Annotated in this window: 53 protein-coding genes; 32 read left to right on the top strand and 21 right to left on the bottom strand. The window is 64.7% G+C overall.

Features of this window, described 5'->3' with window-relative positions; translation table 11 throughout:
* The first annotated feature begins 241 nt into the window (after positions 1-241).
* Positions 242-1,519, top strand: a complete 1,278-nt coding sequence (locus AC54T3_RS11685) for a bifunctional alpha/beta hydrolase/OsmC family protein (protein ID WP_496624914.1) — start codon at positions 242-244, stop codon at positions 1,517-1,519.
* A gap of 45 nt (positions 1,520-1,564) precedes the next feature.
* Here AC54T3_RS11685 and AC54T3_RS11680 read toward each other — a convergent pair whose 3' ends face one another.
* From AC54T3_RS11680 to AC54T3_RS11670, 3 genes are read right to left on the bottom strand one after another with little or no spacing between them, the layout of a single operon-like run.
* The gene (locus tag AC54T3_RS11680) at positions 1,565-2,260 is read right to left on the bottom strand and encodes a gamma-glutamyl-gamma-aminobutyrate hydrolase family protein (protein ID WP_496624913.1); all 696 of its coding nucleotides are present in this window, start codon (positions 2,258-2,260) and stop codon (positions 1,565-1,567) included.
* Complete coding sequence (locus tag AC54T3_RS11675; RefSeq protein ID WP_496624911.1) at positions 2,233-3,249, bottom strand: amidoligase family protein; 1,017 nt, start codon at positions 3,247-3,249, stop codon at positions 2,233-2,235. The genes AC54T3_RS11680 and AC54T3_RS11675 overlap by 28 nt, the downstream gene beginning before the upstream one ends.
* A gap of 55 nt (positions 3,250-3,304) precedes the next feature.
* Positions 3,305-4,051 (bottom strand): 4'-phosphopantetheinyl transferase family protein, encoded by a 747-nt coding sequence (locus tag AC54T3_RS11670; protein WP_496624909.1) that lies wholly within the window; start codon positions 4,049-4,051, stop codon positions 3,305-3,307.
* Positions 4,052-4,176: 125 nt separating this feature from the next.
* Between AC54T3_RS11670 and AC54T3_RS11665 the strand changes: the two genes are divergently transcribed.
* The 3 genes from AC54T3_RS11665 to AC54T3_RS11655 are packed head-to-tail and all read left to right on the top strand — an operon-like array spanning position 4,177 to position 5,094.
* Entirely contained in the window at positions 4,177-4,416 is a 240-nt protein-coding gene (locus AC54T3_RS11665) for a type II toxin-antitoxin system TacA family antitoxin (protein WP_496624908.1), read from the top strand.
* Positions 4,355-4,642, top strand: a complete 288-nt coding sequence (locus AC54T3_RS11660) for a GNAT family N-acetyltransferase (RefSeq protein ID WP_496624906.1) — start codon at positions 4,355-4,357, stop codon at positions 4,640-4,642. The genes AC54T3_RS11665 and AC54T3_RS11660 overlap by 62 nt, the downstream gene beginning before the upstream one ends.
* Before the next feature lie 14 nt (positions 4,643-4,656).
* Entirely contained in the window at positions 4,657-5,094 is a 438-nt protein-coding gene (locus AC54T3_RS11655; RefSeq protein ID WP_496624904.1) for a YqaA family protein, read from the top strand.
* A 54-nt stretch (positions 5,095-5,148) separates the two neighbouring features.
* Here AC54T3_RS11655 and rfaE1 read toward each other — a convergent pair whose 3' ends face one another.
* From rfaE1 to argH, 5 genes are all read right to left on the bottom strand, one after another.
* Entirely contained in the window at positions 5,149-6,627 is a 1,479-nt protein-coding gene (rfaE1, locus tag AC54T3_RS11650) for a D-glycero-beta-D-manno-heptose-7-phosphate kinase (protein WP_496624902.1), read from the bottom strand.
* 18 nt (positions 6,628-6,645) lie between these two features.
* Entirely contained in the window at positions 6,646-7,230 is a 585-nt protein-coding gene (locus AC54T3_RS11645; protein ID WP_496624901.1) for a D-sedoheptulose-7-phosphate isomerase, read from the bottom strand.
* A gap of 49 nt (positions 7,231-7,279) precedes the next feature.
* On the bottom strand, positions 7,280-8,752 hold the full coding sequence (locus AC54T3_RS11640; RefSeq protein WP_496624899.1) for a glycogen synthase: 1,473 nt from the start codon (positions 8,750-8,752) through the stop codon (positions 7,280-7,282).
* A gap of 31 nt (positions 8,753-8,783) precedes the next feature.
* Positions 8,784-9,521, bottom strand: a complete 738-nt coding sequence (locus AC54T3_RS11635; protein ID WP_496624897.1) for a hypothetical protein — start codon at positions 9,519-9,521, stop codon at positions 8,784-8,786.
* 74 nt (positions 9,522-9,595) lie between these two features.
* Entirely contained in the window at positions 9,596-10,993 is a 1,398-nt protein-coding gene (gene argH / locus AC54T3_RS11630; protein WP_496624895.1) for an argininosuccinate lyase, read from the bottom strand.
* A gap of 255 nt (positions 10,994-11,248) precedes the next feature.
* Here argH and hemC point away from each other — a divergent pair, with 255 nt between their 5' ends.
* Together hemC and AC54T3_RS11620 are read left to right on the top strand one after the other, a co-directional pair.
* The gene (gene hemC, locus AC54T3_RS11625; RefSeq protein WP_496624893.1) at positions 11,249-12,247 is read left to right on the top strand and encodes a hydroxymethylbilane synthase; all 999 of its coding nucleotides are present in this window, start codon (positions 11,249-11,251) and stop codon (positions 12,245-12,247) included.
* Between the two features lie 35 nt (positions 12,248-12,282).
* A complete protein-coding gene (locus tag AC54T3_RS11620; RefSeq protein WP_496624891.1) occupies positions 12,283-13,050 on the top strand; it encodes a uroporphyrinogen-III synthase in 768 nt (255 codons plus the stop codon).
* Positions 13,051-13,074: 24 nt separating this feature from the next.
* Here AC54T3_RS11620 and AC54T3_RS11615 read toward each other — a convergent pair whose 3' ends face one another.
* The 3 genes from AC54T3_RS11615 to AC54T3_RS11605 all read right to left on the bottom strand — a co-directional run bounded on the left by AC54T3_RS11615 (position 13,075) and on the right by AC54T3_RS11605 (position 15,087).
* Positions 13,075-14,106, bottom strand: coding sequence for a CDP-6-deoxy-delta-3,4-glucoseen reductase (locus AC54T3_RS11615; RefSeq protein WP_496624889.1), 1,032 nt, complete (start codon positions 14,104-14,106; stop codon positions 13,075-13,077).
* 136 nt (positions 14,107-14,242) lie between these two features.
* Positions 14,243-14,803, bottom strand: a complete 561-nt coding sequence (locus AC54T3_RS11610) for a Uma2 family endonuclease (RefSeq protein WP_496624887.1) — start codon at positions 14,801-14,803, stop codon at positions 14,243-14,245.
* Entirely contained in the window at positions 14,743-15,087 is a 345-nt protein-coding gene (locus tag AC54T3_RS11605) for a hypothetical protein (protein WP_496624886.1), read from the bottom strand. Before AC54T3_RS11605 ends, AC54T3_RS11610 begins: the two co-directional genes overlap by 61 nt.
* Before the next feature lie 112 nt (positions 15,088-15,199).
* Between AC54T3_RS11605 and AC54T3_RS11600 the strand changes: the two genes are divergently transcribed.
* From AC54T3_RS11600 to rbp, 10 genes are all read left to right on the top strand, one after another.
* The gene (locus AC54T3_RS11600; RefSeq protein WP_496624885.1) at positions 15,200-16,078 is read left to right on the top strand and encodes an SDR family oxidoreductase; all 879 of its coding nucleotides are present in this window, start codon (positions 15,200-15,202) and stop codon (positions 16,076-16,078) included.
* Positions 16,071-16,400: a type II toxin-antitoxin system Phd/YefM family antitoxin gene (locus AC54T3_RS11595; RefSeq protein ID WP_496624883.1), complete on the top strand. Its 330-nt coding sequence runs from the start codon at positions 16,071-16,073 to the stop codon at positions 16,398-16,400. Before AC54T3_RS11600 ends, AC54T3_RS11595 begins: the two co-directional genes overlap by 8 nt.
* The gene (locus AC54T3_RS11590; protein ID WP_496624882.1) at positions 16,397-16,684 is read left to right on the top strand and encodes a hypothetical protein; all 288 of its coding nucleotides are present in this window, start codon (positions 16,397-16,399) and stop codon (positions 16,682-16,684) included. Before AC54T3_RS11595 ends, AC54T3_RS11590 begins: the two co-directional genes overlap by 4 nt.
* A 27-nt stretch (positions 16,685-16,711) precedes the next feature.
* Positions 16,712-17,638: a hypothetical protein gene (locus AC54T3_RS11585; protein ID WP_496624880.1), complete on the top strand. Its 927-nt coding sequence runs from the start codon at positions 16,712-16,714 to the stop codon at positions 17,636-17,638.
* Positions 17,639-17,649: 11 nt separating this feature from the next.
* On the top strand, positions 17,650-19,053 hold the full coding sequence (locus AC54T3_RS11580; protein ID WP_496624878.1) for a hypothetical protein: 1,404 nt from the start codon (positions 17,650-17,652) through the stop codon (positions 19,051-19,053).
* Positions 19,053-19,448, top strand: coding sequence for a Rap1a/Tai family immunity protein (locus AC54T3_RS11575; RefSeq protein WP_496624876.1), 396 nt, complete (start codon positions 19,053-19,055; stop codon positions 19,446-19,448). Before AC54T3_RS11580 ends, AC54T3_RS11575 begins: the two co-directional genes overlap by 1 nt.
* A gap of 61 nt (positions 19,449-19,509) precedes the next feature.
* Complete coding sequence (locus AC54T3_RS11570) at positions 19,510-19,740, top strand: YMGG-like glycine zipper-containing protein (protein WP_496624874.1); 231 nt, start codon at positions 19,510-19,512, stop codon at positions 19,738-19,740.
* A 116-nt stretch (positions 19,741-19,856) separates the two neighbouring features.
* A complete protein-coding gene (locus AC54T3_RS11565; RefSeq protein ID WP_496624873.1) occupies positions 19,857-20,102 on the top strand; it encodes a YMGG-like glycine zipper-containing protein in 246 nt (81 codons plus the stop codon).
* 106 nt (positions 20,103-20,208) lie between these two features.
* On the top strand, positions 20,209-21,516 hold the full coding sequence (locus AC54T3_RS11560; protein WP_496624872.1) for an SO_0444 family Cu/Zn efflux transporter: 1,308 nt from the start codon (positions 20,209-20,211) through the stop codon (positions 21,514-21,516).
* Positions 21,517-21,737: 221 nt separating this feature from the next.
* Entirely contained in the window at positions 21,738-22,004 is a 267-nt protein-coding gene (rbp, locus tag AC54T3_RS11555) for an RNA-binding regulator (RefSeq protein ID WP_496624870.1), read from the top strand.
* Between the two features lie 82 nt (positions 22,005-22,086).
* Here the strand turns inward: rbp and ubiD are convergent, their stop codons facing one another.
* From ubiD to egtB, 3 genes are read right to left on the bottom strand one after another with little or no spacing between them, the layout of a single operon-like run.
* Positions 22,087-23,553 carry a 4-hydroxy-3-polyprenylbenzoate decarboxylase gene (gene ubiD / locus AC54T3_RS11550; protein ID WP_496624868.1) on the bottom strand — a complete coding sequence of 489 codons (1,467 nt, stop codon included), beginning with the start codon at positions 23,551-23,553 and terminating at the stop codon, positions 22,087-22,089.
* Between the two features lie 15 nt (positions 23,554-23,568).
* A complete protein-coding gene (egtD, locus tag AC54T3_RS11545) occupies positions 23,569-24,564 on the bottom strand; it encodes an L-histidine N(alpha)-methyltransferase (RefSeq protein ID WP_496624866.1) in 996 nt (331 codons plus the stop codon).
* Positions 24,561-25,925 (bottom strand): ergothioneine biosynthesis protein EgtB, encoded by a 1,365-nt coding sequence (gene egtB / locus AC54T3_RS11540; protein ID WP_496624864.1) that lies wholly within the window; start codon positions 25,923-25,925, stop codon positions 24,561-24,563. The genes egtD and egtB overlap by 4 nt, the downstream gene beginning before the upstream one ends.
* A 273-nt stretch (positions 25,926-26,198) precedes the next feature.
* Here egtB and AC54T3_RS11535 point away from each other — a divergent pair, with 273 nt between their 5' ends.
* The 6 genes from AC54T3_RS11535 to AC54T3_RS11510 all read left to right on the top strand — a co-directional run bounded on the left by AC54T3_RS11535 (position 26,199) and on the right by AC54T3_RS11510 (position 31,403).
* Positions 26,199-27,155 (top strand): MDR/zinc-dependent alcohol dehydrogenase-like family protein, encoded by a 957-nt coding sequence (locus AC54T3_RS11535; RefSeq protein ID WP_496624863.1) that lies wholly within the window; start codon positions 26,199-26,201, stop codon positions 27,153-27,155.
* Positions 27,156-27,253: 98 nt separating this feature from the next.
* A complete protein-coding gene (locus AC54T3_RS11530; RefSeq protein ID WP_496624861.1) occupies positions 27,254-28,552 on the top strand; it encodes a cation:proton antiporter in 1,299 nt (432 codons plus the stop codon).
* On the top strand, positions 28,549-29,559 hold the full coding sequence (locus AC54T3_RS11525) for a serine/threonine protein kinase (protein ID WP_496624859.1): 1,011 nt from the start codon (positions 28,549-28,551) through the stop codon (positions 29,557-29,559). The genes AC54T3_RS11530 and AC54T3_RS11525 overlap by 4 nt, the downstream gene beginning before the upstream one ends.
* 149 nt (positions 29,560-29,708) lie before the next feature.
* Positions 29,709-30,707: an alpha/beta fold hydrolase gene (locus AC54T3_RS11520; RefSeq protein WP_496624857.1), complete on the top strand. Its 999-nt coding sequence runs from the start codon at positions 29,709-29,711 to the stop codon at positions 30,705-30,707.
* Between the two features lie 93 nt (positions 30,708-30,800).
* Complete coding sequence (locus AC54T3_RS11515) at positions 30,801-31,094, top strand: DUF4342 domain-containing protein (RefSeq protein ID WP_496624856.1); 294 nt, start codon at positions 30,801-30,803, stop codon at positions 31,092-31,094.
* 78 nt (positions 31,095-31,172) lie between these two features.
* Positions 31,173-31,403, top strand: coding sequence for a hypothetical protein (locus tag AC54T3_RS11510; protein WP_496624855.1), 231 nt, complete (start codon positions 31,173-31,175; stop codon positions 31,401-31,403).
* Positions 31,404-31,443: 40 nt separating this feature from the next.
* Here the strand turns inward: AC54T3_RS11510 and AC54T3_RS11505 are convergent, their stop codons facing one another.
* The 5 genes from AC54T3_RS11505 to AC54T3_RS11485 all read right to left on the bottom strand — a co-directional run bounded on the left by AC54T3_RS11505 (position 31,444) and on the right by AC54T3_RS11485 (position 37,611).
* Positions 31,444-32,286: a phosphatase PAP2 family protein gene (locus tag AC54T3_RS11505; protein WP_496624853.1), complete on the bottom strand. Its 843-nt coding sequence runs from the start codon at positions 32,284-32,286 to the stop codon at positions 31,444-31,446.
* A gap of 193 nt (positions 32,287-32,479) precedes the next feature.
* On the bottom strand, positions 32,480-34,096 hold the full coding sequence (locus tag AC54T3_RS11500) for an ArnT family glycosyltransferase (protein ID WP_496624851.1): 1,617 nt from the start codon (positions 34,094-34,096) through the stop codon (positions 32,480-32,482).
* Positions 34,096-35,103, bottom strand: coding sequence for a glycosyltransferase family 2 protein (locus AC54T3_RS11495; protein ID WP_496624849.1), 1,008 nt, complete (start codon positions 35,101-35,103; stop codon positions 34,096-34,098). The genes AC54T3_RS11500 and AC54T3_RS11495 overlap by 1 nt, the downstream gene beginning before the upstream one ends.
* 90 nt (positions 35,104-35,193) lie before the next feature.
* A complete protein-coding gene (locus AC54T3_RS11490) occupies positions 35,194-36,207 on the bottom strand; it encodes a class 1 fructose-bisphosphatase (protein ID WP_496624847.1) in 1,014 nt (337 codons plus the stop codon).
* A 216-nt stretch (positions 36,208-36,423) separates the two neighbouring features.
* Positions 36,424-37,611 (bottom strand): pyridoxal phosphate-dependent aminotransferase, encoded by a 1,188-nt coding sequence (locus tag AC54T3_RS11485; protein WP_496624845.1) that lies wholly within the window; start codon positions 37,609-37,611, stop codon positions 36,424-36,426.
* 218 nt (positions 37,612-37,829) lie between these two features.
* Between AC54T3_RS11485 and uvrB the strand changes: the two genes are divergently transcribed.
* Positions 37,830-39,836, top strand: coding sequence for an excinuclease ABC subunit UvrB (uvrB, locus tag AC54T3_RS11480; RefSeq protein ID WP_496624843.1), 2,007 nt, complete (start codon positions 37,830-37,832; stop codon positions 39,834-39,836).
* A 22-nt stretch (positions 39,837-39,858) separates the two neighbouring features.
* Here the strand turns inward: uvrB and AC54T3_RS11475 are convergent, their stop codons facing one another.
* Together AC54T3_RS11475 and AC54T3_RS11470 are read right to left on the bottom strand one after the other, a co-directional pair.
* A complete protein-coding gene (locus tag AC54T3_RS11475; RefSeq protein WP_496624842.1) occupies positions 39,859-41,007 on the bottom strand; it encodes a toxic anion resistance protein in 1,149 nt (382 codons plus the stop codon).
* A 58-nt stretch (positions 41,008-41,065) separates the two neighbouring features.
* Positions 41,066-42,052, bottom strand: coding sequence for a 5-bromo-4-chloroindolyl phosphate hydrolysis family protein (locus AC54T3_RS11470; RefSeq protein ID WP_496624841.1), 987 nt, complete (start codon positions 42,050-42,052; stop codon positions 41,066-41,068).
* Between the two features lie 394 nt (positions 42,053-42,446).
* On the opposite strand from AC54T3_RS11470, the gene AC54T3_RS11465 reads away from it, so the two are divergent.
* The 9 genes from AC54T3_RS11465 to nhaD all read left to right on the top strand — a co-directional run.
* On the top strand, positions 42,447-42,764 hold the full coding sequence (locus tag AC54T3_RS11465) for an ATPase (protein WP_496624839.1): 318 nt from the start codon (positions 42,447-42,449) through the stop codon (positions 42,762-42,764).
* Positions 42,765-42,778: 14 nt separating this feature from the next.
* Complete coding sequence (locus AC54T3_RS11460; protein ID WP_496624838.1) at positions 42,779-43,837, top strand: V0D/AC39 family V-type ATPase subunit; 1,059 nt, start codon at positions 42,779-42,781, stop codon at positions 43,835-43,837.
* A 53-nt stretch (positions 43,838-43,890) separates the two neighbouring features.
* Positions 43,891-46,011 (top strand): V-type ATP synthase subunit I, encoded by a 2,121-nt coding sequence (locus AC54T3_RS11455; protein ID WP_496624837.1) that lies wholly within the window; start codon positions 43,891-43,893, stop codon positions 46,009-46,011.
* Between the two features lie 83 nt (positions 46,012-46,094).
* Complete coding sequence (locus tag AC54T3_RS11450) at positions 46,095-46,544, top strand: ATP synthase subunit C (protein ID WP_496624835.1); 450 nt, start codon at positions 46,095-46,097, stop codon at positions 46,542-46,544.
* A gap of 39 nt (positions 46,545-46,583) precedes the next feature.
* Positions 46,584-46,988 carry a V-type ATP synthase subunit F gene (locus AC54T3_RS11445; protein WP_496624834.1) on the top strand — a complete coding sequence of 135 codons (405 nt, stop codon included), beginning with the start codon at positions 46,584-46,586 and terminating at the stop codon, positions 46,986-46,988.
* Complete coding sequence (locus tag AC54T3_RS11440) at positions 46,985-47,626, top strand: V-type ATP synthase subunit E (RefSeq protein ID WP_496624833.1); 642 nt, start codon at positions 46,985-46,987, stop codon at positions 47,624-47,626. The genes AC54T3_RS11445 and AC54T3_RS11440 overlap by 4 nt, the downstream gene beginning before the upstream one ends.
* Positions 47,627-47,631: 5 nt before the next feature.
* Positions 47,632-49,428 carry a V-type ATP synthase subunit A gene (locus AC54T3_RS11435; RefSeq protein WP_496624831.1) on the top strand — a complete coding sequence of 599 codons (1,797 nt, stop codon included), beginning with the start codon at positions 47,632-47,634 and terminating at the stop codon, positions 49,426-49,428.
* 51 nt (positions 49,429-49,479) lie between these two features.
* Complete coding sequence (locus tag AC54T3_RS11430) at positions 49,480-50,859, top strand: V-type ATP synthase subunit B (RefSeq protein ID WP_496624830.1); 1,380 nt, start codon at positions 49,480-49,482, stop codon at positions 50,857-50,859.
* 29 nt (positions 50,860-50,888) lie between these two features.
* Positions 50,889-51,301: sodium:proton antiporter NhaD (nhaD, locus tag AC54T3_RS11425; protein WP_496624828.1), on the top strand; the 413-nt coding region annotated here is incomplete at its 3' end.

Below are 51,301 nucleotides of genomic sequence, written 5' to 3'. Positions count from 1 at the left end.
AGCAGTCCGCGCACCATCACGCGCGCGGGCGCGCGCTCGGCAAAGCGTTGCAGGATACCGTCAAACATCCGGTCATCAGCTCCAGGGTCGCTAGAAGATGACTATAGATCACAATAGGTTAGAATCACCTTAAAAGGGCTGATCCTAGCAATCTCACGGGACTTGACACGTTGATGCGCTGCACACCTGGCTACAGTATAGGCAGGCACAATCACCGTCTAGCATAGCTCGAGCGATTTTTATGGCACGCATTCGCGTCGATTTCGACAATCAGGATGGGCACCGCTTGGCCGGGCTGCTCGAGACACCGCCGGCTGGGCTCGACACGCGCCGCTATGCGTTGTTCGCCCATTGCTTCACCTGCGGCAAGGATATCGCGGCGGCGACGCGCATCGCCCGCGCGCTGGCCGAACGCGGGATCGCGGTGCTGCGCTTCGATTTCACCGGCCTGGGCAACAGCGATGGCGACTTCGCCAACACCAACTTCTCGTCCAATGTCCAGGATCTGCTCGCCGCCGCTGCCGCGCTCGAGGCCCATTACGAGGCGCCAGCGCTGTTGATCGGCCATAGCCTGGGCGGCGCGGCGGTGCTCGCTGCCGCCAGGCAACTGCCCTCGGTGCAGGCCGTGGTGACCATCGCCGCGCCGGCCACACCCGGCCATGTCCAGCACCTGTTCAGCGGGGTGCGCGGCGAGATGGAGGCCACCGGCGAGGCCGAGGTCAAGATCGGACGCCGGCGCTTTCGCATCCGCCGACAGTTCCTCAAGGATCTGGAGCACTATGCCGATGCCGAGCATATCCGCCGGCTGAAGCGCCCCTTGTTGGTGTTCCACTCGCCGGTCGATGAGATCGTCGAGATCGATGAGGCGGCCAAGATCTATCGCGCAGCCCTGCATCCGAAGAGCTTTATCTCGCTCGATCATGCCGATCACATGCTCTCCGATCGCGAGGATTCCGAGTACGTCGCCGAGACCCTGGTGGCCTGGGCCAGCCGCTATCTGGGACTGCGCCGACATCAGGAGGAAGCCGGCGCTGGCACGGCGCCAACGGTCGAGGCCGGCGAGGTGCTGATCACGGAGCGCGATCAGGCCTTCCTGCGCGGTCTCTACGCGGCGCGCCATCAACTGCTGGCCGACGAGCCGCGCGCAGCGGGCGGCTCCGATCTGGGGCCGAATCCCTATGAGCTGCTGTTGATGGCGCTCGGTGCCTGTACCTCAATGACGCTCCGCATGGTGGCCACGCGCAAGGACATGGCGCTGGACGATATCGAGGTCCGACTGCGACATGAGCGTTTGGAGCCTGAGGCCGAGGGCGGCACGGACGGCAGTACGAGCACCAACAGCGGCGGCAAGGGCGCCCAGCATGAGCCGCAGCGGATCGTGCAGCGCATCAACCTGACGGGCGCGCTGAGCGCGGCCGAGCAGGCCAAGCTGCTGAAAGTCGCCGAGCGCTGCCCCGTGCATCGCACGCTGGTGCATTCGGATCTACGCATCATCACCGAGGGTGATAGTGGGGGTTGACACCGAGAGCGGCGCTGGGGGTGATATGGGGAAGGCGCGGCCTCGCTAGCATCCGGCACGCGCCCGCGCAGCCTCGACGAGCGTCTTGAACAGCTGACGCTGGCCGCGGTTGTAGAGCAGAAACTCCGGGTGCCATTGCACGCCGCGCAAACACGCGTGCATCGGCGCCTCGACCGCCTGCACGATGCCGTCGAGATCACGCCCGGCGACGACCAGACCTTCGCCGATGCGGTCGATGCCTTGATTGTGCAGACTATTGATGCGCGCGCGATCGCTGCCTAGGAGGCGCTCGAGTTCGCTGCCCGGTTCGACACAGAGGGTCTTGAGCGGCAGGATGGTCCAGCGGTTGGAGGTGTGCATGCGAAACGAGCGCAGTTCTTGGAACAGGTTGCCACCGAGGCGCACATTCAGTAGCTGGGCGCCGCGGCAGATGCCGAGTAGCGGCAGGCCGCGCGCGAGGGCACGGTCGATCACCGCCGATTCCAGCGCATCGCGCTCGGGGTCGTACTTGGGCATGACCTCGGGCGCGGCAGCGTAGAGCACCGGATCGATATCATGGCCGCCGGTGATGACGACCCCATCAGCCGTCTTTTGCACCTCGGGCTTGGGGTCCGCCGGCGTGAGCAACTTGGCACGCGCGCCGGCCCATCGCAGCGCGAGCTGGACCAGAATCTTCGGCGCGTGCGAGCCGCGTGTCGGCCCGGTCACTGCGATCAGAGGAGGCTGTTCTCGTTCAGCCATTGCTGGCACTCCTGTTTCCAATCCCCGGTCAGGCGCCCGAGGGTGTCGTTTAGATAGGCGCTGTAGGTCGCGCAAAGGTGCTCCAGCCGGGCCGGGTCGGCGGCCAGCCGCTCGATCACCAGCCATTCATTCCAGGGCACGTCCAGATCCCAGTCGGGACGATCGACCTCACTGTTCGGCAGCCGATAGTGGAAGGTCGGCCTCGGCTTGACCCGCTCGTCCTTGACCCGCGCCCTCACCCGTTCCTCGTCCAGATGCGCGAACAGCGGCAGCATATCGAGCGCGCGATTGCGGGTCGGATTCGCGTGCAGATAATCATCGATCAGCTGCGCGCGATTCGGTGCGTAGTCCGGCGCCACTGCCGTGCGCACATAGCCCTTCGGAAAAGGATCGGCGAAGAAGGTCAGCCGCCGCGTCAGATCAACCGCCGCGCGCTCGCGTAGCCAGTCTTCCAAGCAGAGGTAGGCCTGCAGATACTGGCGGATGCAATCGACATCGGTCGCCGGCACCTCTGGATTCAGCTGCATGCCGAAGGCGTAGGTCGGATCATCGGCGGTGCCGCGCGCACCGGCCGTGCGTAGACGCTTGATGACGGCGTTGAACTCGCCGAGCCGAGACATCGGCAGCGGCGGGCTGATGATCTCGACTGGAACGATGCGCTCGGCGGCCATCCGCAGCAGATCCTCGGCGAGCCCTTCAACCGCATCGCCGAGGTCATCGTCGGCACGCTCACGCCGGCCCATGGATTTGAGGAAGGCGAAGTCCAGCTCCACCACCCAATCGCCGGCCGGATCACCGCGCAATGCGATTTCGTAGCGACCAGGGTGGAGCAGCTCGCCCCCATCGGCGCCGAATAACACCGCGCGCAACAGATCGGCGGTCTCGGCGATGGTCAGGCCACTGAACTCGATCTCGACCCCGACGCGCCGCTCGTGACCCTCGGCGGTCTTGGTCAGCGGCGGCATCCTCAGTGCCTCGTGTGTTGTCATCGTTGTCAATCCGTGCTCGGCTCGGGCCGATGTTGTGAGTGGCGATGTCCGCAGCCTAAGGCGCCGACCTATCGTCTGCAACTCGCGCGAGCGCGTCCACGGCGACCGAGGTACGCTCGATGAGGTCTTCGACGCTGGTTTCGACCCGCAGCGGCGCTGGCAATCCAGGCGCGCGTGCGCAGAGGGCCAAGGCGCAGCCGGGGATGCCTTGATAGGAGCGCAGATTCCAAGAGATGCCGCGAAACCTGATGAGCGTATCCGCCTCCGGGATGACGCTGAAGGAGGACAAGGCGCCCGCCAAGCCATCGCCGGTGGCCTTAAGCAGACTTTCCTTGCGGCTCCAAAGCTCGAAAAAGCGTGCTTGTCGCTCGGAGTCCCCGAACCGCGCGAGCCACCGCTGCTCATCGGCGGCAAAGAAGCGCCGGGCGATCGCCTCCCAGTCGCGCGCCGGACGGAGCTGCTCGACATCGACCCCCACAGCCTCGGGACCGACGGCTAGTGCAACATGGACACCGGAGTGCGAGAGATTGAAATGCAGGGTCGAATCGTCGGGATAATAGGGTTTACCGCGCTCACCGCGCGCGAACCGAATCGCGGCCAGCGGCTGACCCGTTTCCCGGGCGATCAGCAATCGCGGCAACAGCGCCGCGACCAGGCCGCGATTGCGATCCTGATCCTGCCGATAACGCTGGATGCGCGCCTGTTCCTCGGTCGGCAACAACGCCAGCAGCGCGGCTTGCCGCTCGCCCCAGGGCGTCAGGCTCAGTTCGACCAGCAGCAGCCCGTTTTGCCTCGTTCGCATCGCCTCCTCGACCTCCGGCGATCTTTCATGGATAAAGGAGACTGCCGTGCTCGCCACCGTTCGTGACGCCTGCCACAGTCTGGCAGTCGGATTGGGACTTTTGATGTACGCACATTCGGCACACAATGCCAACCCTCTTCTCTTCTCAGCCCTGTTATTTGCTTATGAACCAGCCCGCGACCAAAGATAGCCGTCTTCACATCCGCTGCGACGAGCGAACCCGACAGTTGCTGGACAAAGCCGCCGGCTACACGCGCACCAATCTGTCGGCCTTCGTGCTTACCCAAGCCGTTGCCGCCCGAGATGGCGCGCAAACTGCCCCGCTATCCGGTACCTATTGCGTTACTCGGACGCTTGGCCGTTGATCAGCGTTTTCAGGGCCGAGGGCTGGGCTCGATTTTGCTCTCCGATGCCTGCCGCAAGGTCGCGCAAGCCAACCAGGTCCTGGCCGTTGCCGCCATCCTGGTCGATGCCAAGGACGCATCGGCGGCGACGTTCTATCGGCATTTTAGTTTTGTTCCGTTGCCTGGGTGCCCGGATCACCTGCTGTTACCGGCGAACGTCTTTAACCAAGTCTTCGCCCTCCTCTAGGGGCCGTTGACGCCTTGGAAGCCTATCTGGGATTGTTTATAGCGGCCTTCGCGGCTGCGACGCTGTTGCCGTTCTATTCGGAGGCGTTGTTGATCGGGCTGCAGGCGCAAGGATATGACCTATTCGCGCTTTGGTTCTGGGCCACGGCCGGCAATACCCTGGGCGCGGCCGTGAATTGGGCGATGGGGCGCTGGCTGCTGCGGTTTCAGGATCGACGCTGGTTTCCGTTCAAGCCGAACAAGTTGGGGATGGCCCAGCGTTGGTATCAGCGCTGGGGCGTTTGGTCGTTATTGCTGGCGTGGCTGCCGGTGGGCGGCGACGCGCTGACCTTCATCGCCGGCATCATGCGCGTGCGCTTCGACCTGTTCTTCGTGCTGACCTGGATCGGCAAGGGCGCGCGCTACGCGGCGCTATTGGGACTGTTCGGCTGGATAGCGAGTCTGACGGCTTAGCGCTGCATGCGGCGGACGAGGCGAAGGCATCCTTGGTGAACAGTCGCGGCAGGTTTAGCGTTGCATGCGGCGGATGATGCCAGTGGTGCTGCGCTCCTCGAGCAGCGGTATAAGCACCAGCTCGCCGCCCCAGCCGCGCACTTGCTCGGCGCCGACGACCTGCTCGGGCCGATAGTCCGCGCCCTTGGCCAGCACATCCGGGCGCAGGGTCTCGATCAGCGCGAGCGGGGTCTCCTCATCGAAGAGCACCACGGCATCGACCGCAGCCAAGGCGGCCAGCACCCGGGCGCGATCCTGCCCGCCGATCAGCGGACGTTCCGGCCCCTTGAGCGCGCGCACCGAACGATCGCTGTTGAGGCCGATGACCAAGCGCTGGCCGTGCCGGCGCGCGCGCTCCAGATAGGTGACATGGCCGGCGTGCAGCAGATCGAAACAGCCGTTGGTGAAGACGACGCGCTCACCGCGCGACTGCCAGGCGCGCACCCGCGCTTGCAGCTCCGCTAGGCCGCAGAGCTTGGCCGCTTGCTCGAGGGCGGCCTGATCGCTGATGGCGTGTTCGAGTTCGCTCAGCGAGACCGCAGCGGTGCCCACCTTCGCCACGACCACCCCAGCAGCGAGGTTGGCGAGGATGGCACTGTCGATCGGGTCCAGGCCCGCCGCGAGCCCGGCGGCAAGCGTGGCGATCACGGTATCGCCCGCGCCGGAGACGTCGAAGACCTCGCGCGCGATGGCCGGGAGGCGGGTACGCGCCTCGGGCTCGACGACCAGCAGGCCAAGCTCGCCGAGGGTCAGCACCAGGCGCTCGAGCCCGAGGTCAGCGCGCATCCGCTCGGCGCTGGCGCTCAGTTGGTCGATGTCGGCAGGGTCGGCGCCAGCGGCTTGAGCCAGTTCGTCTCGGTTTGGGGTGATGAGGCTGGCGCCGAGATAGCGACTGAAGTCGCGGCCCTTGGGATCGACCAGCACCGGCAAGCCCAACGCGCGGGCAGCCTCAATCAAGCGCCCACAGAGGCCGCCAAAGAGCACCCCCTTGGCGTAGTCCGAGAGCAGCAGCACCTTGGCCTGGTGCAGTTGGGGCTCGATCAGCGCGTAGAGCCGGTCTTCAAGCTCGGCACTCAGGGGCGCGAGCCGCTCGGCATCGATGCGCAGCATCTGTTGATGATTGCCGAGCACCCGGGTCTTGGTGGTGGTCGGGCGGCTCGGATCGGCGAGCACGGCGCTGGTGTCCGCGCCCTGTCCGGCGAGCAGCCGCAACAGGCGCTGGCGATCCTCGTCGGCACCGGTGATTCCGGCGATGCTGACCTCAAGGCCGAGGCCGATCAGATTGCGCGCGACATTGGCCGCACCACCCGCGCTCTCGCTCTCGCGCGCGAGATGGAGGACCGGCACGGGTGCCTCCGGCGAGATGCGCCCGACCTGGCCCCATAGGTAGCGGTCGAGCATCAGATCGCCGACCACCAGCACACGGACTCCACCGAAGCCGGCGTGTAATGCGGCTAGGACCTGCTCCGGGGCGTGGAAGGGGCTGTTGGACACGGATCGGCTCAGAGCGGCTCAGCCTGCCGCGCCCCTAGCCGCCCGCTGCTCGACCAGGTCGCACAGGATATGCCCGATGAGCATGTGCGCCTCCTGGATCCGCGCGGTACTGTCCGAGGGCACGCCGAGCCACAGCTCGCAGTGCTCGCGCAGACGCCCGCCGCCCTGGCCGGTAAGGCCGACGCGGTAGACATCAAGCCGCGCGGCGCACTCCATGGCGCGCAGGATGTTGGCGCTGTTGCCGGAGGTCGAGAGCCCGATGAGGACATCACCAGGGCGGCACAGGGCCTCGACCTGGCGCGCAAAGACGGCTTCGAAGCCGTAGTCATTGGCGACCGAGGTCAGCACGGCAGTGTCGGTGGTGAGCGCCATGGCCGGCAGCCCTGGGCGCTCGCGCTCGAAACGGCCGACCAACTCGGCGGCGAGATGCTGACTGTCGGCCGCGCTGCCGCCGTTGCCGATCCAGAACACGCGCCCGCCACGCTCGATCGCGGCCGAGACCTCGGCGGCGAAGGTCTCGATGGGCGCGCGCAACTGTTCGAGCGCTTGGACCAGCTCGAGGTGGGCGCTGAGCGCGGCGCTGATAGGGTCGCTGGCTGGCAAGGGTCTTCCTCGATCGCGCGCTTAGAGCGCGTCAGGTTTCATGACGGACTCAGGCGCGCACACGGATGTGTTCGTAGATATTGAGATAATCCTGCGCCGGTCGCGCCCACGAGTTATCCATGCGCATGCCGTTGAGGCGCAACTGACGAAAGTGGTCGGGATGTTCCCGCCAGAGACCGATGGCGCGGTCGAGCGCCGATTCCAGCCCCTCGAAAGTCTGCTCGTCGAAGACATAGCCGTTGCGCTCTTCGTAGGGACGGTCGCTGTAATTGGCGTCGAACACGGTATCCGCAAGTCCGCCGACGCGGCGCACGATGGGTACGCAGCCGTAACGCATCGCGATCATCTGGGTCAGACCACAGGGCTCGTAGACGCTCGGAATCAGGATCATATCGGCGCCGGCATAGATCAGGTGCGCCAGCTCCTCGTCGTAACCGAGTTCGAGATGGGCGTCGGGATGCTCGGCGAGCGCCTGCTTGGCGTCCCAGAAGAGGGCATTGATCGTCGGTTCTTGGGCGCTGCCGAGCAACACGAACTGCGCGTCCCGAGCCAGGCTGGCGTCGATGCCATGGCGGATCAGCTCGATGCCCTTCTGGCGGTCGAGCCGGCTGACGACCGCAACGATGGGCTTGGGCGCATCGGCGAGGCCAAGTCGCTCGCGCAGCGCGCGCTGATTCCCGCCCTTCGCCGGCAGCTGCTCCAGGTCGTAGTGGGCGGCGATGAAGGGATCGGTGGCCGGATTCCAGATCGTGGTGTCGATGCCATTGAGCACACCACCGAACTTGCGGTCGTGGGTGCGCAGCACGCCCTGTAGGCCAACGCCCTGATCGCTGTGCTGGATCTCCCAGGCATAGCGCGGCGAGACGGTGGTGACGAAGTTGGAGAAGACGATCCCGCCCTTCATCAGGTTGACGGCCTGGGGGTTGCCGGGGTCTTGCAGCCGGTCCGGCACCATCAGACGCTCGACATCGAGGCTGTTCATCCGCAGTACATGCGGGGAGGTCCAGCCTTGATGGCCCAGGTTGTGCAACGAGTAACAGACGCGGGTCTTATCCAGCCCGAGCGCGGTGTAGCGCTCGAACAGCAACACCGGCAACAGCCCGGTCTGCCACTCGTTGCAGTGGATGATGTCGGGCCGCTTACCGGAGGCGATGAGGAACGCGAGGATGGCGTGCGAGAAGAAGGTGAAGCGGTCGGGGTCGTCGGCGTCCCCATAGATGGCGCCGCGATTGAAAAAGCCATGCTCCGAGTGGGCGTCGATGAAGTAGCACGTCAGCCCATCGACCTCGCCGACCTCGACATCGCAATGCACGGCACGCTCGTAGAACGGCACCCAGAGATCGGCGTGCTCGGGGGTCATGCCCTGTACGCGGTCGTAACGCAGGCAATCGTACTTCGGCAGGATGATCTCGACCTGGTGACCCTGGGCCGCGAGTTCGCGGGAGAGTCCCTGGACGAAGTCGCCAAGACCGCCGGCCTTGGCAACCGGCGCGCACTCCGGCGTGGCCATCAGGATATACATACAACCGCTCTCTCGTCAGATGCCTGAATGATTAGGACTCACGCTCGGCGACCGGGAGTCGCGGCAACCACGCGATGAGTGCGGCGAGTAGTTCCGGATCATCGAGGGCGACTCGAAACGAGAAACGCCCGCCCGGCCCAACGCGAAAGGAATGCCCACCGAGGTCGAGCAGGCTGCCCGGCGCGGCGCTGCCGAAGACATGCAATTCGCCCTGGATCATGGCCTCGTCACCGGATGGATAGGGGTTGATCGGGCCGCTACCGCGCGCGGCGCGCGTGTCCAATGGCGCAACATCTTGCCGGTTTGGCGGCTGTTGGTCCAATCCAACCTGCTCGGAGGCGGTTGCAGAGGCAGAGTTCTCCGGCTTCCGGGTGACCCGCTCCGTCGCGAGCCCGGTCGACTCGGGAACAGCCTCGAGCTGATTCGAGCGCACCAGCAACAGCCAGCCGTGACCCTGCGGGTTCTCGAAGCCGAGTTCGGCCCGCAAGGTGCCAACCACGGGGGCCTCGAACAGGGCCTGGCCGGTCGGTTGATGCGCTGGATCATCGGGCAGTACCGCCTCGGCCAGACAAGCGCCATCGCCATCGGTCCGACGCAGGTAGAGCTTGGCGATCGGCCGATGCCCGGCAAAGGCGGCACGCGCTTGCTCGACCTGCTCGCCGTCGAGGCGCCAGTCGAGCGCGACACCGCCGCCGGTCAGCGGATAGAGCACCAAGCGCGGCGTGGCATGATGCGGATTCGGGAACCGAGGTGTGTCCTCAGTCGACATGAGCGCACCCTGGGCAGGCGCTAAGCGTCATGGCATCGATGATGCGCCGCCCACTCAGCAACCGAAGTCCCCGCTCAGCGGGTTGCAGCCCGCCGTGCCCGCGCGCGCGCGATGGCGGCATGGACCTGGCTAGGCGCGGTCGCGCCGATGTGATCGCGCATCGCCACCGAGCCCTCGAGACTCAGCACGTCAAAGACATCATTGCCGATCGCCGGCGAGAAGCGGCGCAACTCATCAAGGCTCAGCTGCGCGAGATCGCGCCCCTGCTGGATGCCATAGGCAACGGCCTTGCCGACGATCTCGTGCGCATCGCGAAAGGCGATGCCCTTATGCACCAGATAATCTGCGAGATCGGTTGCGGTGGAAAAGCCCTGACGTGCGGCGGCGCGCATGCGCTCCGGGTGACAGCGCAGCTTGGCCATCATCTCGGCGAACACCTTGAGCGAGCCACGCAGGTTGTCGGCGGTGTCGAACAGCGGCTCTTTATCCTCCTGATTGTCTTTATTGTAGGCCAGCGGCTGGCCCTTCATCAGGGTCAGCAGCGCCATCAGATGGCCGAAGATGCGACCGGTCTTGCCGCGGATCAGCTCGGGCACATCGGGATTCTTCTTCTGCGGCATGATCGAGGAGCCGGTGCAGAAGCCATCCGAGAGTTCGATGAAGGCGAACTGCGCCGAGGCCCAGAGGATCAACTCCTCGGCGAAGCGCGACAGGTGCATCATCAGGATCGATGCGGCAGCGACGAATTCGATCGCGAAGTCCCGATCCGAGACCGCGTCGAGCGAGTTCTCGCAGGGACCGTCGAAGCCGAGCAGCTCGGCGGTATAGGCGCGATCGATCGGATAACTGGTGCCCGCCAGCGCGGCGGCGCCGAGCGGCATCTGATTCATGCGCGCCCGGCAGTCGGCGAAACGCCCGGCGTCGCGCTCGAGCATCGCCTGCCAGGCCATCATGTGATGACCAAAGGTCACCGGCTGCGCCACCTGCAGATGGGTGAAGCCGGGCAGGATGGTCGCGGCCTCGCGCTCGGCGAGCGCGAGCAGCGCGTCTTGCAAACACTGTAGCGCCTCGCTGATGGCGTCGATCTCGCCGCGCAGCCAGAGGCGGATATCGGTGGCGACCTGATCGTTGCGCGAGCGCCCCGTGTGCAGGCGTTTGCCGGCCTCGCCGATGTCGGCGGTGAGCGCGGCCTCGATGTTCATGTGGACGTCTTCGAGCGGCACCGACCAGATAAAGCCGCCAGTCTCGATTTGCGCGCGGATGCGCTCGAGTCCGGCAACAATGGCCGCGCTTTCCTCGCTGCTGAGGATGCCTTGGCGCGCCAGCATCCGCGCGTGGGCGATGGAGCCGGCGATGTCCTCGCGGTACAGGCGCTGGTCGAAGCCGACAGAGGCGGTGAAGGCCTCGACGAAGGCATCGGTCGGCTCGGAAAAACGCCCGGCCCAGGGTTTCGAAGCGGCGGTCTCGGTCATCGCGGGTGCTTACTCGGGCGCCATCGCGGCGGCTGTGGTGGGATTCGGGGTTCTCAAAAGATGCACGATAGTACAGATTAGGGTCGGGTGACAGCCCGGGTTCGATGACAAGCACTGTTTGTGGCACGCTCGGCGGGTTAAGCTTGTTGACTCGTCGGCCCCGATTGACCGCTGCCAAGGCCGGCAGGCGCGCATTCGGTTACCTTTAAGGGTCGACTCACCTGAAACGACCACCCGCCAGCTGGATTCGCCTCCATGCCAGAGACCATTCGCATTGCCACCCGAAAATCCGCGCTCGCCATGTGGCAGGCCGAACATGTTGCCGACACGCTGCGCCGCCTGCACCCAGGCCTGGAGGTTCAGATCATCGGTATGACCACCCGCGGCGACAAGATCCTCGACGCCCCCTTGGCCAAGGTCGGCGGCAAGGGGCTGTTCGTCAAGGAGTTGGAGCAAGGCATGCTCGCGGGCGATGCCGACATCGCCGTGCATTCGATGAAGGACGTGCCGGTCGACTTCCCGGACGGGCTGCATCTCGCCTGCATCCTCGAGCGCGAGGACCCGCGCGATGCCTTCGTCTCCAACCAGTACGCCGCGCTTGACGAGCTGCCGCAAGGGGCCTGTGTCGGCACCTCGAGCCTGCGCCGCCAGTGTCAGCTCGCGGTGCGCCGCCCGGATCTGCGCATCGAGCCGTTGCGCGGCAATGTCAACACCCGGCTGCGCAAGCTCGACGAGGGCGTCTACGACGCGATCATCCTCGCCGCAGCGGGACTAATCCGGCTCGAGTTCAGCGCGCGCATCCGCTCCTTCATCGCGCCCGAGGACAGCCTGCCGGCGATCGGCCAGGGTGCCATCGGCATCGAATGTCGGGTCGACGATGAGCGCGTGCATGCGCTGATCGCGCCGCTGCACCATGACCCAACCGCTGAGCAGGTGACCGCCGAGCGGGCGCTGAACGCGCGCCTCAACGGCGGCTGTCAGGTGCCGATCGCCGGGCATGCCATCCACCGCGATGCTGAGCTGTATCTGCGCGGGCTGGTCGGCATGCCAGATGGCTCCAAGCTGATGCGCGCCGAGATCAGCGGTCCGGCGAGCGAGGCCGAGCGCATGGGCCGCGAGGTCGGCGAAGCTTTGCTGGCACAGGGCGCCGAGGAGGTGCTGTCGGCACTCGCGCATGCGCCAGCCGAGCCCCTGTCGGGCCAGGCAGCCGACCAGGCGGCGAAACCGTCTGCGGGGCCTACCTCACAGCCATGAGCGCGCTCTGTCCGCTGAACGGACGCGGGGTTTTGGTGACTCGGCCTACCGGCCAGGCCGAGCGCCTGTGCCAACTGGTCACCGAGGCCGGCGGCGAGCCGATCGCCTTTCCAACCATGGAGATTCGCGCCGCAAGCGAACCGGAATCGGTACGCCAACGCTTGGCCGAATCCTGGGATTTGATGCTGTTCGTCAGCCGCAACGCGGTTGATTACGCCATGGCGCTTTTCCCGCCAGACCTGCGCGCTCGATTGACTGCTGAGCAGAATACCGCTGGCAGCGCGGGTCGGCCGCTGCTCGGCGCCGTCGGCCGCGCGACCGCTGCAGCCCTGCGCGAGCATGGCCTGGAGCCGGATCTGGTGCCGGAGCGTGGCTTCGACAGCGAGGCACTGCTGGCCTTGCCGGCGCTGACCGAGGTCGCCGGCAAGCGCGCGCTGATCCTGCGCGGCGACGGCGGCCGCCCTCTACTCGGCGAGACCCTGAGCGAGCGCGGCGCCGAGGTGGCCTTCGCCGAGGTCTATCGGCGCGCCGTGCCGGCTGTCGACGTGAGCGCCGAGCTAGCGGCCTGGCGTGAGCGGCTCGGCTTCGTCACCGCGACCAGTGATGAGGTGCTGCGGAATCTGCTTGAGATGCTGGGGCCGGCGCATCACTACTGGCTGCTCGCGATGCCCTTGGTGGTGATCAGCGACCGCGGCGGTGCCACGGCGATGCAGCTCGGTTTTCGCCGCGTCGCGGTCGCCGAGGAGACCAGCGATGAAGGCATCGTCGAGGCCTTGTGCCGGTTAGCGATGAGCTTAGGCTAGCGATCCCCTCCTCGAGAGGTTGCCTCAATCGGCGTGGCGGCTGTCGGCTGCGTACTCGAAGGCGTCGGAGAACAGATGCTCAATGCGGGCCCCGGCGGCCTCGAAGGCGGTACGCCCGGCCTCGACCATCGGCGGTGGCCCGCTGAGATAGCAATCATGGTCAACCAGCGAGGGGTGGTCTTCGAGCACGGCCTGGTGCACCCAACCGGTGCGCCCGTGCCAGTCGGCATCGGGTCTGGAGAGCACCGGCACCCAGCTGAAGTTGGGATGGGTCTCGGCCCAGCGTGCCGGCAGCTCCGGCAGATAGAGGTCGCGGCGCGCGCGCACGCCCCAGTAGAGCCGGATGGGCCGCTTCAGGCCGCGCTGGAAGGCGTGCTCGAGCATCGCCTTGAGCGGCGCGAAGCCGGTGCCGCCAGCGACCATCAGGATCGGCCGCTCGCTGTTCTCACGCAGCACGAAGGTGCCGAGCGGACCCTGAATGCGCAGGATCGAGCGCTCTTCCATGCGCTCGAAAACCTCATCGCTGAAGCGTCCCCCCGGCATCCGGCGCACATGCAGCTCGAGCAAGGCGTCGTCGTGCGGCGGATTGGCGATCGAATAGGCTCGCCGCAAGCCATCGCGCAGCATGAACTCCAGGTATTGGCCGGCGACGTAGGCCAGCCGTTGCCCCTCGGGCAGCTTCAGGCGCAGGCGCATCACATCATGGTTGAGCAGGGTCTTCTCGGCCAGCCGGCTTGGCAGGGTGCGCACCTCGAGATCGCTCAGGCGCTCGAGTTCGGAGACGAGCAAGACCAGATCGGACGTCGGCCGCGCCTGACAGGTCAGGCAGGTCTCCGGGGGTTGCCCCTCTAACGCGGGCGGGTGGCCGTCGGGATAGCGCACCGATCCGGCGAGCAAGTGCGCGCTGCAACTGCCGCAGGTGCCGTGCCGGCAGCCATAGGGCAACCCGATGCGTTGCGCCAGCGCGGCCTCGAGGATGGTCTGCTCCGGCGCGACCTCGAACTGATGGCCGGCGGGCTCGGTGCGCGCTGAGAAGCGCATTTGGGAGGCACTCATCGGTCAGCGTGGCTCCTGGGTTTGGCGGTGATACATTGGCCGCTAACTTAGCAGCAATTCCAAACATGGTGAGTACCAGCGCGCAGATCCCGGAGAGGAGATGGGGCAGCGTTGACTGATCTGTTATAGTGTAGCTTCAACTCCAGAGGTTGTTGAGTTCGAGCTTCAGAGCCTCGAAGGGTGCCACCGCGATCACCTCGTTCCCAGAGGCCTCGGCGAGCAAGCGCCACTTGTTCCCGTCCAGTGCGTAGGCTTCCAGCCTTCGCTGCGTGGGATCGACGAGCCAAGCGTAGGCCACCCCGTAATGGGCGTAGAGCGGCATCTTGATGCGACGGTCTTTGCTTTCGGTCGAAGGGGACAGGATCTCGCAGATCCAGTCCGGGACGACCTCGAATCGATGTCCTGCGGGAATTTGCGGCATCCGTTCTTTGCGCCAACCGGCAAGATCCGGAACCGTGACCTCCACATCGGTGATGAAGTGGATCTCGGGCTCGACGATGATCCACCAGCCCCCCGGTCCTCCCCGGCCGCGACCGTAGGCGCTGCCGATGTCGATACCGAGTTCAGTCTCGGCATGAGCATGCGGACCTGTTGGTCGCGGTTGAGCATGAAGTTGGCCGTTGAGGATTTCGCCGGTCAAACCCTCGGGCAGGTCAGCGAGTTGCTCGTAAAGCGTTGGTTTGTAGGCATGCTGCATGGTTGTCTTATAGTCTGTTTGGCGGATTTGCTCAGAACTTCCAACTGCTCCAACAACGCCCTGACTTGGACACGCAACTCAGCCAGCGCCTGCGGGAATTGGCGCGCGACGAGTCGCTCGCGCGCCCGTCCCTCGGCGATCGAGCCGAAGACCAAGGCGCGCCCATGGCGGATCAGCCAGCTCAGGATCAGCCCTGAGCCCAGCATCAACCCACCGGCGGTACTGACCCCGGCCGGATAGCGGCTCAGGCACCAGATCCAGGCCTCATCCAAGAGCGGTATCATCGGCGTGAACTCAGCGGCGAACTGTTATCACCTCCTAGGTCCTGGGTTTGCGGGACAATGCGTTGGCCCCTACCTTGGGGACATGATGGCTGGCGATGATGGAGGACGGGCGATGATCATACTCGGCTGTGGCTACATTGGGCAGGCGCTGGCCCAACGCTATCGAGAGCGCGGCGAGCCGGTGCTTGGCGTGGTACGCAGCGCCGAGCGCGCCGCCGAGGTCGCGCGCACCGGAGCGCGTGCGTTACAACTAGATCTGGCAGGGGATGATCTCGCGCCGCTTGAGCCCGCCGGGCAGCGCGTCTTTCATCTCGCACCTCCGCCGAACGACAGCGACGAGGATCCGCTGACGGCGCATCTCATCGACGCCTTCGAGCGCCATGGCCATCCCCGTCGGCTGGTCTATATCGGCACCACCGGGGTCTATGGCGATTGCGGCGGCGCCTGGGTCGACGAGGATTGGGAACCGCGCCCGAGCGTCGGCCGCTCTCGGCGCCGCTGGGATGCCGAACAGCGTCTGCGGCGCTGGAGCCAAGCCAGCGGCGCTGAGCTGGTGATCCTGCGTGTGGCCGGCATCTATGCCTGCGACCGGCTGCCGCTGGCGCGCATCCGCGACGCCCAGCCAGTGGTGCGGGCCGATGAGGCGCCCTGGTCGAACCGCATCCATGCCGAGGATCTGGTGACCATCTGCCTGGCGGCGATGGAGCGCGCGCCAGCGGGCGCGGTCTACAATGTCTGTGACGGGCAGCCGAGCACCATGACCGATTACTTCTGTCAGGTCGCCGATGCCGCCGGCCTGCCCCGGCCGCCTCAGATCCCGCTGGCCGAGGCTGAGGGCCAGATCTCGGCCGGGATGCTGTCGTATCTGAAGGAGTCGCGGCGCTTGAGCAATCGGCGTCTGCTGGACGAGCTGGGCGTCAGTCTTCGGTTCCCAGACCTAGCGACAGGGCTCGCGCACTGCTTCCAGCCCCAGGATAGCGGCGGTGCTTAAGGCTGCGAATACCTTGCCTTCCGCAAAAACATCCTATAAAGGCAGTTCAATGCACGAAGTTGTCTCCATCCGTGAAGCCAATCAGCATCTTTCGCGTTACCTAGAGCGAGTCGAGCAGAGCACCGAACTCATCATCACCCGGCGTGGCAAGCCCATCGCCCGCGTGATGCCCATCAAGGCCCAACCGCACCTATCCGATGCCCAGCGCGTCGCCCGCGAGCGTCTGCGAGAACGGATGCGTCGTGGCTATGCGCTCGGCGGGGTTCAGGTCGATCGAGAGATCCTCCACGAACGCGATCAAGGCCATCAGTCTGATCGATGAAGGCCCAACGCCTCAGCGTCGACACCAACATCCTGATCTACAACATCGACAAGGACGCGGGCACGCGGCACGAGCAGGTGCGGGCCGTGATGGACAGGTCGCCCGGCGCCATCCGCCTGAAAGAAGAGCAAACCTTTGCCTTCTGGGACGCCATGCTGGTCGAAGCGGCCAGAGCCTCGGTGATCACTCGTCTGCTTTCAAAAGACATGCAGGACGGCCGCGTGATCGGTGGGTTGCGCATCGAAAATCCGTTCAAGGACGGTTTTGACCTAGGGCTCGATTGACCTGATCGGTCGAGTCCACTAGCGTCCATGCCCCAGCACCCCCTCTTCGACATCAGACCCGAGCACATCCTTGCTCTCGACGACGAGGATCTTCGTCTTCTGATCGCCCAGCTCTGCAAAGCCGATCTGAGACGCCGGGGGCTCCCGGTCAGCGCGGTCCTCTATATTGGCTTCAAACGTGCGCTGGAAAACCTGTCTCCAATCGAGGTTGCGGAGGCCTTCTGGCGCTGCGGTAACCTGCGGCTGCTCAAGTCCTTCACCCATCGGCTGAGTTACTTGCACGACTCGGCGGAGGCCCAGCCGATCGCCTCGACATGGCTCGCACCGAACGGTCCACTCGCGGACCTGAGCGGGATGGCCCAAAGTTGGGCAGACCCACGCATCGATCTGGTCCAGAACCTGGCACCCGTAGCCCCGACCGCCGCCCTCGATCTCATCGAACGGTACGTCATGGGCGCCACCCCCGACCAGCTCAAGGCCGAGAAACAGCCCAACCGCCAGGCCTTGATGGCCCTATTGCGCAAGCTTGCCTGGTTTCCGCAGCACTTCCGCCGCACCGCACTGTGCTTGAGCCGCTTCATCCAGGCCGAGTTGGCCAAAGGAGATCGCAACCACAATACAGGTTACCTGGAGGAACTGTTCTGGCCTTGGCTGTCTGGTGCCCAGGCCGGTCCGCATGAACGCCTCTCCGTGGTCGAGGAATTGCTCGCGCTCCCGGATCGGCCTTCGCAGGACACCGGTATGATGGCGCTACAAGGGATGTTGACTGCCGGTCACTTCACCAGCTCGCATGACTTCTCGTTTGGCGGTCACGCCATTGACTACGGCTGGCGGCCGAAGACGGGTGCCGATTATCAGGACTGGTACGGCGGCGCCCTAGACATCGCGACGCGGCTTGCGCTGTCGGACTCGCCCCGGTTGGGTTGCGCGATCGCCTCCGCATCTATGCCTTGACTCCTGCGCACATGATTGCAGGCACCGCGCATTGGAGGGCCGATAGGCAGTATGACCAGGCGCACGCGGCCGTGGTCGACGAAGCTCGGCGACTCGGCCAGGAGGCCGGAAGGGCCCTGGACCAGTTCGACGGTGACTGGCCCGCGCTCTTCGGCCCAGACGCCCACCAGGCAGCCTGGTTTGGCGAGGGTCTCGCCGAAACGGCCGACGATCTGGGGAAGACCTGGGCTGATCTTTTGGAGCGCTACCGCGCGACGGATGGGGAACGGCGGAATCCATCCCTGCTCAGCGGCTTTCTTCGGACTGCCGGATTGAAGGACAAGGCCAAGGTCCATGATCTGTTGGACGCGGCGGTCCGCGACCCGCTGCTCGGTCCGGTGTTTCCTTTCCTGCAGGTGTCGGTCGGGGTCGATGAAGCCGGGGTTCTTCGGCTCATCGCCTCGGTCGAGTCCGGTCTGGCATCGCCCCGGCTGTATTGGCATCTATGTCTCGGCCGGACAACGGAAACCATCCCTTCAGCGGCCCTCAGCCGCATCGTCCTGGGCATCGCCGCTTTACTGAACGGCCACGGCGTTGCGTTAGAGATTCTTCACATGCACTTTCACGGGGGCCGGGATAAACAATCGGCATGGGACCCAACCCTGATTGACTGCGGCCGCCGTCTGCTAACCAGTCATCCTTTTGATCAGATCATGGAGCACGCAGATTACGAGCTTGCGGAGATCGCCACGGTATGCCTCTCGGGCAACGGCTCCGCGACGGACGCCAAGCGCCTCTGCCTTCGCATCTCTGAAGCCACCAAGAACGGGCGGATCTTCTGGCGGAACTTTGGGACCTTGATCAAGAGACTGTTTGCCTTACATCCATCGGTCGCGCTGGACTGCTGGCTTGGTTGTGCGCAAGACGACTGGCGGTACCATGTGCACTTTTTCAACGCCAGAGAGGACCACAGTCCGCTTAATGAGGTGCCAGCGTCGCTCCTTCTAGAATGGGCAGCCGGGGACCCCGACACCCGATGTCCCCGACTTGCGGGCATCATTCCTGCATTCGAGCAGAAGGATGGCGTCACGACATGGAGCGAAGGTGCTTTGGCCCTGCTTCGCGCCGGACCCGACCGCGCGGTTGTGCTTCAGGGCTTGGCGACTCAACTTCACCCAAGCGGAGGGTTTGGGTCACTCGCGGATATCCTGGAGCGACGGCGCCCACTACTTCAGGCGTTTCTCAACGACGATGACCTTGCGGTCCGTCAAGTCGCACGGGAGATCTATGACAGTATCCAGCGTGATCCGCTCATCCAAAAAGGCACGCTTTGCCGCATTTCACACAGCCGCGCTGGTAGAATCCAGCGCGGGCTGAGTGCCGCATCCTTGAAGACGATGCTCGCCCCCGATCTTGCTAACCGAGGACCGCATTGATGAAACAGCTTCTCTTCGGCTGCGTCGCGCTCGCCGCGTCGGCGGCCCTGAGCCTCTCTATCCAGGCCGCGCCTGTCGCGGACGAGCATTTCGATTTCGATACCACCGCTGACCTCTACCGTGTCTGCTCAACCCCGAACGACGCCGCCGAGCACCTCGTGGCCATGTTTTCCTGCCGCGCCTTCATCGAGGCCACGGTGCAGTATCACGATGCCGTCTCGGATCGCAAACGCCTCAAGCGGCTAGTGTGCTATCCAAAAGGCGCAACCGTGGCCGATGGCCGTCGCATTTTCCTGGACTGGGCGGAAGCAAACAAAAACAACCGGGGTCTAATGGGTGAGCAGCCAGTGGTCGGCCTCGTGCGCGCGCTGGCCAACGAGCATCCCTGCCCGTGATCAAGATACCCTGCTCTGCCCCTTGCTCTGCCGCGATGCGGCGACTATCCCGAGGAGTCGGATGATGAAGAAGGTTGCATTTCCTATGCTTGCCGCGAGCCTGTTGCTGGTCTCGGCCTGTGGCACAACCACCGGCGAGCGTTCCGGCAGCGGCGCGCTGATGGGCGCGGCTGGCGGCGCCTTGATCGGCTCGCTGAGTGCGAATGCCGGTGCCGGCGCGCTGATTGGCGCGGGCGCGGGAGCCTTGGGTGGCTTCCTTGCTGATCAGCACGCGAAGGGCAATATCGATTGATACCGGATCGGGAAGGCTGGGTAGCTGGGAAAACGCGACTGGCATCGCCCTTGGCATTGTCCATCACCCCCTCAATCTACTGAGCTGTTCGACCACACAAGCACGCGGAGGAATTGATGAAACCAATCCATATTGCGCTGACGCTCGGGCTCCTCATCGCCTTGGCCGGCTGCGGTACCACCACGACCTCACGCACCACCTCCGGAGCTGCGGCGGGCGCGGCCACAGGCGCGGCCATCGGTTCGTTCGGCGCGAATGCAGGTAAGGGAGCAGCCATCGGTGCCGCAACAGGCGCCATCGGCGGCTATCTTTACGATCAGAACGAGAAAGAAAAGGAGCACCAGCGCAGGTATCGATATTAGTTCGCTGACAAGAGGTTGCACATTGCATTGCTTATCTGGGGTCCCTAGCACGGTTTCCGGCCGAGCAAGGCAACTTTAGCGCTAGCCGAATCCGACGGACCTGATCATGGATATCGTTATTGCCTTCCCGGCCGCGCTCTGGGGCATCCTGCTCGAACTCGCGCCCTCGCTCTTGGTCGGTCTCTTCATCGCGGGGCTGATCCACGCTTATGTGCCCTCAGCCGTGATCCGGCGCGGTCTCAGTCGGCCCGATCTTGGCAGCGTGGTGCGGGCGTCCTTGGTCGGCGTGCCGCTGCCGTTGTGCTCCTGCGGCGTGATCCCGACCGCGCTCGGCTTGCGGCGTCAAGGCGCCTCGCCTGGTGCGGCCACTTCCTTCATGATCAGCACGCCGCAAACGGGGGTCGATTCGATCCTGGTCACTGCGGCCTTCCTCGGTTGGCCGTTCGCGATTTTCAAGCTGATCGCCGCCTTTGTCACCGGGGTGATCGGCGGTATTCTGGTCAATCGGACGGTGCCCGCAGAGCCGACCACGAGCGACGCCGCCGAGACCGACAGCGCCGATGATGACCGACCGCAAGGCTCGCTGGCACGGATCATCGAAGCGGTGCGTTACGCGGTGTTCGACCTGCTCGGGGCGATCAACACCTGGCTGATCATCGGCGTGGTCGCGGCTGCTTTGGTGACGGCGCTCACGCCGGCCGACTTCTTCGCCGGCCGACCTTGGGCCGGCGGTTTGCTCGGCATGCTGGTGATGTTGGCCATCGCCCTGCCCCTCTATGTCTGCACTACGGCCTCGGTCCCAATCGCGGCCTCGTTGATCGGGGCCGGGCTGCCAGCGGGCTCGGCGCTGGTGTTCCTGATGGCGGGACCGGCGACCAACCTAGTCACCATCGGCGCGGTCTATCGCACCCTGGGCGCGCGGGTGCTTTCGGTGTATCTGGGCACCGTGGTAGTGATGAGCCTCGGCTTCGGTCTGCTCTTCGACCAATTGCTGACCAGCGTACCGGTGCAAACGCTGACGCATGAGCACCAGCAGGGCTGGCTCCCGGTGCTCTCGGCATTGGTGCTACTGGCGTTGATGGCGATGCTGGGGCTGCGCCAATACCGCGCACGCAGACAGGCGCAAGCGCGCTTGGCGAGCGTGCAGGCCGCCGAGGCCGGCATGAAGACGGATGCGCGGCCGGGCCTCGACACCAGCGCAGCCGGCGGTCGCATGATCCTCAACGTCAAGGGTATGACCTGCGGCCACTGCGTCGCCACGGTCAAGCAGGCGCTGGAATCCATCGAGCAGGTCAGCGAGGCGTCGCCCGACCTCGCCACCGGGCAGGTGGTGATTCGCGGCGGCTTCGTCGAGACCAGCGCCTTGGAGCAGGCCATCGAAAGCGCCGGCTTTCAGGTCGCGAAGCGCGATTGACGTCGATCAGACCATCGGAGACACTGACCCGAGGCGTAACAGCAATGCGCTAGACTCAGTAGCACGATCCGCTAAGGAGGCGATCAGCTAAGGGGGGCGCCGGGCAGGCAGCACTCCAAACCGCATACGGCACTGGCTGCCGTGTCACTATCGTTCGAGTTGTGCGTTGATCGACCGATGGTGTGCGCGTGCTCAATGCACAACCGTTGCGAGAGTGAGCGATGAGGATCTACGTAGGTAACCTGAAATATTCGGTCAATGACGATACCTTGCGCGAGATGTTCGGCGAGTTCGGCGAGGTCGCCAGCGCGGATGTGATCAAGGACAAGTTCTCTGGACAATCGAAAGGCTTTGGGTTCGTCGACATGCCGAACAAGTCCGAAGCCGAGGATGCGATCCAAGCGTTGAATGACACCCTGCAGGACGGTCGCAAATTGACCGTGAACGAGGCCAGACCCCGCACCGAAAGACCGCAACGGAGTTTCTGAACGCGGCCCTTCCCCTGCTTGCTCGCGCTGCCCGGCGCTTGACGAGTGCGCCGGGCAGCACGGGCATTTGCGCAAACCGCCCTCAGTCGATACCCAGCTGCGGCCAGAGTCGGTCGACCCGCGCCTTCACCTCGGTGTCCATCTCAATCGGCCGGCCCCATTCGCGCGTCGTCTCGCCGGGCCATTTACTGGTCGCGTCGAAGCCGATCTTCGAGCCCAGCCCCGAGACCGGCGAGGCGAAGTCGAGGTAGTCGATCGGCGTGTTCTCGATCATCACCGTATCGCGCGCCGGGTCCATGCGCGTGGTCATGGCCCAGATCACATCCTTCCAGTCGCGAGCGCAGACATCGTCGTCGACCACGATGACGAATTTGGTGTACATGAACTGACGCAGGAACGACCAGACACCGAGCATCACCCGCTTGGCATGTCCTGGATATTGCTTCTTCATCGCGACCACCGCAAGCCGATAGGAGCAGCCCTCGGGCGGTAGGTAGAAATCGGCGATCTCGGGGAACTGCTTCTGCAGGATCGGCACGAAGACCTCGTTCAGCGCGACACCGAGGATCGCCGGCTCATCCGGCGGCCGGCCGGTATAGGTGCTGTGGTAGATCGGCTGCTGGCGCTGGGTGAGGCGATCGATGGTGAAGACCGGGAAGTCATCGACCTCGTTGTAGTAGCCGGTATGGTCGCCGAACGGTCCCTCGGGCGCCATATCATTCGGATGCAGATGGCCCTCGAGGACGATCTCGGCGGTCGCCGGCACCTGCAGGTCGGAGCCGAGGCAGCCGGCGAGTTCGGTGCGACTACCGCGCAGCAGGCCGGCAAAGGCGTATTCGGAGAGGCTGTCTGGCACCGGGGTGACCGCGCCGAGGATGGTCGCCGGATCGGCGCCGAGCGCGACGGCGATCGGGAACGGCTTGCCCGGATGCGCGCGCTGCCAGTCGCGGAAGTCGAGCGCCCCGCCGCGATGTGCCAGCCAGCGCATGATGACCCGATTGCGACCGAGCACCTGCATTCGATAGATACCGAGATTCTGACGCGACTTCTCCGGCCCCCGCGTGATCACCAGCCCCCAGGTGATCAACGGCGCCGCATCGCCAGGCCAGCAGTGCTGGATCGGAAAGCGCGACAGATCGACCTGCTCGCCCTCGAAGACCTGCTCCTGACAAGGCGGATTGCGCCGCACCTTGGGCGCCATATCCAGCACCTTTTTGAAGATGGGCAGGGTGCGCCAGGCCTCCTTCATCCCCTTTGGCGGGTCGGGCTCCTTGAGGAAGGCGAGTAGCTTGCCGACCTCGCGCAGGGCCGCGACCGATTCCTCGCCCATGCCGAGCGCGACCCGCTGCGGCGTGCCGAACAGGTTGCCGAGCAGTGGCACCTGGGAACCCTTGGGATGCTCGAACAGCAGCGCCGGGCCGCCGGCGCGCAGGGTGCGGTCGCAAATCTCGGTGATTTCCAGATGCGGGTCGACCTCGATGCCGATGCGCTTGAGTTCGCCACGGCGCTCGAGCTGATCGATGAAGTCGCGTAGGTCCTGATACTTCATGGCTTAGCGTATCACTTAGCGCATGGCCGAGGGCCGATAGACCAGGCAGTGCACGCTGAACAGCTGCTCGGGATCGGTCCAGACCTGTTTGGGCTGGAAGCCGGCGCGAGCCGCCAGCGCATGAAAGCTTTCGACGCTGTATTTATGCGAACACTCGGTATGGATGGTCTCGCCCTCGCGGAAGGCGAAGGTCTCGCCGGCGACCTGCACCTGCTGATCACAGGTGCTGAGCAGGTGCATCTCGATGCGGCTCTGCTCGGCGTTGAATAAGGCCTCGTGGCGGAAGCGACGAGGATCGAAGCCACCGTCGAGTTCGCGGTTGATGCGGCTGAGTAGATTCATATTGAAGGCGGCGGTGACCCCGGCGGCATCGTTGTAGGCGCGCTCGAGGCGCGCGCGATCCTTGATCAGATCGACGCCGATCAGCAGCCGCCCCTCGGCACCGAGGATGGCACCGACGCGGCGCAGCAATTGCTCGGCCTGATCGGGCTCGAAATTGCCGATCGAGGAGCCGGGAAAGAAGGCCGCGCGGGGGTGCTCATGATCGTCGACTGGGAGTTCAAAGGGCGCCGAGTAGTCGGCGCAGACCGCGTGGACTTCGAGCTTCGGAAAGGTTGCCGCAAGCGCCTGGGCCGACTGCTGAAGATGCTCGCTGGAGATATCGACCGGCATATAGACCGCCGGTTGCAGCGCCTCGAGCAGGACGCGGATCTTCAGGCTGCTGCCGCTGCCGAGTTCGACCAAGAGCGCCTCGCGACCGAGCCGCTGGGCCATCTCGGCGCCGTGCTCGCGCAGGATGGCGATCTCGGTGCGGGTCGGATAGTACTCGGGCAGTTCGCAGATGGCATCGAACAGCTTCGAGCCTTCGGCGTCGTAGAACAGCTTTGGCGACAATTGCTTGCGCGGCTTGGCGAGGCCCGCCAGGACCTCGGCGCGCAAGTCGGCGGGCGCGGGATGATAATCGTGGAAGAAGATCGGGTTGGCCGTGGTCGGGTCGGTCGAGGAGATCATGCCAAGTCCTCCGCCAATCGGATGCCTTTGAACTGCCAGCGCTCGTGGGGATAGAAGAAGTTGCGATAGGTGGCGCGCGCATGGTTGCGCGAGGTGGCGCAAGAGCCGCCACGCAGCACCATCTGCCCGCTCATGAATTTGCCGTTGTACTCGCCGAGCGCGCCATCCACGGCGCGATAGCGTGGATAGGGCAGATAGGCCGAGGCGGTCCATTCCCAGCAATCGCCGAACAGTTGTTGCAGCGAACCGGCGCTCGCTGGGGAGGGATGCAAGCGGCCGTCATCGACGAAGTGGCCATCGACCGAACGCCCAGCGGCCGCATGCTCCCATTCGAATTCGCTCGGCAGCCGGCGCCCGGCCCAACGCGCATAGGCCTCGGCCTCGAAGTAGCTGAGGTGGCAGACCGGCTCGGCGGGGTTCAGGGGACGGCGACCGCCGAGCGTGGTCTCGTGCCAAACGCCATCGAGCTGTTCCCAGTAGAGTGGCGCCTGCCAGCCCTCGCTCTTGATCCGCGCCCAGCCGTCGGAGAGCCAGAGCCCTGGGTGGCGATAACCGCCATCGTCGATGAAGGCCTGATACTCGGCGTTGGTGACCAAGCGATCGGCAAGCCGGAACGGCTCGAGCAAACGCTGGTGGTGGGGGAATTCGTTATCGTAGGCGAAGCCCTGAGCGGCGCTCTGGTCTTGGTCTTTGCCCTGAGTTTGACTCTGACTTTGGCTCTGGACCTGGTGTTGGTGCTGATTCTGGTCCCCGTGCTCGCGCCGAGTCGGCTCTGGAACACCAAAACCGTGAACACCGCCCTCGAACGTCGTGAAGGTCAGCGGCACCGGGTCTTGCGCCGGCGCTGTTGGCAGATCGGCCCGATAGGCCGGACGCAGCGGATTGTAGGCCAGGTTGTACTTGATGTCGGTGACCAGCAGCTCTTGATGCTGCTGCTCATGGTTGAGGCCGATCTGGACTCGGGTCTGCACGCTGGCCGCATGTTCGGGCGGACATTCGCCGAGCAACCGCGCCATGGCATCATCGACATGGCGGCGGTAGGCATAGACCTCGGCCACCGTTGGGCGCGAGAGCAACCCGCGTTGCGGGCGCGGCCAGAAGCCGGCCTCGGTCTGCTCATAGTACGAGTTGAACAGGTGGTCGAAGTGGGGATGGAATTCCTGATAGCCTGCGAGGAAGGGTTTGAGCAGGAAGGTCTCGAAGAACCAGGAAACGTGCGCGAGATGCCACTTCGGCGGGCTCGCCTCGACGGCGGTCTGGAGCATGTAATCCTCGATCTCGAGGGGCTCGCAGAGCTGCTCGGTGAAGGCCCGCACACGGCCATAGGTGGCGGAAAGGTTGGGTTCGTCCATTGGGGGCATCAGGCTCTCCTGGTGTCCGGTCTGACTGGGTTGTAAAAGTGATCAATGGCATCGAGCGCGAGCAATGAAACGCTAGGATCGATATATCGCTGGCGAAGCCGCTGAATTGGCGGTATTTGGATCGAATTTCTAGTCGCAACGGTTTTCCACGATGGGGCAAAAGGATAACCTGAAGCCTGGTTCCGGTGTCGGGTCGGCCCCTAGCAACCGCCCAGCGCCCCCCGAGCCTGCCTGTCACCTGTCTGATTCAACACCGCTGTCGGAGTCCTGTTTATGAAGGCGATTTGGCTCGATGACGAGGTTCGACTGCGAACCGATCTGCCCGAGCCTTCCCCGGCCGCCGGCGAGGCGTTGGTCCGCGTCAGGCTGGCCGGTGTCTGTTCCACGGACCTCGCCCTGCTGGATGGCTATTATCCCTTCAGCGGCGTGCTCGGCCATGAGTTCGTCGGCGAGATCGCCGCCGCCGCAGAGGCGCCGGAGCGGATCGGCGAGCGCGTGGTCGGCTCCATCAACCTGAGCTGCGGTCACTGCACCGAGTGTCGGGCCTGTCGATCGAGTCATTGCCTAAACCGCGCGGTGCTCGGCATCAAACAGCACGATGGTGCCTTCGCCGAGTTCCTGTGCCTGCCGCTGGCGAATCTGCATCGGGTGCCGGAGACGGTGCCGGATACCGCTGCGGTCTTCACCGAGCCACTAGCGGCCGCGCTGCAACTTCTTGAACAGGCGCATATCACGCCCTCGGCGCGGGTGCTCGTGGTAGGCGCAGGCCGGCTCGGACAGCTGATCGCGCGCGTGATCGCCTTGACCGGGGCCGAACTGGACGTCGTGGCGCGACACGCCCATCAACGGCAGCGTCTGGAGGGCATCGCCACACGCTGCCTGCAAGAGTCGGAGGTGGTCCATGGCGGCTACGATCTCGTGGTCGAGGCCAGCGGCGCACCCGGCGGCTTCGCGCTGGCGCGCAAGGCGCTGCGTCCACGCGGCACCCTCTGCCTGAAGAGCACCTACCGTGGCAAGGTCGCGGTCAATCTGTCGTCGTTAGTGGTCGATGAGATTTGCGTGCTTGGCTCGCGCTGCGGTCCCTTCCCCGCCGCGTTGCGGCTGCTTGAGCGACAGCACGTGGACCCGACCCCACTGATCGATGACCGCCAGCCTCTGACCGAGGGTGTACTGGCGCTGCAACGGGCTGCTGAGCCAGCGATCTTGAAGGCGCTGATCGACTGCCACTGAGAAGCTGCCTGGACAGGCCTGGTCCGCGCTTGCTCAAGACGCTTTCGCACCGATACGGGCATAATGGGCCGATCCCTTGCTGAACGCAGGCCGTCGTCATGCAACTGTTCAACATCATCGCGGTTCTGCTCACGCTGTCGGCGCTCTTCGCTTGGTTCAACCACCGCTTTTTGAAGCTGCCAACCGCGATCGGGCTGATGCTGATCGCGCTGCTGATGTCGCTGTTCCTGCTGTTGCCGATTCCGGGCACCGAAGGACTCGAGCACGACATCCGCCTGATGGTCGACAGCATCGATTTCGACGCGACGGTGCTGCACGGCATGCTCAGTTTCCTGTTGTTTGCGGGTGCGCTGCATGTGAACCTGAAGGAACTCGCCGAGCAGAAATGGGTGATCGCGGTGCTCGCCAGCGTCAGCGTCATCCTCTCGACGCTCATCGTGGGTGGCGTCTCCTGGCTGCTGTTCGCGGTGCTCGGGCTGGACATTCCGCTGATCTATTGTCTGCTGTTCGGCGCGCTGATCTCGCCGACCGATCCGATCGCGGTGCTCGGCATCCTCAAGAGTGCCGGTGCCCCCAGGAGCCTGGAACTCAAGATCACGGGCGAGTCGCTGTTCAATGATGGCGTCGCTGTGGTGCTCTTCATGGTGCTGCTCGAGATCGCCATCGGCGGCGCGCATGTCACCCTCGGCAGCGCCTTCAGCCTGTTCTTGAAGGAGGCCGTCGGCGGGCTGCTGTTCGGCCTCGCCAGCGGTGGTCTTGCCTATCTGATGCTGCGCAAGATAGACCACTATCAGGTCGAGGTCTTGATCACGCTGGCCGTGGCCAGTGGCGCCTATGCGCTGGCCGAGCACCTCCACATCTCGGCGCCCATCACGGTCGTCATCGCCGGGCTGCTGATCGGCAACCAGGTGCGCGATCACCTGATGTCGGACCAGACCAAGGGCCATCTGGATAACTTCTGGGAGTTGGTCGATGAGATCCTCAATGCGGTGCTGTTCGTGCTGCTCGGCTTCGAGTTGCTTGTGGTCAGTATCACCGGCTCGACCCTGATCGCTGGGCTACTTGCCATCCCGCTGGTGTTGGCGGCACGCGCCTTCAGCGCTGGCGTGCCGGTGGCCTGGATGCGGCGTTTTCGCAGCTTCGCCCCCGGTGCAATCAGCATCCTGACCTGGGGGGCCTTACGCGGAGGTATCTCGGTGGCGCTGGTGCTCTCGTTGCCTGAGTCCGAGATCCGCGATGTCTTGTTGACCGTCACCTACATCATCGTGGTGTTCTCGATCTTGGTGCAAGGGCTGACGCTTGGGATGGTGGTGCGCCGGGTTGGCGTCCGTGCCGCGCAAGAGATGGACGACACTGAATTGTCCCTCAGCCCCACTCAACCCGGCAGCGAGCTTTGAACTCCGGCATCCCAGCCACTGGCGCCGACCCGCGCCGTCCCTATGCCGATCTGACGCCCGATCGGGTGCTGGATGCGGTGGAATCGCTCGGGTTCTCGGTCGATGGCCGGCTGCTGGCGCTGAACAGCTATGAGAATCGCGTCTATCAGGTCGGCATTGATGACGCCGCACCGCTGATCGCGAAGTTCTATCGGCCTGGACGCTGGTCCGATGCGGCCATCGCCGAGGAACATGCGTTCGTTCTGGCCTTGGCCGAGCGCGAGATCCCGGCGCTCGCGCCCCTGCTGATCGAGGGCCACAGCCTGCACCGGCATGCGGACTATCGCTTCTCGCTGACCCCGCGCTGCGGTGGTCGTGATCCAGAACTCGAGGATCTGGACATCCTGACCCGGATCGGTCGCTTCATCGGTCGTCTCCATGCGCTCGGCGCCAGCCAGGCGTTTCAACATCGACCGACCCTGAACCTCCAGCATTTCGGCGAAGAGCCGGTTCGCTTCTTGCTCGCGCAGGGGTGGATTCCGAGCGCGCTTGAGACCGCCTACCGCAGCGTCATCGAGCATGCGCTGACCGCGATCGCGGCCTGCTACGAGCGTGCGGGGATGCTGCGTCTGCTGCGCCTGCATGGTGATTGTCATCGCGGCAATCTGCTCTGGACCGAGGCCGGCCCCCACTTCGTCGACTTCGACGACGCCCGCACCGGGCCGGCGATTCAGGATCTCTGGATGCTGCTTTCGGGCGATCGCCAGGCGATGACGCTGCAGCTCGATGCCGTGCTCGAGGGGTATCGGGACTTTGCCGACTTCGATCCGCGCGAGCTGCACCTGATCGAGGCCCTGCGTACGCTGCGGCTGATCCATCACGCGGCCTGGCTCGCGCAACGCTGGGATGATCCGGCCTTCCCGAGTGCCTTCCCCTGGTTCGACTCGCCGCGTTTCTGGGAGGAACAGATCCTGATCATGCGCGAGCAGATCGCGGCCATGCAGGAAGGGCCGCTGACGCTGTTTTGAATCGCCGAAACCGCCGGACTGGCCTAGGTCTCGGCCAGAGAGGCAGCCGCTGCAGCAAGGTCTCTTGGCTGGTCGTCATCAGCGCGCTCTTGTCGATCATCCTACTCAGCGCCTGTAGTATGGACACGCTAGCGCCCATGACGTCCGCCTTGAACTCGTCCAGAACCGCCAACGCGCTGCCACTCAAGCCACGGCTGATACCGGCTGAAGCACGCATGGCCGACGGTTATCGGTTGCCCTTTCAACGCTGGGGCCGCACTGAGCGGCCTCGGATCGTCGTGCTCGGTCTGCATGGCTTCAACGACTACAGCCAGGCCTTTCAACCGCTCGGCGAGCATCTCACCACACTCGGGATCACCACCTATGCCTTCGACCAGCGCGGTTTCGGTCGCACGCGTCAGACCGGGCGCTGGCATGGCAGTGATCGGCTCACGGCGGACCTACGCACCTTGATCGGATTGCTGCGAGCACGCCATCCGCAAGCGCGGTTGATCCTCATCGGCGAAAGCATGGGGGCGGCGGTCGCGCTCAGCGCCGATGCCGCAGCGCCCTTGGACGTCGACGGGCTGGTCTTGATCGCGCCTGCGGTCTGGTCACGCGATAGCATGCCTTGGTACCAGCGCGCCGCGCTCGCGCTCGCGGCCCGAACCCTGCCCGGGCTCAAGCTCACTGGCGAGGGCATCCAGCTCTCTCCCTCCGACAATAAGCCGATGCTGATCGCGATGGGTCGAGACCCGCTGGTGATCAAGGCGACACGGATCGAGGCGCTCTGGGGGGTGACGAATGTGATGGATCAGGCCGTCGCTTGGCCCGACTCGCGCCGGCACCTTGACGGACAGCCGCCGACGCTGATCCTGTATGGGGAGCGCGACAGCATCATCCCAGCGCGTGCCTTCTGCCGCTTTATCGACGCGGTTCCCCTCGATGCGGCAGCGCTCCGGCTCCTGCTCTACGCCGAGGGCTGGCACATGCTGCCGCGTGATCTGCAGGGCGCGCGGGTGCGTGAGGATATCGCCACCTGGCTGCTGGATCCGAGCGCGACGCTGCCCTCCGGCGAAGCGATCGATGCGCGCGCCGAGCGGCTGCGCCGGTTCTGCGCATCGGCGGCTGGCATCGAAGTTGACGCACCCGCTGGGATCGGTCGATGATAGGCGGCTAGTCCGAGCACCACAGCCGTGCATCAACGCGAGCCGAACCGACCCATCACGATGTCAAGAGATCCCTACGAACCCCGTCGCGGCATGACAGAGCGCGTGACCGTTGCTGGCAACGAGCTAGTCGACTACGTCAAACAGCTGATTGCCGAAGGTAATGTGCGCCGCCTCATCATCCGTAAGCCAGGTGGCGCAACGCTGCTCGAGATCCCGCTCACCGCCGGTGTCGCCGTTGGCGGCGCACTGACGCTGCTCGCGCCGATCATCGCCGCCCTCGGCGCCATGGCGGCGCTGATCGCGAAGTTCGAGATCGATATCCAGCGCTCCGATGAGCATCAAGACCCTCGCAACGATCAGAACGATCCCGACGTGCTGCCCTAACCTGGACACCGCGAACGCGGATGATCCAACGGCTCCAACACCCGTTCTACTCCCTCCAACCCCTGACAAAGGCAACCGATGAAGAAGCTCAAGACCACCAGCGACCACACGATTTACGAGAAGCGCTCAGGACGCTACGCGGTCAAGAACAAGCGCAAGCGTTGGGTGCAAGGCGACGACAAGGTCGCGGTGCTCAGAGCGGAAGGCTTGCTGAAGACGCCCGAGCCCAAGGCCGCGCCTGCTGAGCCAGAAGCCGAGCCGGAAGCCGAAGGCAGCGAAGCGGCCACCGATTCGGCCGACGCCACCTGAACCGACCGGCACTTGAGGTCAACAACCGACCGCTACTGGGTCAGCCCGCCCCTGAGCGGGCAGAGATGACCGGCAGCAGCAGGTATTGCAGCATGGCCCAGGCTAAAGCCAGGCTGCCCAGCACGGCCAACAGCGGTGCGGCCGCCGGATAGCCGCCGTCGTCGAACAGCAGGCCCACGGCAGCAAAGGCCGCGAGCACAACGAAGGCCAGATGCACGCTCTCGTCGTAGACACCCCAGAGGCTGCGCCGCGCAAGCCAGACGCCGATGAGTGCAGCAACAGCACCGCCGGCCAGCCCGGCCATCACATCGACGGGCCAGTGCACGCCAACCGCGATCCGGCTCAAGCCCGCGACCGTTGCCAGCAGGATGAAACTCAGCCGCCAACGGATGCGTTGCGCGTAGTAGGCGAGCACGCCGAAGAACACCGCTGCGGTCACGCTGTGCCCGGATGGAAAGCTATGGCGCGAATGGGCCTCGCCGATCAGCCGAAACGCCTCGCCCGAGAGCACCGCCGGGGGCCTTGCGGCATCAACCAGTGGCTTGAGCCCGCGCGCGTAGGCGATCGCGACCAGCGCGGCGCAGATCAGGCTCCAAAATACCCGTGGATGACGGCGCGAGACGAACAATGCCAGGGTCAGGGAGACGCGCTCGTCACCGAGCACGGTGAGCCACTGCCACAGGACGGAAGGCAACGCCGCGAACAGGCCATTCAGGGTCGAAAAGCCGCTGTGATAGCCACCGCCGAAGAAAAAGGCCGCAGCCCCCGCTAGGCAGAGCAGCGCCCAAGTGCCAAGCCAGCCCGCTCCGCCGGGCGAAACGGCTGGGTCGCGCTCTGCGGCTGTTGCCAGTTCGCGCCGCAGTCCAGTCTCGATTGTTGACATTACACCAGTCGCTCCAGCGGCGGGAGCCACGACTGGCTCCAACATGTCTCGGTTGGTCGCGTCATCGACCAGCGATATCTGCGCCGGCACGGATTCGGAACCGGCGCTGATCGCGTCACCGAACGTATCGCCGAGCCGGCGCCGAGAATACCCATCGCAGGCTGGCCAAGGCGTTGGCGAGCGCCAGCCGCGTTCACTGCGATGCTCCGACAGACTCTTTCGCCGCAGGCTTGGGCTCGGGCTCAATCAGCACCAGCGCCACAGGCCCTTGACGATAATAGCGCAGCTCGAGCCGGTTCGGCGCCACCGCCTGCTCAAGACGCTCAAGCTTATCGATCCGCAGGAACACCAGATCGCCGACCTCGGGCTGGTCACGCTCGGGCGTGATCGCATCACGATAGACGCTGAAGCTCGGCATGCTGGTGCGATAGACCACCGTCGGCCGGTCAAGCTCGCGTGCAAGCAGCCCGGCCTGCTTGACCGGTTCTTGCATCACGGCAAACACCGCTGGCACCAGCAGCCCGAACACCAGCAAGGTCTGCACGACGCCGGCTAAGATCAGGCGCTGCCACAAGCCTACGCGCGACCAGAGCAGCAGACCGATCAGCGCGAGCAACCCAATCCAGGTGCCGAGCCGATACCCGCCATCGAGCACACGCGCGCCTTCGGCAAACATCGCCTGTTCATGGAGACGCTCGGCCTGGCCCTCGAGCAGTCCGAGCAATTCCGGCAGTGCGACCATCAGGGCGACGAACAGCAGCGGCGGCACGAAGGCCAGCCAGCGGTTGTTCAACGCATCGCGATGCCGTGCCATCAGGATGAACAGCGGCGTGATGCCGTACACCAGATAATGTGGCAGCTTGGTGCCCGAGAACGAGAACACCGCGAACACGGTGACGAACCAGAGCAGCAGGAACCGATCCAGCTCATCGGCCCAGAGCCGGCGCAGCCTCGGCAACAGGCTCAGGAACCAGCCGGTAAAAGGCAAGAGCACTAGTGGCAACATCACCAAGTAATAGCCCGGAAAGCCGTCGTGTCCGTGCTTCACGCCACTGTAGCGGCCGAGGTTGTGGCCGAGAAAAAAGCTCTGGAAGAAGCCGAGGCCGTCGTCGATATAGATGGCCAGGTACCAAGGACCAGCCACCAGAAGAAAGACCAACCAGCCATGCCAGTCGAAGACCGCCGAGAACCAGGCACGCCATTCACGCAACGAGCCAAAGTAGAGCAGGCTCACCAGCAGCGGGAAGAAGACCGCGACCGGGCCTTTCGTCAGGAAGCCGAGACCGAGCCAGAGATAGGCGCGCAGCAGCGTTGCACGGGTCGGTCGCCATCGCCAACGATAGATCTCGAAGAAGGCGAGCGCGATGAACAGGTTGAGCAGCGCATCTGCCACCGCAGCCTTGCCGATGATCGCCACCTGCAGGCCGAGCGCCATCACCAAGCCTGCGATGGTCGCGGTCGCGGCGTCGAGCCGAGCGCGCACGAACCACCAGAGCGCCAGCAGCCAAAGGCTGGCAGCCATCGCCGAGGGCAATCGCAGCGCGAATTCGCTCCAGCCCAATGCTGAGACCGACGCCGCCTGCAGCCAATAGATCAGGACCGGCTTGTCATAGCGTGGCTCGCCGTCGCGGTGCGGGGTGATGAAGTTACCGCTCGCGAGCATCTCGCGGGTGGCCTCGGTAAAGGCGCCCTCATCGAGATCGTAGAGCGGCACCGCGCCGAGCTGCCAGAAGAAGGCGAGCCAGACGATCAGTACCAGGAACCAGGGCGAGACCAGGAGGCGCGTGAGCAGCGAATCAGGTGTCCTCATCAGCCCTGCCCCTGCTCGATCTTCCAACCAGCAACGGCCGGATCGGTCTGCCGGCAGATGCAGTGATGGGTGCGCTCGCCGGAGGCGAACAGGGTGCGGGTCATGATCTCGGCGAGGACGCTGGTGGTCAGGAACTGGATCGAGGCGACCAAGAGCAGGATGGCGACGAAGAACAGCGGGCGGTCGCCGATATCCTCGCCGAGACCGAACTTGGACCAGGCCAGCCAGCTCATCATCAGCCCGCCGAGCAGGCCGAATGAGAGGCCGATGGCGCCGAAGAAATGGCCCGGCCGCGCGCCGAAGCGAAGAAAAAAGAAGGCAACCAGCAGATCGAGCAGCACGCGAAAGGTGCGCGAGAGCCCGTACTTGGACTGGCCCAGCGCGCGCGCGCGATGGCCAACCTCGGTCTCGCCGATACGCTCTGGGGCCGTCACGCCGGCCACCCAAACCGGAATGAAACGGTGCATCTCGCCGAACAGGCGGATATCCTTGATCACATCGGCGCGGTAGACCTTGAGGCTGCAGCCATAATCGTGAAGTCGAACGCCGGTGACGCGAGCGATGATCCCGTTGGCGATGCGCGACGGGATCTTGCGCAGCAGCAAGGCATCTTGGCGATCACGCCGCCAGCCCTGCAGCAGATCGAGATCACGCGCCAGCAGCTCGTCGATCAGACGCGGGATCTCGGTCGGATCATTCTGCAGATCGCCATCTAGGGTCGCGATCAAGCACCCGCGCGCGGCATCGAAGCCAGCTTGCATCGCTGCGGTTTGACCGAAATTACGCCGGAAACGAATCACCCGCACATGCGGGCCATAGTGCGCCGCCTGCTCGAACAGCGCCTGCTCGGTGCCATCCCGGCTGCCGTCATCCACCAAGATCAGCTCCCAGGGATGGGCATAGCCCCGCAACCCCTCATGCAAGCGTGCCAACAGCGGCGCGACGTTCTCGCGCTCCTGATAGAGCGGGATCACGACCGAGAGACTGCGGTTATCGGACTCACGCATGATGAGGCGCGAGCGGCACTATACGGAAGTAGACCCGCGAACCCATCGAGATCTCATGACCAGGTGTTTGGCGGCAAGCCCGAGCCCGCCTCAGCCCTCGTTGTGGTAGCCCTGGAGGCGCTCGACCTCGTTGCGCGAGCCGAGGATCACCGGCACCCGTTGGTGCAGCCCCTCGGGCTGCATCTCCATGATGCGCTGCTTGCCGGTGATCGAGGCGCCACCGGCCTGCTCGACGACGAACGACATCGGGTTCGCCTCATACAGCAGGCGTAGCTTGCCGCCCTGCCCCTTCGCCGCCATCTTGGAATCCATCGGATACATGAAGATGCCGCCACGGGTCAGGATGCGATGCACCTCGGCGACCATCGAGGCGATCCAGCGCATGTTGAAGTCCTTACCGCGTGGACCTTCCTTGCCGGCCAGGCATTCATCGACATAGCGCTTGACCGGCGCCTCCCAGAAGCGGCCGTTCGAGGCGTTGATCGCAAACTCAGCGGTGTCGGTCGGGATGGTCATGTCCGGATGGGTGAGGATGAACTCGCCGATGTTTTGATCCAGCGTGAAGCCGTTCACACCGTTGCCGGTGGTCAGTACCATCATAGTCGAAGGGCCATAGAGCGCGTAGCCGGCCGCGACCTGCTCGGTGCCAGCCTTGAGGAAATCATCCTCGGTCGCATCGCCATCCGCTTCGGCCATGCGCAGGATGCTGAAGATGGTACCGACCGAGACATTGACGTCGATATTCGACGAGCCATCGAGCGGATCGAAGGTCAGCAGGTACTTGCCGCGCGGGTATTCCTTCGGGATCTCGTAGATCTCGTCCATCTCCTCCGAGGCCAAGGCGCCGACATGACCAGACCACTCGGTACACTGGATAAACATCTGATTGGAGAGGACATCGAGCTTCTTCTGTGTCTCGCCCTGGATGTTCTCGCTACCGGCACTACCCAGCGCGCCAACCAGTGCGCCATGGTTGACCTGATTGGAGATCATCTTGCACGCGGTCACGATGTCGTTGAGCAGCGCGGTGAACTCACCGGTCGCGCCGGGTGCATGGCGTTGCTCTTCGGCGATGAACTGGGTGATGGTCGTACCGTGATGCATGCGGTGAGTCCTCTAGGCTTATTGGGCGGGTACTTTGGCGCCCTCGCCAGAGCTGTCGGCTCGGACACGGCGGCAAAGCGCACGAAAAATCGGATCATCGCCCAGTATAACGATCACCGATCGATGAAGCACTCTCTGTCCGCCGTGCGCTCACCTCGGCGGGTCTCGTCGACACCTTCAAGTCCGTGGTTTCGGGGGCTGCGCAAAGGACTCGCGTCAAGCGGCAACGGCTGCGATCCGCTCCAGTGCATGGTCGAGATTTTCGCGACTGGTGGCAATGGAAATGCGAGCGTAGCCGGGGGAGCCGAACGCGGAGCCTGGCACTAGGGCCACGCCCGCTTGCTCGATCAAATATTCAGCAAGCTCCAGGTCATCGTGAACAGCGTCGAGCTTGTCGATCAGCCCCTGCACCTTCGGGAAGACGTAGAAGGTCCCGTCGGTGGGCAGGCACTCGATGCCCGACATGGCGTTCAGGCGTTCGACGACCAGATCGTGGCGTTCCTTGAACGCCGTGAGCATCTCGCCGATGCAAGCCTGCGGGCCTTCCAGTGCCGCCTGGGCCGCGACCTGCGAGATCGAGGTGGGGTTCGAGGTGCTCTGCGACTGGATCGTCTTCATCGCCTTGATCACCGGCTCCGGCCCGCCTGCGTAGCCGATGCGCCAGCCGGTCATCGAGTAAGCCTTGGAGACGCCATTGAGCACCAGGGTGCGCGGCAGCAGGTCCGGACAGACGTTGACGAGGTTGACGAAGGGCGCGCGCGCCGGCCAAAGGATGTGCTCGTACATGTCGTCGGTGGCGATCAATGCGCGCGGGAAGTCGCGCAGCACCTCACCCAATGCAGCCAGCTCGTCGGCCGTGTAGGCCATGCCGGTTGGATTCGACGGGCTGTTGATCACCACCAGACGCGTCTTCTCGGAGAGCGCGCCACGCAGCTGATTCGGCGTGATCTTGAACTGCTGCTCGGCGCCGGCCTGCACCAGCACCGGCGCGGCGCCAGCCAGCAGGACCATATCGGGATAAGACACCCAGTAAGGAGCAGGGATCACCACCTCGTCGCCCGGGTCGAGCACCGCCTGCGCCAGGTTGTAGAAGCTCTGCTTACCCCCACAAGACACCAGGATCTGCCCTGGCGCGTACTCGAGGCCGTTGTCGCGTTGGAACTTGGCGATGATCGCGCGCTTCAACTCCGGCGTGCCATCAACGGCGGTGTACTTGGTGAAACCGGCGTCGATCGCTTCGATCGCCGCTTGCTTGATGTGATCGGGGGTGTCGAAATCCGGCTCGCCGGCACCGAGGCCGATGACATCCTTGCCCGCCGCGCGCAGCTCCCTCGCGCGCGCGGTGATGGCCAGCGTGGCCGATGGCTTGACGGATTGAACGCGGTTGGAGAGCTTGATGGTCATCGCTGGTTGAGGTCCGAATAGCGCAGTGGGTGGGCGGCAAGGGATGAGCGTTGAATAAGCCGCGTGCCGAGAATCGGGAACGTGGCCGCAACGCATTGGCATGCGTCGGCTGGGCCCTGATCATAGCGAATCCCCACTCGCCGCGCGATGCGTGTCGCCGAGCCCAGCGTCCGCCCTAGCCGGCGCTCGTTTCATCCTCTCACCTTGGTCTGAATCCGATGTCTCGTCCCTTAGAACTCGTCTCGCAGTTCCAACCCGCCGGCGATCAACCGGAGGCGATCCGTCGGCTGGTCGAGGGGCTGAACGATGGCGAGGCCGGGATGACGCTGCTCGGGGTGACCGGCTCCGGCAAGACCTTCACCATCGCCAACGTCGTCGATCGCGTGCAGCGTCCAACGCTGATCCTGGCGCCGAACAAGACCCTGGCCGCCCAGCTCTATGGCGAGATGCGCGAGTTCTTCCCGCACAACGCGGTGGAGTACTTCGTCTCCTATTACGACTACTATCAGCCCGAGGCCTATGTGCCGGCCTCCGATACCTACATCGAGAAAGACGCCTCGATCAACGAGCACATCGAGCAGATGCGCCTGTCGGCGACCAAGGCCCTGCTCGAACGCCCGGATGTCATCCTGGTCGCGACCGTCTCCAGCATCTACGGGCTCGGTGATCCGGAGGCCTATCTCAAGATGGTCTTGCATCTCTCGCGCGGTGATCTGATCGATCAGCGCGCGATCCTGCGCCGACTGGCGGCGCTGCAATACCGGCGCAACGAGCTGGAACTCGCGCGGGGCAGCTATCGGGTGCGCGGTGACGTGATCGACATCTATCCGGCCGAGTCCGACGACGAGGCGCTGCGGGTGGAATTGTTCGACGACGAGATCGAGGCGCTGTCGCTGTTCGATCCGCTCACCGGCGAGACCACGCGCAAGGTGCCCCGCTACACGGTGTTCCCGAAGACGCACTATGCGACCCCGCGCGAGGTGATCCTCAACGCCATCGAGCAGATCAAGGTCGAACTCAAGGATCGGCTCGACTGGCTGCGCGATCACGACAAGCTGGTCGAGGCGCAGCGCCTGGAACAGCGCACGATCTTCGATCTGGAGATGATGGTCGAGGTCGGTTACTGCTCGGGGATCGAGAACTACAGTCGCTATCTCTCGGGCCGCGGTCCGGGCGAACCGCCGCCCACCCTGTTCGATTACCTGCCGAAAGATGCGCTCATCGTCATCGACGAGAGCCATGTCACCGTGCCGCAACTCGGCGGCATGTTTCGCGGCGACCGCTCGCGCAAGGAGAATCTGGTCAACTATGGCTTCCGGCTGCCCTCGGCGCTCGATAACCGCCCGCTGCGCTTCGAGGAGTTCGAAGCGCGCCGGCCGCAGACGATCTATGTCTCGGCCACCCCGCGCCAATACGAACTCGAGCACTCCGGCGCCGTGGTCGAGCAGGTGGTGCGTCCGACCGGCCTGATCGACCCCGAGGTCGAGGTGCGCCCAGCGCGCACCCAGGTCGATGACCTGCTCTCCGAGATCCGGCTGCGCACCGCCGCCGACGAGCGCGTGCTGGCGACCACGCTGACCAAGCGCATGGCCGAGGATCTCACCGACTATCTCGGCGAGCACGGCATCCGGGTGCGCTACCTGCACTCCGATATCGACACCGTCGAACGGGTTGAGATCATCCGCGATTTGCGCCTCGGTGCGTTCGATGTGCTGGTTGGCATCAATCTGCTGCGCGAGGGGCTGGACATGCCCGAGGTCTCGCTGGTCGCGATCCTGGATGCCGACAAGGAGGGCTTCCTACGCTCCGAGGGCTCGCTGATCCAGACCATCGGCCGCGCCGCGCGCAACGCGCATGGCAAGGCCATCCTCTACGCCGATGACAGGACCGGCTCGATGCGCCGCGCCATCGACGAGACCGAGCGCCGGCGCGCCAAGCAGATCGCTCACAACGCGGCGCACGGCATCACGCCGCAAACGATCAAGAAGGCGGTCGCCGATATCATGGAGGCGCATGCACCAGGAGCGCCGATGCAGGCGGGCGACTACGCCAAGGTCGCCGACGAGATGGCCGAGTACGCCAACCTGACACCGGCGCAGATGGCGAAGAAGATCAAGAGCCTGGAAAAAGCGATGTACAAGGCCGCCAAGGATCTCGAATTCGAGCAGGCCGCCGCGTTGCGCGATCAGATCAAGACGCTGCGCGCGCGCGGCATCGCCGCTTGAGTCGAGCCAGCGCCGCGAATGCTCAGCTGCGTGGAGCTGTCGGCGCGCTCGCAGCCGCAAGCGTCTTGCGCAGATCGGCTTCCATCTGCTGCAGCTCGGCGCCGGCCGTGGCGCGGGCGCGTTTGCCCTCGTCGGCGATCCGCAGGCTCTCTTCGATGGTCTCGATCAGGGTGCGGTTGGCCTCCTTGACGGTCTCGATGTCGAACACGCCGCGCTCGATCTGACGCCTGGCCTCGGCATTGGCGGTCTTGAGGTTGTTCGCATTCGCCTTGAGCAGCTCATTGGTCAGGTCGGTCGCGGCCTTAACCGTCTCGGCGGCGCGCCCGGAGCGATAGATGGTCACCGCCTGCGCCAGTTGCTGGCGCCACAACGGCACCGTGTTGACCAGCGTCGAGTTGATCTTGTTGATTAGTCCCTTGTCGTTCTCTTGCACCAGGCGGATGCTCGGCAGCGCCTGCATCGCCACCTGCCGCGTGAGCCGCAGATCGTGCACACGCCGCTCCAGATCATCGCGCGCGCTGCGCAGATCGCGCAGGTGTTGCGCCTGCACCATGTCCTCGGACTGTTCGATCTTGGCCGCGAGCGCCGGGATGGTCTCCTGATCCAGCTCCGCAAGCTTAGCCTCACCGGCGGCGATGTAGTGCTCCAAGTCGCGGAAGTAATCCAGGTTGGCGTCGTAGAGCCGATCCAGTGAGGTCACATCGGTCAACAGCCGGGTCTTGTGCCGCTCCAGATCCATGGTGATCCGATCGATGTGATCGCGCACCGCCTCGTATTCCTGCAGAAAGCGCAGGATCGGCTTGCCGGCGCCGAATAACCGCTTGAAGAAACCGGGCTTCGCATTCGGGTCCAGCCCCTCCACATCGAAGCCGCGCAGGGTGCCGACCATCTCGCTCAGGGACTGTCCGGCGGCGCCGGTGTCCTTGCTGCGCACGCCTTCGAGCATCTGGTCGGACACCGTGGTTAACTGCTGCTGGGCCTTGGCGCCGAAGTGCATGATGGCACTGCTGTCGGTCAGGTCGAGTTCGGCTAGCAGGGCCTTGATCTCGGCCTGCTCGGCCGGCGGTGCATCGGCCAATGTCATCACGGCTTGGCTGTTGTCTGGTGCTGGCGCGGTGCTCGGGACCGCATCTGGTGAGGCCGACGGCGGCGCTGGCTGGTTCGTGTTCACTGTGTTCCTCGCTGATCGATCAAAGCCCGGATTCTCGCTGAAAACCGACGGGCGCGTGCTAGCGAATGCCCTCCTGATCGAGCTGCTTCTTGAGCACTTCGATCTGCACATCGAGGTCGAGCATATCGGCCTCGCGCAGATGTTCGCGTTGGCGCTGGAATTGCTCTTCGATGGTGATCAACACGGTGCGGAAGTTTTGCTCGAGTTCGGCGGAATCGGCGTGACGATGGGTGCGGACATAGCCGTCCGAGACCTGTTCGGCGCCTTCCAGGAAGACCGTGAGGAAGCGCCGAGCCCGGCGTAGATCCGAGGGCCGCTCGGCGATCTGCGCGAGGATGCCCCGCCCCAGCTCGGCGATGCGCGCAAGGCGTTGGCTGAGTTCGCGATTGCCGATCGCCTCGGCGGCACGCTCAATGGTGATGAGCCGATCCTCGGCCTCGGCGAGCGCCTCGATGACCGCCCGCGATTCCTTGTCCTGTGCGCTCATGGGCTCGCCGACCCGCAGCGGCTCGAGCCCATAGGCTAGGTGGTAACCGAGCACGGCCACGGCCGCGAAGCCGATGCCAACCCCAAACGGATAGCCAACCCCGTACACTGCGGCAACACAGGTGCCGGCCGCCAGTGAGGTCGCCGCGACGTTGCGCAGCGGGAACTGCCAGCGCCGCCCGCGATGGCTGAAACGGCGCCGCTCGGCCACCTCGGGCAGTTGCCGCGAGGCCCGTCGCGTCAGCAGCGCCGCCAGCGCCACCAGCGCCCAGGCTGCGGCATCACCGAAAAACCCGCCCAATCGACTGAAGATCAACGCGCTGACTGCCGCAAACAACAAGGGGCTGGAGAAGATCCACAACAACCAGGCACCGACGGGGCGTGGCCGTGGCTGCGTCGGGGCGGCAGCCGAACGCTTGGATGCGGTGGATGCCCGCGCCTGCTGCTTGGCCATCAACCATTGCGCGGCGGGGCCAGTCACACCAAGCCGATTGAGCAGTGGTTGCGGTTGCTCGGGTGGTGGCTGGGTTGGCGGCTGGTTTGGGTCGGAAGTTGTCACGGGAAGAAGATCGATAGGCAGGAGACAAGACCCAGGCTCCACAACAGGAGCACCGCGCCCAGGATACGCGCACCAAGACTCGGTCGCGACGGGAACTGATCTGGCGGTTCTGATATCGGCGGTTTAGACATTGGTCTCTTGGTTGCTTCCATTTAGGCGGCGTGCGGTTGCCTCAGGGCGGGAATCACGATATTCCCTGCTTGGCAGCGGCCTGTCCAGCATGTGACTATTAGAAGATCATTATTTGATCCGCGCGCCCCCGGCTGATCCAACGCAAGCGATACCGCGATGAGCCGCCAACAGCGCAACGGATTTAGGGTACCCTGCGGCTCCGCTTGCGGTATGCGCCTCGAGCCTCCTTTCCGAAACCGAATAACCTGATCCGTAAGCACCGATGGACGATACGCTGAAACGCCTCCTCGATGCCGAGATGAAGGCCGAGACGATCGCGCAGGAGGCCGAGCAGGCCCAAGAGCGCATCATTCAGTCCGCGATGCGCGATGCGCGCACCGACGATGAGCGTTTCACCGCACGCATCCCCGATCTACACCGTAGCTTCATCAGCAAGGCCGAAGAGCGCGCCGAGCAGACCGTGGCCGAGCTGAAGCGACGCTATGACGAGCGCCATGTGCAGCTGCGCGAGAGCGCCGAAGAACGTGAGCAAGAGGCTCTCGACGCCGCCTTTGCCCTGTTCCTTGACGCGCGGCGCTAGCGTTGTAGATCGCGATGAGCCGCATACGCGAGCCCTATCTGCATACCCGCGTCTCGGCGATGGCCGGGCGCCTGATCGCGCCCGATGAGGTCACGGCCCTATGTGGCCTCTCACTACCGGAGCTGGCCCAACGCTTCGGGCTCGAACGCTTGCTGGAAGAGCCGCTCGATCGCCGTGCCAAGAGCCGCAGCGTCAAGCAGGCCCTGATCAACAGCCTGCTCAACGAGCTGCGGATCCTGATCCGCCCGATGAATGCCGCCGAAGCCGGGCTGATTTTGGCCTGGGGTCGCAAGTATGCACTCTTCAACCTCAAGACCCTGCTGCGCGGCAAGCTCTACGAATTGAACCCGGCCGAGATCCGCGCCAACCTGTACGAGTTGCCGGAGCATGTGCGCCTGCCACAACAGGATCTGTTTCAGGCCGAGGGTGTGCTCGAACTGCTGCGCAAGCTGGAGCAAGGCCCTTACAGCCTGATCGCGAAACAAGGACGCGAGGTATTCGAACGGAAACGCGAACCCTTCGCCCTCGAGGCAGCGCTCGATCAGCGCTACTACGCGGAGATGGCGCGTCGACTGCAACAGGTACACGACAGCAGCCAGGACGAGCTGAAGCAATTGCTGGGTGCGGTGCTCGATCGCGTCGGCCTGCTGTGGCTGTTGCGCTTCCGCTTCTCCTACGGCCTCTCGCCGAGCGAAACCTTTTATCAGCTGGTGCCCTCGGTGCGCCTGCTGCATCGCGACCGCTTGTTCGCGCTGGTCAACCTCGACAGCTTCGAGGAGATCATCGCCGCGCTACCGGAACCGCTGCATACCGCGCTGGCTGGCAGTCAGAGCCTGATCGAGGTGCAACAGCGCCTTGGCGGCCATGTCACCCAGGAGTCCCGGCGTATCCTGGCCAAGGGCCAGTCCGGCGTTGCGCGCGCTCTCGCCTATCTGATTTTGCGCGAGCATGGCGTGCTCATGCTCTTCTCCTTGATCCAAGGGCAACTGCTCGGCCTGCCACGCGAACTCGTGGAGATCGCCGTCGAGGCGCAGCCACCGAATTGCCCACAGCCGCTGCAGTCCGCCGCATGATGGCACGCCTGGCCTAGCACCTCCGATTGGCAACCCGAGCGCAACCGTCCCCGATGTCAAGCACGAGACAACAGCTCACAACGGCCTTCAAGCAGCGACTGCGAGCGGTCTGGGCTCTGGTATGGGCACTGGCGCGGGCGCTATGGGCGAAGGCCAAGCCCCAGGCCAAGGCTGCGGCCGCGCAGGCCGGCCCAGCCCTGAGAAGCGCCGCCGCCCAGCTCGCCCGCGCTTGGCGACAACTGCTGTCAGCCGAACTCTGGCGGGAGATCAGGCTGCGCCCGCTGCCGATGAAGCATGTCAGGCTGTTGGTGATCACCGACGATCTGCCGCAGGCCTCGCTGAGCCTGGCGGAAACCGAGAGCTTTCACCCGGACATGCGGCCGCCAGAGGAGCAGCTGCTGAGCGGCATCCCGGGCCGCGACTACCGCGAGATCTATCAGCAGGCGCATGGCCGGCTCGAGAAGATCGCCAAGGTAGTGCCGGTCGACGCAGCGCCGGATCTCGACGAGGTGCGGGTGATCGAGCGCGAGGAGCTGCGCGCGATCAATGAACAGCTCAATGAGCGCTGGGCCGAGGCCTCACGCTTCGAGGAGGGCTTCCGGCGCATCGACGAGCAGGATCGTTTCGTGCGCGAACAGCAGGCGTCGCTGGAGAACTTCAGCAATCTGAAGATCGACCTCGGCGCGCTGCGCAACAAGACCCGTTTCCTCGACTTCTATGTCGGCGTGGTGCCGCGCGAGAACGTCCCTCGTCTAGAGGGCGCGGTGACCCTGGCTGACCACCTGCTCTTCACCTATCTGGAACGCGACCAAAGCACCCATGTGGTCATCGTCGGACCACGCGGTGAGAAAGAGGGCCAGCTCGCCTCGGTGCTCAGCTCGGCGAGCTTTCAACCCCTGCCGATCCCAGCCGGGCTCGAGGACGTCAGCCCAGAGCACAAGTACGATGAGCTGACCGCCGAGCATGAGCGGCTGCAGGCCGAGCGCGATGCCCTCAGCGCCGAGGTCGCGGCCTGGGAGCAGGCGCATCGCGACTTTCTCCGTTCGGCGCGGCAAGCCCTGCTGATGGCCGCGCCTTTCGTCACCCTCGATCCCTCGATCCGCAGCGCTGGCCATCTCGCCGTGGTTTGCGGTTGGGTGCCGGCGCGCGCCGTGGCCGAACTCGAGGCACGCCTGCGCGCCAGCCTGGCACTGCCGTTCGAGTTCGAGCACCGCGACCCACGGCCCGCCGAGCGCGCGCTGGTGCCGACGGTGCCGGCTAGCCATCACCTGCTCGCACCGTTCGCGATGTTGGTCAAGCAATACGGCATCCCGCAATATGGCGAGGTCGATCCGACGCCGCTGTTCGCGCTGACCTTCCTGCTGATGTTCGGCTCGATGTTCGGCGATATCGGCCAGGGCGCGGTGATCGCTGGCGTGGCCTGGGCGTTCCGCGCCAAGCTCGGCGATTTCTACCGCTTCGGCGTCATGGCTGGCTTCTCATCAATCTTCTTTGGCGTCCTCTACGGCAGCCTCTTCGGCTACGAGGAGATCCTGCCGGCGCTCTGGAAGAGCCCGATCCATCACCCGATCCTGATGTTGCAGATTGCGCTCGGCTATGGCGTGCTATTCATCGCCGTGGCTTGCGGACTGGCGATCTACAACCGACTCGCGGTCAAGGATCTCGCCGCAGCGGTGTTTGGCCATCATGGCCTGATCAATCTGGTGTTCTATCTAGCCCTGATCTGGGGCGCGGTGGGTATCGCCACCAGCAGCAGCTTCGGCACCGCACCCTTGGTGCTGGTGATCGGCGCGCTGATGGCGCTCGCCGGCTACGCCTGGTCCCACATGCAGGCCCCGATCGGTGAAAAGATCCTCGTGGTGTTCATCGAAACACTGGAAACCGTCATCGGTTACACCTCGAACACGCTCTCGTTCCTGCGCGTCGCCGCCTTCAGCCTCAACCATGCCGCGCTCTCGCTCGCGGTCCTGACGCTTGCGGGCATGATGGGCCCCGCCGGCCACCTCATCACCGTGATTCTTGGTAACGTCTTCGTCATCGTGCTCGAAGGCGGTATCGTGATGATCCAGGTCATGCGCTTACAATATTACGAAGGCTTCTCGCGTTACTTCTCCGGCGACGGTCATGAGTTTGCACCGCTGAGACTGCGCCGCCGACCAGCCGGTTCCAGTTGACGCAAGACAGGGCCGCAGTCTCCGTTCCAAATCCGCCCTCACTCCATATCCATTCATTTATCGACCCCTTGAGGAACCCACCCATGTACTGGCTCGTTGTACTGATGTCCTTCGCCATTGCCGGTCTGATTATCACAGGCATCGCGCTTGAGATGCGCCCGGCTGGAAGCCCACTGCGGCTGCCGCGCTGGACCAAGCCAGCGATGGGTACGCAACTCTTGGTGTTTGTTGGTGCGCAGCTCGGGCTGCTCCTCCTCGGCGTCAATGACGTCCTTGCTCAGGAGGCCACCGAGGCTGTTGAGATACTCGAGATCAGCACCGGAATGGGCCTTGCCATTATTGGCGCCGGTATCCCGACTGCGCTCTCAACGATTGGCGCTGGCATCGCCGTCGGCCCCATCGGCGCCGCCTCGCTTGCCGCCATCACCGAGAAGCCGGAAAATCTCGGCCGCTCGCTGATCTATCTTGGTCTTGCCGAGGGTATCGCCATCTACGGCCTGGTCATCTCGATCCTGCTGTTGAATCGCATCTGAGTACCCACCCTAGCCGCCGTTGACCCGATAGTACCGCCGATGAGCGAGATCCCATCAAGCGCATCAAGCGCTGCGGCCGATGCCGCGCAGGCCGAGCCGCCGCCGACGCGCATGCTCTTTCTCGGCGATGACAGCCTCGCCGAGGGCTTCAGTGTGATCGGCTTCGAGACGCATCCGAATCCAGCCCCCAACGAGGTCGATCGGGTGTTTCGCGAACTGCTCGCCGCGCGCGAGAAGGCCTTCGTGATCGTCGATGACGCAGTGATGCGCATGGAGGTCGAGCACCTGAAACGGGTCCGCCGCGAAGGTGGGCGCATCGTCGTCGTGGCCGTTCCGCCGCTGGCCGCGCCGCCCCGGCTCGGCAGTGAGGTGGCGGAGCGGCTCGCGAGCATGTTCGGCGGCGCCAATCTTCTGCAACCGACCGCGACCAAGGACTCGACGTGACCCAAGCAGACCAGCTCGAGAACGCCATCCTGGCCCGCGCCGAGCGCCTGGCCACGGAATATCGCGAGCGCGCGCAACGCGCACGCGACACCATCCTGCGCGAGGCGGCGGAGAAACTGCGCCTGCGCGAACAACGCGAGGAGGCGATCGCCAAGACCCTAGGCGAGCGCGCCTACCGCCAGCAGGTCCAAGCCGAGGAGCTGAAGCTCCAAAGCCAGCTCGACTTGGTGCGCTGGAATCTGGTGCGGGATGTGGAGGCCCGTCTCGCCGATCAGATGCGCGCGCATATCAAGGATAGCGAAGCCTATCTGAAGACCTTGACGGCCTTTATCGCCACCGCCCTCACCGAGATCGAGCGCGCGGAGGTCGAGGTGCGCGCCAACAGCGCCGATCTGAAACTGCTCAAGGCGCACTGGGCCGAGGTCGTGGCCGCGCTCCCCAACAGCACCCAAGCCAAACTGGGTGATGAACCGATCGAGACCCTTGGCGGCGTGTTGGTCGAGAGCAACGACGGGCGTATCCGGGTCGACAATACCTTCGAGGGACGCCTGGCACGCTTGCGGTCGCGTCTACAGCAAGTCATCCTGGAGCGGCTGGTCCCGAGCGGCTTCGAAACCGGCAGTATCTTCGGGGGCTGATGCCGATGAGCGAGCGCAACAACCAAGGCTTTGTCCGGGTCATCAACGGGCCGATCGTCACCATCGATCTCCCGGGTATCCGCAGTGGCGAGCAGGTCAAGATCGGTGAGCTGGGACTGGTCGGCGAGGTCATCTCGCTGAATGGCCGCGAGGCCACGGTGCAGACCTATGAGAGCACCGACGGCGTGCGCCCCGGCGAACCGGCGGTGGGGCTCGGCTGGCCACTGTCGGTCGAACTCGGCCCCGGTCTGCTCGGCGGCATCTTCGATGGCATCCAGCGCCCGCTGGAGAAGATTGCGCTGCAGTCCGGCGATTACATCCGCCGCGGACTGGCCTTGCCAGGACTGGACCGCGAGCGCCAATGGGAATTCGAGCCGAACCCGGAACTCGAGCCCGGCAAGCCGATCGGACCCGGCAGCGTGCTCGGGAGCGTGCAAGAGACCGAGACCATCCTGCACAAGATCCTGGTACCACCTGGGCTCGAGGGCGAGCTGACCGAGCTTGCGCCCGCCGGCGACTACGAGATCGAAGCGACCATCGGCCATCTGCGCGACCGCCAGGGGCACAGCCATCGCTTGAAGCTGTTCCACCGCTGGCCGGTACGCAAGCCGCGTCCCTATTTACGTCGTGATGACGGCATCTCGCCGCTGATCACCGGTCAGCGCGTGATCGACAGCTTTTTCCCGCAGCTCAAGGGCGGCAAGGGCGCGGTGCCTGGTCCCTTTGGCGCCGGCAAGACCGTGGTGCAGCAGCAGATCGCGCGCTGGTCCAACGCCGATATCGTCATCTACGTCGGCTGCGGCGAGCGCGGCAACGAGCTGGTCGACGTGCTCGAGAGCTTCCCGCAGCTCGAGGACCCCTACACCGGCCGCAAGCTGATGGAGAAGACGCTGCTGGTGGCCAACACCTCGAACATGCCGGTGGTGGCGCGCGAAGCCTCGATCTACGTCGGCCTGACCATGGCCGAGTACTATCGCGATATGGGCTACGATGTGGTCATGCTCGCCGACTCCACCAGCCGCTGGGCCGAGGCCCTGCGCGAGGTCTCCGGGCGGCTCGGGCAGATGCCGGTCGAGGAAGGTTATCCGGCCTATCTGTCATCGCGTCTGGCTGCGGTCTATGAGCGCGCCGGTCGCGTCGAGACCTATGATGCCGGCCCCGGTTCGGTGACCCTGATCGGCGCCGTTTCGCCTCCAGGTGGCGACTTCTCGGAGCCGGTCACCAGTCATACCAAGGACATCATCGAGACCTTCTGGGCGCTGTCCAAGGAGCTGGCCGACGCGCGGCATTATCCGAGCATCGACTGGGTCACCAGCTTCTCGGCCCATGTCCACGCCGCCGCCGAGTGGTGGCACAAGGAGGTCGATCGGCGCTGGGAGGCACACCGCACCGAGGCGCTGGCACTGCTCGCGCGCGATGCCGAACTCTCGCGCATCGTCAACCTGGTCGGTCCCGAGGCGCTCTCGGACGCACAACGCTGGCAGCTCGAGGGGGCCTCGCTGATCAAGGAGGGTGTGCTCCAGCAAAGCGCGCTCGACGAGGTCGACACCTTCTGTTCGCCGCAGAAGCAATTCGCGCTGCTCGACCTGACCCTATCGATCTACGACAAGGGCATGACCCTGATCGAGCTGGGCGTGCCGGTGAGCCACCTGCAAGACCTGCCGCAGTTGGCCAAGGCACGGCGCTGCAAGTCGATGTACAACAGCGACCAGGTGTCGAGCATCACCGATCTCGCGCGCGAGATCGAGGATGCCTTCGAGGCGATCCGACTCGAATATGCGAAGCGGCACAACGATGACTGAGCGCGCCCTCTCCGTTTGGAATCCCGTCCCTAGCAGCACTCACCGCCTGTCATGAGCATCAAAGAATACCGCACCGCCAGCGAGGTTCGCGGCGGGCTGATCCTGGTCCGCGATACGCCCGGGGTCGCCTTCGGCGACCGTGTTCGCATTAGTGATGGGCGCGGCGGAACCCGCGATGGCCAGGTAATCCGGGCTTCCAACGAGGAGGTGATGATCCTGGTCTTCGAGGGCACCGATGATCTGGACCTAGAGGCGGTCTGGGTGCGCTTCCTCGATGAGCCGGTCGAGATCGCGCTCTCCCCCGAGATCCTCGGGCGCGAACTCAACGGCCTCGGCGAGCCGCGCGATGGCCGCCCGCCGATCCTCTCCCACATCCGCCGCGCGGTCGGTGGCGCGGCCATCAACCCCGCCGCGCGCAGCTATCCGCGCGAGTTCATCCAGACCGGCATCTCGACCATCGACGGGCTGAATTCGCTGGTGCGCGGGCAAAAACTACCAATCTTCTCGGGCTCGGGCCTCCCCCACAACCGGCTCGCGGCGCAGATCGTGCGTCAGGCCAAGCTCAAGGATGAGGACTCGAGCTTCTCGATCGTCTTCGCGGCGATGGGCGTGAGCTATGCCGACGCCAAGTTCTTCCGTGACGAGTTCGCGAGTTCAGGCGTGTTGCGCAACGTGGTGATGTTCGTCAACTTGGCCGATGACCCGCCGGTCGAGCGCCTGACGCTGCCGCGCACCGCGCTGACCGTGGCCGAGTATCTGGCCTATGACCTCGATCGCCATGTGCTCGTCGTCATGACCGACATGACCTACTACGCCGAGGCGCTGCGCGAGGTCGCGACCGCCAAGGGCGACGTGCCGGCGCGCAAGGGCTATCCGGGCTATCTCTACTCCGACCTGGCCGAGATCTACGAGCGTTGCGGACGCATCCACGAGCGTCATGGGTCGATCACCATGATGCCGGTCGTCAGCATGCCATCGGACGACATCACCCATCCGATCCCGGACCTGACCGGCTACATCACCGAGGGGCAGATCGTGCTCTCGCGCGAATTGCACAATCAGGGCATCTACCCGCCCGTGCACATCTCGCCGAGTCTCTCAAGGTTGATGAAGGACGGTATCGGCAAGGACGACACGCGCGAGGATCATCCCAAGGTCGCGGCGCAGCTCTACGCGCTCTACGCGCGCGCGCTCGAGACCCGGAACCTGGCGAGCATCATTGGCGCCGATGAACTCTCCGAGCGCGACCGCCGCTACCTGACATTCGCCGACGCTTTCGACAAGCGCTTCGTCGGCCAAGGCGAGGCCGAGGATCGCAGTATCGAGGCGACGCTCAACCTCGCCTGGGAATTGATCAGCGCCTTTCCGCGCGACAGCCTGACCCGCCTCTCGGAGACCGAGCTGGCAAAATACTATCAGGGTAACGACTAACGCGACTCAGCCGTCAAGGAGTCTCCTCCATGCACCATCCCGCACTCAAGGTCGCGTTTGGCCTGCTGCTATTGTCGCTTTCGTCGCTCGCGCTGGCGTCCGACGCGTCCAACCCTATTGACCTGACCGGCAACTGGGTCGGCTATACGGCGCTTGTCATCTTCGCCATCGCCTACGTGCTGGTCATGGCCGAGGAGTTCACGCACCTGCGCAAGTCGAAACCGGTGGTGTTGGCGGCCGGTATGATCTGGGTGCTGATCGCCTACTTCTACACCGGCCATAGCGGCGACTCGCACGCTGTGGCGGACGCGGTGCACCACAACATCATGGAGTTTGCCGAGCTGTTCCTGTTCTTGCTTGCGGCCATGACCTATATCAACGCGATGAAGGAACGGCTGGTCTTCGAGTCGCTGCGCGCTTGGCTGATCCGTGGCGGTTACAG

Source organism: Halochromatium sp. NSM3 (assembly GCF_059621085.1).
The sequence above is the reverse complement of the archived record's forward strand: the minus strand, read 5'-3'. Positions and strand labels throughout refer to the sequence as shown.

Coding starts and splice junctions, on each gene's coding strand:
- AC54T3_RS11685 (WP_496624914.1), top strand. CDS start 242: ATGGCACGCATTCGCGTCGATTTCGACAATCAGGATGGGCACCGCTTG.
- AC54T3_RS11680 (WP_496624913.1), bottom strand. CDS start 2,260: ATGGCTGAACGAGAACAGCCTCCTCTGATCGCAGTGACCGGGCCGACA.
- AC54T3_RS11675 (WP_496624911.1), bottom strand. CDS start 3,249: ATGACAACACACGAGGCACTGAGGATGCCGCCGCTGACCAAGACCGCC.
- AC54T3_RS11670 (WP_496624909.1), bottom strand. CDS start 4,051: ATGCGAACGAGGCAAAACGGGCTGCTGCTGGTCGAACTGAGCCTGACG.
- AC54T3_RS11665 (WP_496624908.1), top strand. CDS start 4,177: ATGCCAACCCTCTTCTCTTCTCAGCCCTGTTATTTGCTTATGAACCAG.
- AC54T3_RS11660 (WP_496624906.1), top strand. CDS start 4,355: ATGGCGCGCAAACTGCCCCGCTATCCGGTACCTATTGCGTTACTCGGA.
- AC54T3_RS11640 (WP_496624899.1), bottom strand. CDS start 8,752: ATGTATATCCTGATGGCCACGCCGGAGTGCGCGCCGGTTGCCAAGGCC.
- AC54T3_RS11635 (WP_496624897.1), bottom strand. CDS start 9,521: ATGTCGACTGAGGACACACCTCGGTTCCCGAATCCGCATCATGCCACG.
- argH (WP_496624895.1), bottom strand. CDS start 10,993: ATGACCGAGACCGCCGCTTCGAAACCCTGGGCCGGGCGTTTTTCCGAG.
- hemC (WP_496624893.1), top strand. CDS start 11,249: ATGCCAGAGACCATTCGCATTGCCACCCGAAAATCCGCGCTCGCCATG.
- AC54T3_RS11615 (WP_496624889.1), bottom strand. CDS start 14,106: ATGAGTGCCTCCCAAATGCGCTTCTCAGCGCGCACCGAGCCCGCCGGC.
- AC54T3_RS11610 (WP_496624887.1), bottom strand. CDS start 14,803: ATGCAGCATGCCTACAAACCAACGCTTTACGAGCAACTCGCTGACCTG.
- AC54T3_RS11605 (WP_496624886.1), bottom strand. CDS start 15,087: ATGATACCGCTCTTGGATGAGGCCTGGATCTGGTGCCTGAGCCGCTAT.
- AC54T3_RS11600 (WP_496624885.1), top strand. CDS start 15,200: ATGATCATACTCGGCTGTGGCTACATTGGGCAGGCGCTGGCCCAACGC.
- AC54T3_RS11590 (WP_496624882.1), top strand. CDS start 16,397: ATGAAGGCCCAACGCCTCAGCGTCGACACCAACATCCTGATCTACAAC.
- AC54T3_RS11585 (WP_496624880.1), top strand. CDS start 16,712: ATGCCCCAGCACCCCCTCTTCGACATCAGACCCGAGCACATCCTTGCT.
- AC54T3_RS11580 (WP_496624878.1), top strand. CDS start 17,650: ATGATTGCAGGCACCGCGCATTGGAGGGCCGATAGGCAGTATGACCAG.
- AC54T3_RS11575 (WP_496624876.1), top strand. CDS start 19,053: ATGAAACAGCTTCTCTTCGGCTGCGTCGCGCTCGCCGCGTCGGCGGCC.
- AC54T3_RS11570 (WP_496624874.1), top strand. CDS start 19,510: ATGATGAAGAAGGTTGCATTTCCTATGCTTGCCGCGAGCCTGTTGCTG.
- AC54T3_RS11565 (WP_496624873.1), top strand. CDS start 19,857: ATGAAACCAATCCATATTGCGCTGACGCTCGGGCTCCTCATCGCCTTG.
- AC54T3_RS11560 (WP_496624872.1), top strand. CDS start 20,209: ATGGATATCGTTATTGCCTTCCCGGCCGCGCTCTGGGGCATCCTGCTC.
- rbp (WP_496624870.1), top strand. CDS start 21,738: ATGAGGATCTACGTAGGTAACCTGAAATATTCGGTCAATGACGATACC.
- ubiD (WP_496624868.1), bottom strand. CDS start 23,553: ATGAAGTATCAGGACCTACGCGACTTCATCGATCAGCTCGAGCGCCGT.
- egtD (WP_496624866.1), bottom strand. CDS start 24,564: ATGATCTCCTCGACCGACCCGACCACGGCCAACCCGATCTTCTTCCAC.
- egtB (WP_496624864.1), bottom strand. CDS start 25,925: ATGCCCCCAATGGACGAACCCAACCTTTCCGCCACCTATGGCCGTGTG.
- AC54T3_RS11535 (WP_496624863.1), top strand. CDS start 26,199: ATGAAGGCGATTTGGCTCGATGACGAGGTTCGACTGCGAACCGATCTG.
- AC54T3_RS11530 (WP_496624861.1), top strand. CDS start 27,254: ATGCAACTGTTCAACATCATCGCGGTTCTGCTCACGCTGTCGGCGCTC.
- AC54T3_RS11515 (WP_496624856.1), top strand. CDS start 30,801: ATGACAGAGCGCGTGACCGTTGCTGGCAACGAGCTAGTCGACTACGTC.
- AC54T3_RS11510 (WP_496624855.1), top strand. CDS start 31,173: ATGAAGAAGCTCAAGACCACCAGCGACCACACGATTTACGAGAAGCGC.
- AC54T3_RS11505 (WP_496624853.1), bottom strand. CDS start 32,286: ATGTCAACAATCGAGACTGGACTGCGGCGCGAACTGGCAACAGCCGCA.
- AC54T3_RS11500 (WP_496624851.1), bottom strand. CDS start 34,096: ATGAGGACACCTGATTCGCTGCTCACGCGCCTCCTGGTCTCGCCCTGG.
- AC54T3_RS11495 (WP_496624849.1), bottom strand. CDS start 35,103: ATGCGTGAGTCCGATAACCGCAGTCTCTCGGTCGTGATCCCGCTCTAT.
- AC54T3_RS11490 (WP_496624847.1), bottom strand. CDS start 36,207: ATGCATCACGGTACGACCATCACCCAGTTCATCGCCGAAGAGCAACGC.
- AC54T3_RS11485 (WP_496624845.1), bottom strand. CDS start 37,611: ATGACCATCAAGCTCTCCAACCGCGTTCAATCCGTCAAGCCATCGGCC.
- uvrB (WP_496624843.1), top strand. CDS start 37,830: ATGTCTCGTCCCTTAGAACTCGTCTCGCAGTTCCAACCCGCCGGCGAT.
- AC54T3_RS11465 (WP_496624839.1), top strand. CDS start 42,447: ATGGACGATACGCTGAAACGCCTCCTCGATGCCGAGATGAAGGCCGAG.
- AC54T3_RS11460 (WP_496624838.1), top strand. CDS start 42,779: ATGAGCCGCATACGCGAGCCCTATCTGCATACCCGCGTCTCGGCGATG.
- AC54T3_RS11455 (WP_496624837.1), top strand. CDS start 43,891: ATGTCAAGCACGAGACAACAGCTCACAACGGCCTTCAAGCAGCGACTG.
- AC54T3_RS11450 (WP_496624835.1), top strand. CDS start 46,095: ATGTACTGGCTCGTTGTACTGATGTCCTTCGCCATTGCCGGTCTGATT.
- AC54T3_RS11445 (WP_496624834.1), top strand. CDS start 46,584: ATGAGCGAGATCCCATCAAGCGCATCAAGCGCTGCGGCCGATGCCGCG.
- AC54T3_RS11435 (WP_496624831.1), top strand. CDS start 47,632: ATGAGCGAGCGCAACAACCAAGGCTTTGTCCGGGTCATCAACGGGCCG.
- AC54T3_RS11430 (WP_496624830.1), top strand. CDS start 49,480: ATGAGCATCAAAGAATACCGCACCGCCAGCGAGGTTCGCGGCGGGCTG.